This is a genomic window from Streptomyces sp. NPDC101234 (assembly GCF_044767525.1).
GTDB classification, from domain to species: Bacteria; Actinomycetota; Actinomycetes; order Streptomycetales; family Streptomycetaceae; genus Streptomyces; species Streptomyces sasae.
Genome location: NZ_JBIWOA010000043.1, coordinates 1 through 57,671, shown reverse-complemented (window position 1 = coordinate 57,671; position 57,671 = coordinate 1). Strand labels below are relative to the sequence as shown.

The window sequence follows — 57,671 nt, the reverse complement described above, 5'->3', positions numbered from 1 at the left end:
GCGGCAACGAGGCCACGGCCGTCTTCGCGGTCTGTCGGTCATGGCTGGAGCAGCCGCCGACCAGCAGCCCCCCGAAGATCACGGCTGCGGCGAGAGACGGCAGAGCGAGCCCGGATCGGCTCTGGTGCACCGGCATGTGCTGGTCCTTTTCCATGGAGAATTGAGCAGAGTTCATGTGGTGGCGAGTGCCTCGGTCGGGGTGAGCCGCGACGCGCTGACGGCCGGATACACGCCGGCCAGGACACCGACCGCCAGTGAGGCGCCGACTCCGCCGGCGAACATGCCGAGGGGGATGACGACGGGCCAGCCCTGGAGCACCGCGTAGGCAGTGGCACAGGTCGTCCCGATGGCCGCGCCGCCGCACGCGCCCAGCAGCGTCAGAACCACTGACTCGGTGAGGAACTGGCCTCGGATGTGTCCGCGGCCGGCCCCCAGGGCGCGCCGTAGGCCGATCTCACGGCGGCGTTCGAGGACCGAGATGTACATGGTGTTGGCCACGCCGATGCCGCCGACCGCGAGCGCGATGCCGGCCAGCGCGACGTACAGCGTCGAGTAGGTGCTCCGGGCGGCGCGCTGGGCCTTGAGCGCGTCGGAGGGATTGGTGACGCTCACGAAGCTCGGCAGCGGAGGATAGACCGTCGCGGCGAGTACGGACTTGACGGAGTCGATCGCGCTGTCCGGAGCCTTCGCGTAGACCACGGTGGGATGTCCGTCGAAGCTCAGGTAGTGCTGGGCCGCGCTCCACCCGACGAACACGGACAGTTCCAGGTCGGGATCGAGCGGCATGGGGTCGAGGATGCCGGTCACGGTGAACCACCGGTCTCCCAGCCGGAGCAACGGGGCGTCCTCGCCGACCGCCAGACGGCTGAAGCCGAGCGTGCCGGCGGCCTGGTACCCGAGGACCGCCGTCGGAAGTGCCGCGGTTCTCGCGTCGATGAAGTGTCCGGTGTGGACCGAGCCTCCGACCAGGTCGAGCAGATTGGGCCGGGTCGCCAGAACGGTCAGCGCGGCGGTGTCGTCGGGGTTGCCAGCCTCGGTGCGCCGCACTGACCGGTGGGTGTTGGCGACCTCGCTGGTAGCCGTCACGGGTCCGATCCTCGCGGCCATGTCGGCGGCCTGTGACGGCAGTTCGATCGGCTTCTGCCCCTCGGGAACCAGGGGCTGGGCCTTGAGCCGGTCGGTGCCCAGCGCGGTCAGCCTGTTCAGCAGGGCCTGCTGGCTGGAGGCGGGGACGGCGGTGACGAGGATCAGCGTGGCCACGCCCACCGAGATACCGAGAGCCGAGAGCAGGGCCCGCACCTTGCGCATGCGAAGTCCCATGATGCCGACCCTGATCAGGTCGGCGGGCCCGAGGCGGACCACCTGGGCCGTTCTCGCACCGTTGTCCCGGGCGGTCGCGCGCCAAAAGGGCTCCGCCTGGCTATCCGAGGGCACTGGTCGCTCCGCTTCGCGTGTCGCTGGTCAGACGTCCGTCGCGGATCTCCACGCGACGCGGGAACCCGGCGGCGACGTCGCGGTCGTGGGTGATGACGGCGATGGTCGAGCCCTCCTGGTGGAGATCGGTCAGAAGTTCCATGACCGACTCTCCGTTGGCGGTGTCGAGCGCGCCGGTCGGTTCGTCGGCGAGGATCAGGGCCGGGTCGTGGACGAGTGCGCGCGCGATGGCGACGCGCTGTCTCTCGCCGCCGGAAAGCTGTGCCGGCAGATGACCGATGCGGTGCGCGAGCCCGACCCGGGCGAGCGCCTCCTCGGCCAGGCCACGTCGATCGCGGCGCGGAACACCGGCGTACAGCAGCCCTGTTGACACGTTCTCCGTCGCGGTCAGCCCGTGGGTGAGATGGAACTGCTGGAAGACGAAGCCGAGCATGCGGCCCCGCAGCGTGGAGAGTTGCCGGTCGTCGAGCGACGTGACGTCGGTGCCGCCGATCTCCACCCGGCCGCTGCTCGGCTGGTCCAGCGTTCCCATGAGGTTGAGCAGTGTGGACTTTCCGGACCCCGACGGCCCCACGATGGCGAGGAGTTCGCCCGCGTCGATCGACAAGGACACCTCGTGCAGCGCGGTGACACCGCCCGGGAAGTTCCGGCTGACCCGGTCCACGAGAAGTACGGGACGGGACGCGTCGTCGTCCGACGGTGGGGAGTTCACGAGGCTCACGTGGCGACCACCACGTCGAGTCCCGCGGTGAGGCCCTTGCCGCTGATCTCGACCAGCCCGGTGGCGAACATTCCGGTCTGCACCCTCACCAGTTCACCGCCGGGTCGTTGCACGGCGAAACCACCGCCGCTGAGGGCGAGCAGGGCGCCGATCGGCACCGTGAGCACGTTCTTGTGGATCTCGGAGACGAACTCGACCTGGACGTCGGCGTCATCGAGGTTCGCCACGTCCGACGCCCGCTTCGGCAGGACCGTCACGTCGGTCTTGGGAGTGGAGCCGTCTCCTGCGTCCGGTTGCGAGGAGTCGTTCTGCTCGGTGTCGCCGATCGCCGACACCGTGCCGGGGACGTCCCGTCCGGGCAGCATGACGGTCACCGGGTCACCGGGCTTGATCGCGGACACCTGCTGGGCGTCGACGGGCACAGTGATCACCTTCTTCGGCGCGACGTAGCCGAGGATGTCCTCGGCCACCGGGTCGCCGACCCGCGCCTTCACACTGCTCACACGTACGGGCCCGGGAAGCACGAGCACGTCGCCCACCTTCAGCTCGCCGGTCGGCTGGAGGGCCATGTCCTGCTGCCACTTCTTCAGCGCCGACACGAGGGACGCAGTGAACGTCGAGCCCGGCGCCCGCGTCTGATTCGGCGAGCGCTGCGCCGTCCCCTCGTAGCCCACGTCGTAGCCCAGCGCGGCGAGGTTGTTCCGCAGCACGGTCACATCGTTTCCGACCACCCCGACCTTCTTCAGATCCCGGAAGAACGGGGTGTCCCCGTAGAAGACCGGTACAGGCTTGTCGTCGACCCGGTAGAGCGCCTTGCCGCGCCCGGTCGTCGTCCCGTTCGAGGGAAGCTTCGTCAACGTGCCCGTACCGGCGCCCTTGAGCTCCTTCACCGGCCCGAATCCCAGTTGGCCCTGCACGGTCTGACTGTTGATCAGGTCACGGCGGGTCACCTTGGCGGTGCGCACGGAAGGCGCGGCGGTGGCATGCGGATCGGGGGCGCCGGACGAGTGCCGTGCCACGGCTGCCGTACCGACCGCGCCGACGGCCACCACCGTCACGAGGACCACCGCCGGGACGCAGCGTCCGAGACCACGCCACCCGCGGGGCACGGCAGGCTCAGCCATGACCGCCCTCGGATCGTGCTCGCTGCGTCGAGTACGGACCGGTGGCCGCCGCGCACCCCGTGAACCAGGAGAACGGGGAACCTCCCGCGAACAACGACGCCCGGTCCCGATCCCGGTACCGGTCCGCCGGCTCTTCTCTGTCTGTGATCGTGAGCATGACTCAACAGTCCCGGGCCGATGTCATGAGATTGTCAGCCACCGATAAGGAGGTCTTGTTGCCGCACCGGAGAGCGCGACAACCCGGGCGGACCTCCTCGCATGTGCCCGGACTCGCCCATGAGGTGATGTGTCGTCGGCTCTGCGGGGCAGTCCACAAAGCGTCCACTCAACAGGAAGTCGGTCGTACTACGGTCTCGGACTGTGCGAGCCCGCGCAACGGAGCGATGGCGAGCGCGTGCACACCGTGAGAATGGGAAGTCCATGGGAACCGCGTCCGACCAACAGCCCCGTCCTGCCGCTGACACCGACCAGGCTTCCACGCCCGGATCCGCTCCGCGCAGAACCCATGCGCGATATCTCGTACGACCCGAGCACGGACCGATCCTGGCCCAGTTGTATCTGCCTGCACGGAGCGGTGGGAATCACGGGAATCACCCGAACTCGGCGAGACAGTGGGATTTCGGGCCGTTCTCCTATATCCGCAGCCTACGGTTGGGGCCCACAGCGGAACGCGACGGTTTCCGCTGCCATGCGCGCGGCGGACAAGTCGGCAGCCTTCTTCACGCCGCTCATTACTCCGACGAATTCTCCGGCGTCTCGGGAGGCGTCCCGGACAGTGACTGCGTGGTCGCGCATTTCATCCGCTCGGGGTGGGCCCGATTCGAGAACGAGACGACATCCGTCACCCTCCGACCCGGGCAAGTGGTCTTCCGGGACACCACGAAGCCCTGGCGATTCCGGTTCGGTCCCGCGACCAGATCACGAACCGTGGTCGTGCCGCGAGACCAACTCGTCCGCCACACGGTGGTGTCGGGGAGACTGCCGCAGATCGTCGTGACAGACACCGATCTCGCCGAGGTCAGGCTCCTCACCGGATTCCTGGATCTGGCGCGACGGTTCGCAGACGACACCCTCTCCCCTCTCGGGCGGAGCGTCAGCCAGGACGTCGGGATCCAGTTGCTGGCCGCCGCCATGGGCGCCGCCCGGACCGCCGAAGCCGGCGAGCACTCGAACGTGGTGCTGGCCGCGGCCCGCCGGTTCATCGACGAGCATCTCGACGACCCGAGCCTCGCCCCGGGCATGATCGCTCAGGAGCTGCACATCTCACTGCGCAGCCTGCACCGGGCATTCGAGGACGCGGACGAATCCGTCATGGTGTACACACGACGTCAACGACTGCGCAGGGCCCGCATCGACCTGATGACCCCCGGCGAACGAGTGGCCGACGTCGCCGCGCGTTGGGCATTCTCGGACACGAGTCATTTCCTGCGGCACTTCAAGGCGGCCTACGGCACCACACCGACGGCGTTCGTCAAAGAGCACCGCGAACCTGGCGGCCATGAGGTGACGGACCGGTAGCAGGGCGGCCTCAGCAAGGCTTGAACGAAGAGATCCTGTCGTTCCAGTTCAGGACGCTTCCGCCCTCGATGAAGGTCACCTTGGTGAGGTCCCCGGCGGAATCCCCGGCCGGGAACACCACGTAGGAGCCTCCGTAGTTGGTGTCCTCGTAGAAGCACATCTTGACGGGGACGGGATAGATCGACGAGATCGCGTCGTTCCAGGAGCCGACGCCTATGACACTCGTCTTCAGATTGGAAATCGTGGTGGGGACACTCGAACAATTGCTGTAGTTGGTGTCCTTGCAGATGGTCACGGCTGTGGCCGCGCTGGCAGGTCCCGGAACAGCGAGAGTGATACTGGCAGCCATGGCTCCGACTCCGGCCACAGCGGACAGCGTCTTGTTGATCTTCATTGTTCTTCTTTCGGCACTCGTTCTGGAAATCAGGAGCCGTATCCGGCTCGCAGTTCTGATTCTTCGCCGCAGAACGGCAGGGCGAATAGAACGACAGTGCCTCGACGGAGGACATCGGCGCCTCGGTTCAAGGAGATCCCCTCCGGCTGGGCACCTTCAGGCGTCCCCGGGCGTGGCAGGTGATCGCAGGACGGCGGCTGTCACTTGAGTGAGGAGCCACTCGTTCGAACGCTCCAACGACCAGCCGAAGACCTCACGGGTCCGGAGCAGGCCGTTGAGGCCGTAGTAGTAGGTGATGATCCGGGTCGCCGACCGTGCGTCCACGCCGTCACGCAGGGCACCGATGTCCTCAAGGTGACGGCAGATCACGGCGAGGCTGTGATGGTGCCGCTTGTGCGCGGTGGCAAGCACCGACCTGGACTCGTCGTCGTGCGGCGCGACGTCGATGACCACCTGGATGACGTCGCCCCACTCCTCGGTGATGTGGAGGTAGGCGGCGGCCAGGGCCCGCAGCACGAGGGAGGCGTCACCACCGGTGAGCGGTTCCCGCTGGACCCGTTCGGCCATCGAGGCCCGCGTCCAGTTGTCCATGAGCGCTCGCAGCAGACCTTGCTTGCCGCCGCACTGCGCGTACACCGTCGCCGGCGAGACCCGGCTCAGCTTCGCGATCTCCTGAACCGTCGTCTGGAAGAAGCCTTTCTCCGCGAACAGCCGACGCGCTGCGTCGACCACGGCGGCCCTGGTCAGGGCGGGGTACTCATCGCGGCGAGGGCGGACTGCGGTGCCATCCATACCGAGATGCTAGCGACCGGATCCGGGGCTTCGTAAGTAGAGATACCATCCAGTGAATAGAGTCTGACTCCAGAAGGCGGAGCGCCCGTTCGGTACGCGGCGCACATTGCCGCACGGCCACACGACGAGACGCGGAGGGAACCCTGACGACCGGCAGGCGGAGCACCCTGGAGATCCATTCCGACCCCGCGCCCGAGACACCGACCAGTTCCTCGCCACGAGCCGACCGCGTACGGCCGGCGCCGGCGCACGAAAGACCTGTAACTCCGTGACATGGTGGAGGTGTTGTCGTTCGCCGAAGCCGGCGTGAGCGAAGCCCTCGCCGATTCCCACCGCTCGTTCAGCCCCTCGGCAGCAGGCCTGTTCCCCTTGCCGCTGCCGGCTTCGAACCGGCCGATGACGTCACGGTTGAAGCCGCACCTACGCTCATCACCACGTCCGTGACAGCCGTCCGGGCATATGCCGTCGTCCTCACGGCCGCCTGATCCATGCCGGTCCGCGTGGAGGCGCGCGCACTACCCACCTCGTGCCGGTCAGCGGAAGCGAGGACACCACGTGGCCGCGCACCACCGCCCCGGACATGGCTGTTGGCCGGGACCGTGTGGCGGCCCCGGCACATTGCATCAACCCATGTGACAAGTGCTCATACACATTGATCCGTGTGATCGGATCAACGGTCGGCTTTGGCCGTGGAACGCCCAGAAAGGACACCAGTTGGAGGAGGGGCTGCGGTTCTCGGTGCTGGGGCCGGTCAGGGCGTGGCGCGGCGGGGACGAGATCGAACTCGGCCCGCCTCAACAGCGGGCCGTTCTGGCGGTGTTGCTGTTGGCGAACGGTGCGCAGGTGCTGGCCGACGGGCTGATCGACGCGGTGTGGGGGGGCAGCGCGCCGTCCTCGGCGGCCGGTGTTCTTCGGACGTACGTCCACCGGCTGCGGAAAGTCCTGGAGCCGGACGGCGACCCCGCGTCCTCGGTGATCCGCTCCACCGGCAACGGCTATCAACTGCGCTTGGGTTCCACGGAGTTGGATCTAGATGTCTTCCGGGACCTGACGGCCCGGGCCGCGCGTGCGCGGGATGCGGGAGGCACCGAAGGTGCGGTGACACATCTGCGGGACGCCCTTGGTCTGTGGCGAGGGGTGGCACTGGCGGGCGTGCGGGGCGAGTACGCGCGGGCTCAGCGGCAACGGCTGGAGGAGCTTCGGTTGTCCGCGGAGGCGGCCCGTCTCACGGCCGAACTCGGTCTGGGTGCTCATGGGCAGGCCGCGGCGGAGCTGACCGGTCTGGTCGCGGAGCATCCGCTGGACGAGCGGTTCCGGGAGCTGCTGATGCTCGCCCTGTACCGCTCGGGGCGGCAGGCCGCGGCCCTGGCCACCTACCGTGAGGCGCAGTCGCTGCTCGCGGAGGAGTTGGGGGTGGATCCCGGTCCGGCACTGCAGTCGCTGTATCAGCGCGTGTTGCGGGCCGACATCGACCTCCTCGCGCCACCGGCTCCGGCCCGGCCCGCACCCACCGAACCCGTCACGCCCGCCGAACCCACCGAACCCGTCGCGCCCACCGCACCGGCTGCGCCGGTCGCTCCCCCTGCGGCCACCACCGCGATCCCGGCTCAACTGCCTGCCGCTCTGGCCGTCTTCGTGGGCCGGGAGGCGGAGCTGGCGGAGGTGGCCGCGCTGCCGTTGGGCTCCACGGTGGTGGTGAGTGCCGTCGCGGGGATGGCGGGTGTGGGCAAGACCGCGTTCGCGGTGCACTGGGCGCGACAGGTCGCCGACCGCTTCCCGGACGGGCAGCTGTATCTGGACCTGCGGGGCTTCGACCCGGTCGGTCTGCCGGTCGCGCCGGGGCAGGCTCTGCGTTCGCTGCTGGAGTCCCTGGGCGCCGATGTGAACGGGCTGCCGCAGGACGTGGACTCGCTCGCGGCCCGGTACCGCACCCTGCTCAGCGGCAGACGTGTGCTCGTACTGTTGGACAACGCCCGTGACGCCGCGCAGGTACGGCCCCTGCTGCCCGGTACTCCCGGCTGCCTGGTGATCGTCACCAGCCGCAACCGGCTCGCCGGACTGGTCGCCATGGACGGTGCTCATCCCCTCCACCTCGACGTGCTCACGCTGCCGCAGGCCCGTGCGCTGCTCGCCCGGCGGCTCGGGCACCACCGGGTCGAGGCCGAGGCACAGGCGGTCGAGGAGATCATCGCCCGGTGCGCACGGCTGCCACTGGCCCTGGCGGTCGTCGCCGCCCGCGTGGCAACCCGGTCCGCCATCTCCATGGCGGCCGTAGCGAAAGAACTGCGGGAGAGCGTCACCGGCCTGGACGTCCTGCGCGACCAGGACGCCGCGGCCGACGTACGCGCCGTCTTCTCCTGGTCCTACCACGCCCTCACCACCGATGCCGCCCGCCTGTTCCGGCTGCTGGGGCTGCACCCCGGACCCGACATCACCCTGCCCGCGGCGGCCGGCCTGGCCGGCCTGAGCGCCGCGCACACCCAGCAACTGCTGTCCGAACTGATCCAGGCCCACCTCGCCGAGGAGACCGCCCCCGGCCGCTACGCCTCCCACGACCTGCTGCGCGCCTACGCCGCCGAACTCGCCGAGACCCTCGAGCCTCCCCAGCAGGTGAGAGCGGCCCGCCACCGCATGTTCGACCACTACCTCCACACCGGCCACAACGCGGTCGCGCTGACCGGCACCGCACGCGTACTGATCTCTCCGGCCCCGGCCGCCGACGGAGTGCGCGCCGAAGACTTCGCCGGGGACGCCGCGAAGGCGAACGCCTGGTTCGCCGCGGAGCAGGCGGTGCTCCTCGCGCTGGTCGAACAGGCCGCCGCCCATCACTTCGACGTCCACACCTGGCAACTCGCCTGGGCCATGGCCAGCCATCTGCACATATGCGGGCTGTGGCGGGAACAGGAGGCCGTGCACCGCGCGGCGCTGGACGCGGCGCTCCGGCTGGACGACCCGGTCGCCCAGGGCCACGCGCATCGGGGTCTCGGCGCCGCCGCCCCGGGGCTGGGCAACCTGGACGACCGGCGCGGTCACGTCGAGCGTGCTGTCGAACTGTTCACCCGAGCCGGTGACATGGGCGCCTGCGCCGATGCCTATCGGACGCTCGCCTGGATCGTGGAGTTGCAGGGAGATCTGGAAGGCGCGCTCGCTGCCGCGCAGCGATCACTCGCGCTGTACCGTTCCGTCTGCCGGGGGGCCGACGACAGCCGGGGGCAGCTCAGGATCGCGGCCGGACTCAACGGGGTCGGCTGGAGCCTCATCCTCCTCGGCCAGTACCAGCAGGCCCTCGACCACTGCCGAGAAGCGCTGGACCTGTATCGAAGACTCGGAGACGACCTGACCGCGGCGCACATCTACGACAGCATCGGCCACGCTCAGTACCACCTCGGGCAGTACGACGAAGCCGTCACCAGCTTCCGCAGCGCCCTCGCGATCTGGCGGGAGACCATCGACGCCTCCTGGCTGACCGCGGACACCCTCATGGGCCTCGGGGACGCGTACCTCAGCCTCGGCCGAGGGGACGAGGCCCGCACGGCGTGGATGAAAGGACTGGATGTCGCGGAGCGGCTCGGCCACACCGACGCGGAATCCTTCCGCACCAAGCTGCGACGCCTCGACGAGTCGGGCACTCCCTCGGCTTGTTCTCTGTGTCCGGAGCGGCCTTCGTGAGGCACAGCGGGGTTGTGACCATGGGCGCGGTCGGGGAGGGCGCTCCGTGCCGGTGTCGCGCTTCCTCCCCGACCAGGTTCAACTCGCCGCGCGGCCCAGCAGTTCCACCTCGGCGATCGCCACCTGTTTGTTCGAGGCCGTGCCGTACGCGCTGCGCAGGATCATGTCGACCTGTACGGCATCGTGCATCGAGGCGTCGACGAGCTGGGGACCGCCGTCGGCGAGTTGGTAGTGGGTCAGCGAGGTGCGCCCCGAGGAGTCGGTGATGAGCAGATCGAAGCGCTGGGGGCGGGCCTCGGCGTCGAGGTCCGCGGAGCGTGTCGACACACCGGGCGTGATGATCATCTTCTGCAGGTCGACCGGTCGGCTGTAGTTCGCCTGGAGGTACTGGCCCGCGGAGTCACCGGAGAAGCCGGGCCCCCACCAGGTGTTGCTGACGCCGTCGAACGCGGACTGCGCGGGGTGTGCGGCGTCGGAGTTGGACGCGCTGACCGCGGCGGGCGGGAGCGGGGCGGGGTCCGTGAAGTGGTCGCGTATCGCGCCGACCGCAGCGGGGGTCAGGAACGCGGCACCCACCAGCGCGGCCACGACTCCGACGGCGATCAGCACCCGCGCCCCGGACACGCGGGGCCGCCATCCCGCGAATCGTTCGCCCCGCCGGCTGGCCACCGTGGTCGTCTGCTGTCCGCTGCGGTCCAGCGGAGCGCCGTCGTTCCGGCAGAACGTGCGGTCCGGACGGTTCTGCACCCCGCACCGCCAGCAGGTGACGCCGCTCTCCTCCTCCGCCGTCGCGGCGCGCACGCTCGGCCGCTCGGGCTGGGGACGGCCGGGCAGTACGGGGGCCACGTCCGGGGCAGCGGCCCCCGCCTCGGGCACGGGTACGAGGAGTGCCCTGGCCCGCGTCCGGCCGCCGCCCGGCCCCGACCGGGGCTCGGTCGCGCCGCGTGGCGTCCCGTCTCGGCCTGTCGGCCGGGTGGGCTCCGGCTCACCGGGAGACGCGGAGACCGCCGTTCCGGACGTCGTCGTCGCCTCCGGCGTCGGGGCCGATGCCGCTCCCGCGCCGGCCCCTCGTGTCGTGGCGGCTCGCCCGGCGGAGCCGGACGGATTCTCCGCCGGTGGGCGGGAGGCGCCGCCGGCGCGTTCCGCTCGCGAAGCGAAGGTCGTCGGCAAGGTCCCGTCCGACTCGGGCCTGCGCCGACCCGGCTGCTCCTCCGCGGACGCAGCCCCGGACACGGACCTGGCCGCAGACGTGGACGTGGACGCAGACGCAGACGCAGACGCGGGCCCGGATCCCCCTGACGTGGAACCCGAAGCGGCGGACTCCGGCGCGGCGGCCGCAGCCTCCGCCGCGTCCCAGTCCACCAGCGTCCCGCACACCTCGCAGAACGATTCGCCGCTCCCGGGGCCTGGGGTTCCGCACACCGGGCACAGCCCGTCGGCCGTCGGTTTCTCGCTCATCTCTTCTCAGTCCTCTCAGCCAACACCTCGACGGTGAAGGGCAGATGTGCCGGTCGGGCCGCGGCGACCAGGTTCTCCAGGCGGCGGGCGTCGAACGTCGTGGGTTCGGGGACCCGTACGACGACCCGCAGCCCCGGGCGCGGGTCGCCCGGGAACGGGCCGCGTGGCCGGGCCGACCAGGCCGCGCCGCCGCTCTCCGTGATCTCCGCGGTGATGCCGAAGGCGAGGCGGATCGCGGTCGCGAGCCCGTACGCCGTGCCTCGGCGACGGTGCAGCGCCATCGCCATCCCGACTGCCTCGCGCCGCGCGGACTCCGATGCCAGGCCGTCCAGTTCGGCTCCGATCCAGCTCCCGATCCAGTCCAGGAAGTGGACGGGCGCCAGCCCGGGGCGGAAGTACGCGTCCAGGCAGTCCAGCATGTTCAGCACCGGGGCCTGCATCGTGTCCAGCCCGTCGGCGAACGCCCCGGCGAAGCCGTCCTCCGCGTACACACCCGGCAGTTGGTCCCGCAACGGGCGGGGGGAGACGACAGGAGTGTTCATCGCTCCCCTATGACTCGGACACGGTGGTCGTACGGAAACAGCAGGGCGGACGCGGTCAGTTCGATGCGGTCGGTCGGCTCGCCGCGGCGACCCGTCAGCGGGTCGGCGGAGTACAGCTCCACCTCGTCCACCAGCTCCACGCCCGGCACGCGCTGGAGCGCGGCGAAGATCTCTCCCGACCGGAGCGGCCGGCCGAACGGCCATCCCCCGCCGTCCGCTCCGCCGCTCAGCGGATCCAGGTAGGCGTACAGGGAGTCGAGCGCGGCGGCCCGCACCTCCTGTGCGGAGACGCTCCGGTAGGCGTGCAGGGTCGCCGTGACCGAGACTCCCTGGTAGTAGGGCGGGCCGACGGCCAGCCGGGTCCCCAGCGGACGGCGTTCGTCCAGATGGCGTGTCACCCGCGCCAACAGCTCGTCCTCGGGGACGAGTTGCTCGAACCGGAGCCGGCCGCCGGGGTCGGGCACAGCCCGAGGTACGACGAGGACGCGAACGGCTCCCTCCCCGTCCCGGTCCGACTCGGCCCCCAGACACACGATCCGCGCGGTCTCGGGCGCGGCCTGCCGGGCCAGTTCCTCGTAGTCCCGGGCGGTCACCGCCCGCTCCTGCGCCCGCAGCGCGATCGGCGCCCGGACCTTGGCCTCCTCGACGGTCTCCCCGTCGACCCCGCCGCGGGCGGCCTCCCGGTTCTCGACCCGGGCGATGTACGGGATGGAGCTGCGCAGCACCTGCAAGCCGCGGCGCGAGACATTGCCGCCGCGACCGCCCCCGGCCCGGTAGCGCGCCGCCCGGACCACCGCGCCCTTGGCGGGCACCGCTCCGTACTGCCGCAAGCTGCCGTCCGGTTGCCGTACGGACGGTCCGAAGGCGATCTCTCCCGTCGTCGCGTCGACCGTCAGATGCCGGTCGGACGGTCCCGAGGCCGCGAAGTCGGTGACGATCCGCCAGGCCTGCCAGCCGTCGCCGCCCTCCGCCACCTCGACCTCCAGCGGCGGATCGTCCGCGACGATCGGCGCCTGCCCGAGCCGCATCCGCTGCCCGGACGCGCCGGAGGACTCCCCGAGCCGCTCGTCGCGGATCTCGACCGCGTGCACGGCGCGGACGGTGCCGCCGATCGTGTAGGCGGCGGCGGACCGGACGGTGGGGGTGGCGGAGTAGAAGGGCTGGTCGTCGGCGGGCTTCAGGACCCGGCAGCGCAGCCAGCCCGCCTCGTGCTGACCGAGTTGGGAGAGCGTGTGCCCGCCCGGCACGTGCAGGATCACCTCACCGGCCCGGTTGAGGCCGCCTGTGGTGTCCTCGTCCACCTCGCACGCCTCCCAACCCGACGCCGTCCGCGCCTCCCAGGCGAGCGGCGGCTGGCGGGGGTCCACTCCGACGCCGTCGACGCGGCTGTCCAGGGCCAGCACCACGGCGCAGTCGGGGACCGCCGCGGACAGGCCGAAGAGAAGGACGTCCCCGGGCTGCGGTTTCGCGGCGAAGGCGGGCACGTCGGTGGCTCCGAGGACGGCGCTCGTACGGTCCTGGGGGCTGCCCTTGTTCTCCTGGCGCAGTACGCGCTGGAGCGAGCACGGCGGCACGGTCAGGTCGCGTTCGGTGGTGAAGACGACCGCTTCCTGCGTCTCGGTGCGCTGGGTGGACACCTCGGTCCCGGCGGGCAGCAGTACGGGCTCCGGCTGTGCGGCCGACAGCCAGAAGGTGACGTCCGCGCGGGCCGCCGACGGCGGGAAGAGCGTCACCCCCAACAGGTCCAGGAAGGACAGGTAGTTCTTGTCCGGGACCCGGTTGAGCCGGTAGACGAGCTGGTCGGTCATGTAGGCGACGGCCTCGACGAGGGTGATGCCGGGGTCGGAGACGTTGTGGTCGGTCCACTCCGGGGCGCGTCGCTGGATGTAGCGCTTCGCGTCGTCGACGAACTGCTGGAAGTGCCGGTCGTCGAGATTGGGGGCGGGCAGGGCCATGGGGGTCACACATCGCCTTCGCTGGACGGGATCACGTAGAAGGGGAAGACCAGGCTGCGCGGGTTGCTGGTGCCGCGGATCGCGTAGCGGACGTCGATCAGCAGCACCGCCGGGTCGTCCGGGGACGCGGTGACGGCCACCTCGGCCACCTCGATCCGGGGTTCCCAGCGCTCCAGGCTGGTCCGCACCTCGTAGCCGATACGGCCGGCGGTCGCCTCGTTGACCGGCGCGAACACCAAGTCGTGTACGGCACAGCCGAATTCGGGGCGCATCGGCCGTTCGCCCGGCGCGGTGGCGAGTACCAGCCGGATGGATTCCTCGATCTCGCGCTCGCGGCGGACCAGGGCGATCCCGCCGGAGGCGTCGGTGTGCAGCGGGAACGCCCAGCCCGCGCCGACGAACTGCTCGCCCATCAGAACGGCACCCCGTTGGCCAGGGTGAGACCGCTCAGCGTCACGGTCGCCGCGGTGACGGAGGCGTTGGCGGCCGAGGTCAGTGCCACCGGCCCGACCGCCTTGATGCTGGCGGTGCCGACCGCGTCGAGGCTCACCGCACCACCCGCGGCGAGTTCGACCTTGCCACCGGCCTTGAGGTTCAGCGCGGCCCCGGCCGTGATGTTCACGGCCCGCCCCGCCGTGAGGTTCAGGTCACCGCCCGCCTTCACGTCGACGCCGCGTACCCCCTGGATGGTGACGCTGCCGTCGCTGCGGATGGTCACGGTCGTACGGTTCTGGTCGAGGTGCACGGTGAGCGCCCCGTCGCCGGTCCGCAGCCGTACACCCCGCGCCCTGCGCCCGTCGTCGAGCAGTTCCACGGCCTGGCCGCTGCGCGAGGCCAGGCTCCGCCAGTTGACCGTGCCGCTGGTGGCGTCCACAGGCGGGCTGCCCTCCTTGATGCGGGGCAGCTTGTCGACACCGTTGTAGAGACCGGCCAGGACGTACGGGTGCTCCAGCGAGCCCCGGTCGAAGGCGGCGAGCACCTCGTCGTTGACCTCGGGAAGGATCAGCCCGCCCCCGCGCACGCCACCGAACTGAGCCACCCGGCACCAGTCACTCTCGTAGGTGTCGGACAGCCAGGGGAAGCGCAGCTTGACCCGGCCCATCCTCAGGGGGTCCTTGATGTTGCTGACGACGGCGACGACGACACCGGGCAACGCGGGCGCTTCCCGGGGACCGGCCGCCAGCCCGTACAGCGAGCGGAACTGACGTCCGCTGACCTGCACCCACGTCGTGTACCGCTGCCGGGATGCGAAGACATGCCGTACGCCTGTGACCGTGTACTTGCCCTCGAACGGCGAGCCCGCGCCGCCCAGCGCCACCGGTACACCGGGCCGCAGTTCGGGATTGCCGTCGACGGCGATCTCCAGCTCGGCGAAGGAGCCCGCCACATCGTCGGCCAGCGCCTCGGCGGCGTGCCGTACCTGGGCCTGGGTGGTGTGCGGGACCGCCGTGGCGGTCAGCGAGGCGGCGCCGAACGGGGCGGCGACCTCGGCGGGTGTCGTACCGGTCAGGATCTCCGTGCTCGCGGTGGCGCGCGCGTCGGCGGTCAGCGGCCGCTTGGTCTGTACGTCCCAGCCGCGCACCGAGACCGAGGGCACCTGTCCCGCGGCGGTGACGGAGACCCTGCTGTCGCCGGCGTTGACACCGAACTCCAGGACGTAGGGGCTCTGTGCGGCCGGGGTGGTGTCGGCGGGAGCGCCGGAGGCCGTGCGCAGGGCGGTGAACTGGAGGCGGCCCTCCTCGTCGAAGTACAGACGGACGTCGTTCTCGCGGGCCAGGCGGGCCAGGAAGTCCCAGTCGGTGAGGTTGGGCTGGGTGGCCAGCTCGTAGACGGTCGGAGTCGGGTCGATCGTCCCGGCCCTGAGCCCGTTCTCGGTGGCGAGCCGGCGCACGATGTCGGCGGCCGTCATGTTCGGGTACCCGGCGACCCGGCGGTTGCGCAGCAGTCGGTGGCCGGGGTCGTAGCCGCGGACGATCAGCGACTTGCCCGTCCCGTCGGCATCGGCCTCCAGCGCGGTGACCTCGCCGGTGAGCAGCGGACGGCCCTGGGTGCCGTCCGTGTACGGGATCAGCTCCGCCTTCGCACCGACGACGAGTGCCGGGAAGGTACTCAGCAGATCGCGGGCCGGGTCGCTGAACACGAGCCGGAAGGCGGCCGGCACGTTCACGCTCGCGTCGATCCAGGCGGAGACGAGCCGTCCGGCCACCGGGTCGGGCAGCGGGGACCCTTGGACCCGCACTTTCAGGACGGTCGTGTAGGACTTCGTCGTCATGGTGTTCCGCCTCGTCGTACGTCGTCGGCCGACGGCAGCAGGAGTTCACTGCCGGGCCGCAGCCGCATGGGGTCGTCTATGTCGTTCGCCTCGGCGATGACACGCCAGCGGGTGGCGTTGCCGTACTCCCGCCAGGCCAGGCCGGGCAGCGTGTCGCCCACGACCACCTGGTGAACACGCCGCGCGCTCAGCGCACCGGACGTGGGGTTCTGGCCCTTGACCGGTGTCGGAATCTCCTTGAGCGACAGTCGGCACGTGGCCCGCAGCGGCTCCCCGGTGGGGCTGAACAGCGAGTAGGCGGCACTGACGCTCTCCACGTACGCGGTGAACTGGACGGTGCTGAAGCCGCCCCACGAGAAGCGGACCCACGGCGGGGACGGCCGGTTGGTCGGCAGGCTCTGCGGATCCACCTCACAGCAGGACAGCAACTGCTCAACTTTCTTGCGGACTTGGGGGCTGGCGGGGCTGGCCGAGGCGTCGAGGAAGACCTCGACGGACAGCGAGGCCGGGTCGGCCCCGGAGAACTCCTGCTGCGCCCCGCGGTCGAAGCCGACGGCCCGCTGCGCGTACCAGGAGGCAGAGCGAGACAGCTCCAACTGGCTGGGGTTGAACTGGAATTCGACCTCGCCGATCCGCCCGCCCATGGTGCGGCTCGCCCCGCTCGGCGGATGATGGATGGCCAGCCGCGCCCGTACGAGGCTGCTGTTGGCACTCGCGGGGGCCATCAGGTCCCCCTGGCATCGGTGAAGCCGTGGTGGGCGATCTCAAGCGTCTCGGTGGCGACGCCGGGGTTGGCCGGGTCCATGCTCGGCCCCTGCCACCGCACGGGCAGCACCTCGATGAGTCCCCACTGCGCGACAACCGATCCGTCCGCGCGCAACGCCGCGATCTGCCCGGTCGGCCGGGTGATCCCGGTCGCGATGGACGAGATCCACGCGGCGGCCTTCCCCGTGTCCGGGGTCAGCGGCCGGGTGAGCCGGATGGTGGAGTACGTCACCCGCGTCGGCAACTGCCAGACGAACCCGTTGTTGCCCCCTTCTTCCCGCTGCTCCACCTGCACCTCGGAGGCGAGCCCCTCACAGCTGTTGAAGAGACCGAGGTCCAGACCGTCGATGGAGAGCCGGAAGAAGACGGTGGAGGCGGGGTCCAGGGCGGTTGGCATGGGTCGGGTCCTCGGGAGTCGTTGCGATTGGTCGATGGCGGGGGCGGGGGCGGTCAGAGAGCATCGCGGAGAAGGCCCAGGCGCTCGCGGTCGCCGCGGAGTTCGGAGCGCAGGAGGCGCGAGAGGGGTCCTAGGAGGGAGTGCGCGAGACAGTCGAGGGCTTCGGGAGACAGGCCGTCGAGGGCGGGGGCGACCGACGCGGAAGCCCGGGGGGCGTGTGGCGCGGGGGGTGCGGGGGGCTGGCGTTGCACGGGAGGTGCCGGCGTCGGTGGGTGTGGAGGCGGTGTCCGGGCGCGATGGTTCGCAGGTGCGTTCGTCCGCCCGGGCTGGATGATCCCCGGTGCGGACGGGCCGACCGCAGGCGTGGCGGCGCGAGTGTCGTGGGCCCGCTGGACCGGGGGTGCGTTCACGAACCTGGGCTGGGTGATCCCCGGTGTGGATGGGCCGGTCGCAGGCGGGAAAGCCGGGGTGCCGAGGGCACGATGGTCGGCGGTCGGGGCGGATCGGGTGGTTGCGGCGCGGGAGGCCGGGGCGGCCGGTGCCGGAATCACCGACCGGTGCGCCCGGCGCGCGAGGGGTACCACGGGCGGCGCGGCGGCCCGGACGGTACTTCGTGAGGCGGACGTCAGGCGTTGCGTCCGCTGGAGCAGCGGGCGGCCTGGCCGTGACCTGAGTGCGTACGGCGATGCCGTCGCGCCGGTGGCCGGTGCCGGGCCGGAAGGAGCTCCGGCAGGGCTGAAGGGAGCCACTGAGGTTGCCCAGTCGACTTTCCTCAACGGTGTGCCGCCGAAGCCGTACGCCTTCTCGTTCGGCTCCGGCGCTGCGGTGAGAAGCCCTGGGGAGGATGGAGACGGCTCACTGTCGGACAACGGGCGCCGCTGGACGGCGGGCATGGTGCGCGTCGCCTGCGGGGTCGCTGCCTCCGGGCCGCCGGCGGTGGTCCGGGGAAGGGGAACTGCGGCCCGGGCTGTCCCGCCCTCCTGGGCTGCCTGGTTCGCGGACGGCCCGGTCGTCGGCCGCCGCTGGACGGACAGCGCTGCAGGCCGATACCCGCCGACCGATTTCGCCGCGGCACCGACTACGGGGGTGGCGCGGGAGGTGACCGATGACGCGGCCGATGCGGCAGGCTCCGTCGCGCGGTAAGCGCCGACGGGTTCGATGCCGGCGTTTTCGGGCTCCTCCGAGGAGCGTGCGGAACCATTGCGCGCCGCCGGAACCGCGAACAGCCGTGCGGGCGCGGGAGTCTGAGTATGCGACGTGCTTTCCGGTGAGCGTTGCACCGCCGGGGACAGGATCGTCGTCATCCGGGTGGCCGCCAAGGGGCGGATGGTTCGTGGGGAGCGCGGGCCGGGCGAGGACAGTGTCACGCTCGGCACGGTGGTACCGGCCGCCGCTCGGGGAGTGGGCATGTCGGCGGGCACGGCAGCTGGTTCCGTCGCGGTCGACCCGGTCGGGGCGGTGGACGGCGCGGGCGCGATGGGTGTCGTGGGCGGGGCAGAAGCAGTGCGAGCGGATGTCCCGGAACGGGTGGGAGACGCGGGCGCGTTGGGACTCATGACATCGGGTCGGCCGGTCGGCCCGGCGAGTGCGCGGGCCACAGTCGGCGTGGCGGCATGGGCGGGTGCTACGGGGCGGGCGGCGTCGGAGAACCTGGCCGCGCCGGCGGGGCCGTGGGGCCCGGCGGGGCCGGCGGGGCCGGCGGGCACGATGGGCGCTGTAGGTGTGACAGGCCCGGCAGGCACTGTGGATGTGGCGGGCCCGGCGGACGCCGTGGGCGTAACAGGCCCAGTGAGCGCCGTAGATGTGGCAAGCCCGGCGGGCGCCATAGCCGTGACAGACCCGGCAGACGCCGCAGGCGTGACGGCCCCGGCCGGTGCCGCAGCCGTGACAGGCCCAGCCGGCGCCGTGGATGTGACGGGCGTCGTAGGCCTGGACGCAGAGGCCTTGATCTCGGTAGCGGCGGCGAAGCCGGGCTGAGAGGTACCGCGACCACCGTCATGCGCCGGCGGCCCAGCCGCCGTGGCGTCGGATCGTCGCGGAACTGACGCGGGCGCACGGCCGACGCCCGGTCGTCGCGCGGAACGCGCGGACTCGGGCTCGACAGAGAGTTGTGCCGTGAGAGCGGAGGTCCGTGACGCTTCCTTCGGCGCCCCCGGCTCCGCGGTGCCGGGCAGCATGGGCGGCCGGACGGTGGGACGACGCGGCGGACCAGGGGGTGGGCCCGCCGCGCCGAGTTCGGGGGATGCGGACCTGCTCACCCGATCCGCATCGAAGGTGGGAACGGGGATGCCACTCCCACCCGGGGAAATCGGACCGTCGCCGGAGTCCGCCGCTTCGCGGACCGGGGCTGGAACAGCAGTCGTACGAGCCGTACTTGGCGCGGCTGACCGCGACACGGTGACCGCGGGGGCGGGTGACGGTGTCGGCCGCAGGGGTGCGCCGAGCCCGGTACGGCGGGATATGGGAGGAGCGTCTCCCGACTGGCCGTGGCCCTGGTCCTGGGCCGTCGTGGCAGGGTCAGGCAGTACGGGGACGGCGCCGGATTCCGCTGCTGCCGAGGTCAGCGGTGCGCCGAGTCCGGCTCGGGGTCGAGCGGTCCCGGTCGCGCTGAGCACCCCGTTGGCGGACCCCGGAGCCGACGATCCGTCAGCGGCACGTACCGAAGTCGTAGGTCCCGAAGCCGCAAGCCCCGAAGCCGCAGGCCCGCCCGGCGCAGGGCGTTCTGTGGTGATGCCGGACTCCCGGGTGGCGGCCGAGCGGATCCCGGTTCTGCCGCCTGGTCCGGTCGGAGCCTCCATGGACCCCGGCCGCACCGCCCGCTGAACCGTTACCGAGCGCCCTTCTCCCACAACTCCCTCAACGGCTCCCCGCTCCAGGGCACTTGTGCCGACGGCGTGTGGTGCCGTCGCAGCTTCAGGGGATGGGGTCGAGGCTGATGCCACACCGTCCCGGCGGGAGTCCGCTCGGCCCCCGCCCGTGGTCGCCAATCGCCGGAGCGGGGTGATCGACGGCGCCGAGAGCAACCGCGGTCGCGCGGACCGCGAGAAGGTGGTTCGCACTGCACGCTGGGCCGATGGCCCCCGGGAGCCGGATTCCCCGCCGGGGGCACCGGGCGAACCCGAGGTGCCGGACCGCTCGGAGCGCCCGGAGAGAGGAGCCGGGAGACCACCCGTCTCGTTGAGCGGATCATTGAAGGGATCGTTGTACGGAACGAACGATCCGCCCGGTGTCGCAGGAGCGGAACCGCCAACAGGTCCTCCTCCGACCGTGCGCCGCATCCCACCCGATCCGCCCGTCCTCATCGGCGCGGGCGCACGCCGAACCACCGTCGGCATCGCCACCGCGGCTCGATCCCCGGTACCCCGCCCGTGGGCCGAGCCGCCGCCGGTGTCGGCTCCGCGCCCTGCGTCATCCAGGACCCGTATTCCGCCGCCGGCTGCCACGATGCCTCCGGTGAACGCCGGATTCCCGTGTGTGGCCAGTTCGCCGGCGAAGTCCGGCGTCATCACGGGCGACAGCGCCCTCAGCACCCGCTGGACCGGAGCCGTCGACCGCCATTCCGCGCCGGGGGAACGGGACGGACCGGGCTCACCCGATGACGTGCTCGGCACGTTCGCGTCGGGATCCGGCGCGGTGCCCCGCATCCACCCCCGGACCCCGGCCAGGAATCCCGCCATGTCGGTTCACCTCTCCTCGTGGTTCAGCAGTGCCGCGGTCCGCTCGACGTATCCCCTGCGGTCCGCGTGTTCCAGATTCAGCAACTCCCCCAGCCCCCAACCGAGATGGAAGCCGAGGTACGCGACCTCCTCGTGCAGGCGGTCGGCCGCGTACGTCACGATTCCCCCAGGCGGCTCCCGGCCAGTTCCACTTCGAACGGCTCCGAGCAGTGCGGGCAGGACACCGCCGCACGGGTGTGGCCCTCCGCGTTGATCTGCCGGTAGAAGTCCTGGAGGAACGCGAGGTCGGAGGCGAACATGTTCTCCACCACCCCGTCGTGCACCGAGGGAAGCGTGCCGAGGCGGGTGATGACGCGGCCCAGCAGGACCACCGACAGGTAGGCGGGGTTCTCCTGCACGCGCATGTCCCGCAGGGGGACGAGTTCGTCCCGGGCGGTGGACAGCCGCATCGTGCCGGACCGGTGGACCGTCCCCGACTCGTCGACATAGCCGCGGGGCAGTTCGAAGGAGAACTCCGTCCGCAGCTCCGCCGCGGTGGAGGTGGGAGGCGCGGGCGGCTGGGGAAGCGGCGGGTCGGCAGCGGGTGGCTCCGCCGTGGCCACGCCCCCCGCCCGCGCGACTGTACGCCTGATCACTCGATGACCAGCTCTTCGAAGACGATGGTCACCTGCTCGGTCAGCGCGGAGGTGTCCCCGGCCTTGACCCCGCTGGTCTCCACCTTGCTGCACCAGGCGTTGCGCATGTTGTAACGCTTCACCGGGCTGTTCTGGTAGTCCATCATCATGATCGTCGCGTTCTTGCGCGCGGCGCCCATGTTGCCCGCGATGGAGTCGTTGATCCACGACGTGAACGCCGCCGACTCGGTCATCCCTCGGGTGACCGTGCACTCGCCGGCCTTCTTGACGCCGGGCATCTTCTTCGTGACGGGCTTGCCGTCCGCCGAGACCTGCTGGTACTCGATGACGTCCTGCTCGACGGAGAGGCCGCTGACCTCCTGGAGGTACTCGACCATGACGCCGTCGATCTGCAGGCCGAAATTGTGTGAGGTGAGGGCGTCACCGGGCTGAAGGGACATGCGTGTTCGCTTCTCTTTCCGAAGTCGGGGAATCGGGAAAACCGGTCAGGGGAAGGCGGTCCCCGGGGTCACTCGGACGATTCGCCCGTGCCGTCCGAGAACTGGGCAAGCCGGAACACCACGAACTCGGCGGGCTTGACCGGCGCGATGCCGACCTCGCACACCACCCGCCCGGCGTCCACCGCCTCCGGCGGGTTCGTCTCCGCGTCGCACTTGACGTAGAACGCCTCTTCGGGTCGGGAGCCGAACAGTGCCCCGGCCCGCCACTCGTTCACGAGGAAGGCCGACACGTTGCGGCGGATACGGGCCCACAGCGCCTCGTCGTTGGGCTCGAAGACCACCCACTGGGTGCCCGTGAGGATCGACTCCTCCAGGTAGTTGAAGTAGCGGCGTACGTTCAGGTAGCGCCAGGCCGGGTCGGAGGCGACCGTACGGGCGCCCCACACGCGGATGCCGCGGCCCGGGAAGGCTCGGATGCAGTTGACGCCGATCGGGTTGAGCAGGTCCTGCTCGCCGCGGGTGATCTGCAGCTCCAGGTCCACCGCGCCGCGTACGACCTCGTTCGCGGGCGCCTTGTGCACCCCGCGTTCGGAGTCGTTGCGGGACCAGATGCCCGCCATGTGGCCGCTCGGCGGGACCAGGCGCTGCCGGCCGCCCGACGGGTCGAAGACCTTGATCCAGGGGTAGTAGAGAGCGGCGTGCGCGGAGTCGTAGCCGGCCGTGTCCTGGCGCCAGTCGCGGATCTGCTGGGCGTTCATACCCGGGGGCGGGTCCAGGATCGCCATCCGGTCGCCCATCAGCTCGCAGTGCGCGATCATCCCCAGCTGGACCGCCTTGACGGCGTCCAGGTCGATGGCTCCGCGCTCGTAGGCGGCCATCAGGTCGGGGACGGCGACCATGGTGATCGCGTCCAGCGCCTCGAGACCGCCGAAACCGGTCCGGTCGGCGGGGTCGCCGAGGAACTGGCCGCTGGTGAGGGCTTCCGGTGCCGTGGCCGGTACGGGCGCGGCCACGGCGGCCAGTCGTACCGACCCGTTCGCGGGCCGCGCCAACTGACCTGCGGACGCCGCCTCTTCGACGGCGATCAGCTTGGAGCGCTGCTTGACCTGGGTGACGACGTAGTTGCGGTTGCTCTTCTTCGCCGAGACGTCGAAGGTCTCCAGCACCTTGTCGCCGTCCTTGACGGTGAGCGTGAACCGGTCGTCGGGTCCCTCGCCGGAGGTGTCGGAGACCTCGACCACGGGTGCGTTCCCGAGGCTCGCTCCGTCCAGTGCCGAGACCTGGAAGGTGCCGAGGACGGCCTCCCGGGCCGACGCCTCGATCGCCCGGCGCCTGCCGGAGCCGGCCCCGGACGGGCCCGCGCCGCCGACCCGCACGACGTACGCGGCCGTACCGCCGTTGTTGAAGTATCCGTAGACCGCGTGGGCCAGCAGGAGGCCCTCGGTGAAGTCGCCGAAGGCCGCGGTGTACTGGGACCAGTTGGTCACCAGCATCGGCTCGTTCAGCGGTCCGGTCGGAGCCAGGCCCACGAAGGCGGCCACCGAGGTGCCCGCGCCTTCGATGGGGCGGGATCCACTGGCCACCTCCTCGACGTAGACGCCGGGGGAGAGATAGGTGGGCATGGCGGCTTCTCCTTGCATGACAGTGCGTGATTGCGTAGGTCCAGGCTGGCGTGGGCGGGCCCGGCGGGAAACGGCCACCCGACAGGCTCTTGGGGCCGACCGCGATGGCCGTACGGCCAGTGCCGCGGGGGACACCGGACCGGACCGGGCCCGTAGGACGCCCGCGGGCCGCGACCGGCGGGCCGACCGGTGGCCGTACGGCCTGTCACACGGCCACCCAACCCTGCCCGGCCGCTTCTGACGTGCGCACAAGCCGCTTTCTACGGTGGCCGCGTGACCACCTTCGCCTTGCTTGAACCCGCCTCAGCCACAGTCGACCCCGGATCGAGCGCGGTCGCGACCCTGCGGCTGCGCAACGACGGCGACACCGTCGAGGAGTACCGGCTCTCCGTCGTCGGCGACCCCGCCGAGTGGACCCGGGTCGCCCCCGACACCCTGCGGCTCTACCCCGGCGACGAGGGCTCGGCGGAGGTGGTGTTCACCCCGCCGCGGTCGGCGGGCACGACGGCCGGCACGGTCCGGTTCGGGGTCCTCGTGCACCCGCGCGAGAACCCGGAGCTGTCGAACGTGGCCGAAGGCGTCCTCACCGTCTCGCCGTTCGGTGAGATGCGGGCCGAGCTGCTGCCCGTCACCGTGCGCGGGCGGCTGTCCGGGCGGCCCCGGGTGGCCGTCGACAACCTCGGCAACTCGGCGCTGTCGACCGGCATTTCAGGGAAGGACGACGAGGACGTGCTGACGTTCCGTCCCGTCCCCGAGTTGGTGCGGGTCGCGCAGGGGCGGACCCGGCTGGCCCGGGTCCGTATCAGGCCGAGCGGGGTGAAGCTGTTCGGCCGGCCGGAGCGGTATCCGTTCGCGCTGACCGTGACACCCACGGCGGAGGGGGACGCCCCCGCCGGGCCCCCCGCGTTCCCGGGCGCTTCCGGGGCGATCCCGCCCGCCCAACTGCGCGGCACCTTCATACGGGTGGCGCTGTTCCCGAAGTGGCTGCTCGTGCTGCTAGGGCTGCTGCTGGCCGCGGCAGGGGTGTTCGCCGCGCTCTGGTTCATTCCGCGGCCGTCCCTCGTCTCGAACGCGGTGGTCCGGCAGCAGTCGGCCGCCGCACCGGCCACCGCCGCGGCCGCCGCGCTGCCGGCCGCGCCCACCACCCAGGCGCCACCACCCGCGCCCAGCCCGTCGGCCGCCGCTGCCTCGCCCTCGCCGTCCGCCTCGCAGTCCGCCTCGCAGTCCGGGGAACGGCAGCAGGACGGGCAGAGCAGCGGACAGCAGGGCGGCGGCCAGGACCAGAGCGGCGGGCAGCAGGCCACGGACCAGGCCGGCAACAAGGTGGTCACCATCCGCAGTGTCCAGAACGGCAAGGACCTCACCGTCAAGGACGGCGGCACCGGCGACGGCACCCCGGTCGTGGTCTCCGACTGGACGGACAAGCAGCAGGGATTGAACCAGTTCTGGGCCCAACTCCCGTTCGCCGACGGCACGGTGGCCCTCACCCCCGGCAACTCGCCGGACAGTGTGCTCGACAAGGCCGACGGTCGGGCGCAGGTACAGATCCGCACCGTCCAGGGCGGCGACGCTGCCGTACGCCAGGGCCAGGTGCCCGCGCTCCAGCGCTGGCGTCTGCAGCCGGTGTCGGACGGCGTGGTGACGATCGTCAACGCGCAGACCGGCGAGTGCCTGACCAACACCGGCGACAACACCCAGGTCCAGGCCCTGGCCTGCGACGACCGCTTCGCCTCCCTCCAGCAGTGGCGGCTCGGGGACTCCTGAGAACCGCCGCCCGACAGAAAGGCGGGTCGCCGTGCGCCCCCGCGTCCAGCCCCACCGGCCCGAGAAGGCCGAGTCCCGGCCGCCGTCCCGGGTTCCCGATTCCCGTACGGAACAAGGCGGTTCACCGGGTGTGCTCTCCCCCGCGCACGTGGCGGAGCTGCAACGGGCCGCCGGGAACGCGGCCGTCCTTCGCGCGGTCGAGGAGGCCCGGCATGTGCACGGGGCCGGGTGCGGTCACGCCTCCCCCGTCCAGCGTTCCTCCGTCCCCGAAGTGCTCCGTGCTCCCGGCCGCCCCCTGGACGACCCGGTCCGCACCGAGATGGAGGCCCGCCTCGGCGCCGACTTCTCCGATGTACGGCTGCACACCGGCCCCACCGCCCGGCGTTCCGCGGCGGAGATCGGTGCCCGCGCCTACACCTCCGGCAGCCATGTCGTCCTCGGCGCGGGCGGCACCGACCGGCACACCCTCGCCCATGAGCTGACCCATGTGATCCAGCAGCGCTCCGGCCCCGTCGCGGGCACGGACGACGGCACCGGGCTGCGGGTGTCCGACCCGTCCGACCGGTTCGAACGGGCCGCGGAGGCGGGCGCGACCCGTGCCATGGCCGGTCCCGTTCCCGAGGACGCCGTACCGCGACGGCAGGGTGCGGGGCGAACCGGCGGGGGTGAAGCGGCAGCCGTCCAGCGGGTGTCGCTCGGCGAGGTGGCCGAGAAGGTCGCGGATCTCGCGCCCGCGGGAGACGCGAACAACCAGTTCACCGGGGCGTCGGTCGCCGACGGCTACAAGGATCCGAATGCCGCCACGAGTGCCGCGCAGTACGGCGGCGTCGTCGGTTCCGCGTTCGGTGTGGTCACTTCGTCCGCGGGGGTGCTGGCCCAGGCCACCAACTTCGCCCGGGCGCGCAAGGGCGTGCGCAACGCCACCCCGGGTACCGCCGCGTACCACGTGCACGACCGCGAGCTGAAGGCCGGCGGGGCGGGTACGGCCGAGCAGGGGTTGGGCTTCGTCAGTACCTCCACCGGTCTGGCGGCTGCCGTGATGAACCTCAAGGGGGTGGCCCAGGAGGCCACGGGTGGTGTGGGCGCCGCCTCTTCCGGAGCCGGGTTGCTCGCCGGCCTGGTCCAGAGCGTCCGCTTCATCAGGAAGGCGGACAAGGCCCGGAAGCGGCTGAACGCGTTGAGGACGCTCATGGCCGACGAGAACGCGCCCAGGCAGGCTCTGGAAGCCGCGAACCAGGAGGTGGCGGAGCTGGAGCGGGCCGTGCAGGACGGCCGGGCCGATGTAGAGCAATGGAATCGCGACTTCCAGAGTGAACTGCGCAAGCAGGCACAGGGCAGGTTGAACGGGGAGGACGTCGACCACTCCCGGCTCATGCAGATGCTGCAGTTGGAACCCAGGATCAAGGAGATCGAGGAAGAACTGCTGCGGAGCGAGGCAGAGTTGCAAGCCGCGAAGATCCGGCAGCAGGAGCGGCAGGACGTCTCGGAGAAGATGGAAAGCGCCCTGAGGACGCAGACGGAGAAGGTCCAGCGCTACAACGAGGGCGCACCCGCTGACGTGTCCCTGCGTCAGATACAGGAATACGCCGCCGGGAAGAACAGCCGCGGTGTGACCGTGAAGGCCATCGGCGCCGTCGCCGCTCTGCTGGGTGTCGGCGGTTCCGTGGCCGCGCTGGTCGCCGGGGCCGCCCTCGCCGCCGGTGTCGCCGCCGGAGCCGGTGTGCTGGTCGCGACCCCCGTCGGCTGGGCCCTCGCGGGCGCCGCCGCCACGGTGGCCCTCGGCGTCGCCGGCTGGAAGACATGGAGGTTCTTCCAGCACCGCTGGGAGCAGAGCGCGGCCCAAGGCGGCACTCAGGGCCCTGCCCCCACCCTCGGTGCACGGCTCCGCGACACGCTGGCCTTCTGGAAGAAGTCCGGCCCCAACGAGCGGAACCAGTACGCCGCCGCGCTCTATGAGATGGCGCGTGACGAGACGCAGGCCGAACGCGCCGGGGAGGCACGTCAGACCCTCGTCGCTCTCGGTCTGAACTGGGACGAGATGAACGGTGACCCGGAACGCGGCAAGAAGCTCATCGCCGCCAAGTTCGCCTCCACCGCGTAGGACCTTCCTGAGCCCGAACCGGATCGCGGACTCTACGAGTTGTCGCGACCGACGACCAGCCGTCCGGCCTTCCGGTACTCCCGGACCGCGCCGGTCAGCAGGTCGTCGGTCGTGACGCGAGAGCCCCGGCCGGCCGCGGCGTACGCGGCGGTGATCACCGCGCCCCGGATCGAGCCGCCGGCCAGCGCGAAGTCCCTCGCGCACGGGCCGGGGTCGATACCGTCGGCGCAGGGCACCCGGGCAAGGCTCTGCCACCACAGGGCGAGGCGCTGGTCGGCATCGGGGAAGGGGAAGTCGACCACCAGGTCGAGACGACGGGTGAAGGCGTCGTCGATGTTGGCGCGGAGGTTGGTGGTGAGGACCGCGATTCCGTCGAAGGACTCCAGGCGCTGCAACAGGTAGGCGCTCTCCAGGTTGGCGTAGCGGTCGCTCGCCTCCTTCACCTCGGAGCGCTTGCCGAACACCGCGTCGGCCTCGTCGAAGAGGAGCACGGCGTCGGTGCGGTCCGCGTCGGCGAAGATCCGTTCGAGGTTCTTCTCGGTCTCGCCGACGTACTTGTCGACGACGGCGGACAACTCCACCACGTACAGGTCCACGCCCAGTTCCCCGGCGAGGACCTCGGCCGCGAGTGTCTTCCCGGTCCCGGACTCGCCGGCGAACAGGGCGACCACTCCATGACCGCGTCCGCCACCGGCCCGCAGCCCCCACTGGCCCAGCACGCGCTCGCGCTGCCGGGCACGGATGACCAACTCCTCCAGTCGTTCACGCGGTTCGGCCGGCAGCACCAGGTCCGCCCAGCCGACCGCGGGTGTCACCCGCCGCGCGTGCCGGTCCAGCGCGGGTGCCGACTGCTGCCGGGCGCCCCGCTGAACATGGGCGGCGGTCAGCGGCCCGCCCTCCAGTACGGCGAGCGTCCGCGCGGACCGGGCCGCGCGGCGGATCTGTTCAGGGGCGAGACGGTACGGCGCCACGGCTGCGGGAAGATCGAACCCCTCGGCGTCTGCGCCCAGTTGGGCCGCCCAGAGCGGTCCGGTGTCGACGGCGCCGGGCGGTGCGTCGAGGCAGAGCACGTCACCGTCGGCGGACCAGCGGGGGTCGAAGGGCGCGCTGCCGAACATCACCACGGGTACGGCTGCGGACGACTCCAGTGCCCGTACCAGTGCGCCTGCCTTCTCCGTCTTCTCCGGCAACGGCCCGACCACGACACCCGCCCCGCGCAGCCGCGCCTCCCGCAGCAGGACGCGCACCAAGTGCTCGTCCCCGTAGGCCGGGTCGTACCGCAGCGCCGGAAGGCCCGCCGCCCCGAGCGCCTCCGCCGCCGTCCCGGACTCCGCCCCGCGCCCCTTGAGGTAGACGATGGCGGGCCGGGCGGCGAGGAGCGCCCCGAGCCGGGACGCGAAGGGGCCCGCAGCGGTCTCCCTCATCAACATCTCGACCACGCCCAGTAGTTCACCGTCGAGGCAGGTGTCCCCCAGCAGATGCGCGATCACCCGTTCCGGTACCCTCAACCCTCGCCCTGGCAACGGCCGTTCGGCGTCCTCCAGGATCAGCAGGCCGGAGGCCGACAGCGGTGCCCCGGGATGGAAGCGGGCCCGCGCCGCCCCATCGTGCGGTGCGAGACCGGCCAGTTCGAGCGCGAGCGCCACGCTGGCCCGCCGGCGTCCGACGTCGTCGTTGAGGTAGCCGTACAACGGCTCGAAGTCCCGGTCCACGTCGGGTGCCAGGGCGGCGAGGATGATGTGCGTGTCCAGGGACGTGAGCCCGAACCGGGTGGCCAACTCCCCCAGGGCATCGTCCGCTTCGGCTCCCCCGTACGCGTCGTCGAGCCGTACGGGTGCCCGCTCGTGGCCCTGCAACAGGTGCTCCACCCGCTCGGGCGACACGTACAGCCCGCGCAGCGGATCGTCCGCCGACGTGTCCTGGGCGCTCCGGGCCTCGGCCAGGGCGCTCACCCGTTCCCTCAGCAGCCCGAGCCGCTTCAGCAGGGCGTCGCTCACCGCGGCTCCCGTCGCCGTGCCAGTACGATCGAACCGCCGCCGGGCAGGCGGCCGTCGGCGATGTCGTGCACCTGGGCGACGGCCGGTTCCAGGACCGGTGGTGCCACCTTGTAGTCCGGCGAGACCGGCACCGGCGCGATCACCACGACGTCCAGCGAGGGCTTGAGTTCGCCGCCGAGCGCCGACCAGATGTCGGCGATGGAGCGGGACTCGGCCGGCGGCACCCCGACCGTGAGCGGAATCGCCGCGCCCAGGCCGAGCAGGGTGCCGCCCTCCAGGTGCTCGGCGGGCAGCACCTCGTACGGCAGCAGTCCGGCGAGAACGGCGGACAGCAGCCGGTGTTCGTCCTCCACGCGCTTGGTCCAGGCCGTGACCAGGTACGACAGCCGGAACCAGCGCGGCGGCTGGCGGCGCTCCGTCACCGTTCCGGCCGCGTCGCGCAGCGCCATCGCGCCACGCTCCCGGCGGGCCACCTCCTCACGGATGTCGTACAGATACGCGTCCACGGTGGGCGCGTTGCGGCGGGCCGCCCAGTCGCGGGTGGGCGCGTCGAAGACGACCTCCGCCACGCCTCCGGGCAGCGCCCGGGCGCGCAGCAGCCGCCGCAGGGCCTCGTCGATCTCGTGGATCACCGATGGTTCTCCGGTTCGTCGTACCGCGAGCGCCCGAGCGGCCTCACAGGTATCCCTCCCGCAGCGCGAAAGCCACCGCGTGGGCCCGGTTGCGCAACTGCATCCGGGTCATCAGGCCGTGCAGGATGTTCTTCACGGTCCGCTCCGAGTAGGCGAGCTTGCCCGCGATCTGCCGGTTCTCCAGCCCTTCGGCCACGAACCGCAGTACCTCCACCTCCCGGTCGGCGAGCCCGGTGACCGAGGTCACCACGGAGCTGCCCGAGCCGTGCCGCCCGAGCTGGACGAGCAGCCGGTTGAGCAGGTCGGGCGGGACCTCGCTGTCGCCGCGCGCGGCGGACCGTACGGCCTGCTCCAGCCGTTCGGCGGTGGCCTGGTGCCGCCACACGAAGGTGTGCACTCCACAGGCGACCGCGGTCAGCAACTCCCGCTCGCGCAGCCCGTCGACGACCAGGACGACCTGGCGGGACTCGCCGCGGATCAGTCGGCGCAGCGCCGCGGTGGCCGCCGCGTCGACCCGGTCGGCGAGCACGACCGCCACGGAGCGGCGGCCGACGGCCCGCACGGACCGTTCCAGGACCTCGATGTCCGGGTGGCCCCGCAGGCAACTGGTGACGCCGGCACGCGACAGCGGGTCGTCGGCATGCACGGTCACGGTGATCAGCTTCGTCGTCATGGATGTCTCCCCCATGGGGTGCGGGCCCGGGACGCGGGCGTACGCCTGGGTCCCGGGCCCGGCCGGGCTCGTCAGTAGTCGCTGTCCTTGGCCTTCTGGCCGTCGGGCGCTACGGCGAACCAGGTGCCGCCGACGCCCTCGCCGCTGGTCTCGCCGGCCGCGGTGTCCTTGGAGAACCGGTAGACGGGCCAGCCGCCGATGGTCACCTGGTTGGTGCCGTCGGGCCGCTGGACCGTGGAGATCTTGTCCCGGTCCAGCCCCTGGAAGACGATCTTGTCGTTGGCGAGGACCGGCGGCCAGGTCACCGCGCAGGTGCCCACACAGGTCGCCTTGGACGGGTCGGGGGAGTCCGGGTCGAACCGGTAGAGCGTGAAGCCCTCGCCGTCCACCACGGTCGCACCGAGCTTGTCGTTGTGGCCGAGCTGGACGGTGGCGGGCCAGTAGCCGCCCGAGGGATTCGTCGACTGTGAGGGCTGGGCGGACTGTGAGGCCTGCGCGGCAGGCGCCCCGCTCGCGCCGCCGCTGGATGCGGCGGCGGGCGGCACGGAGGCTGCCGAAACCGCCGCCGGACTGCCGGAGCCGCCGCATCCGGAGAGCAGCAGGACGCCGCTGAGCGCAGCGACCATGCCGAAAGATGCGTAGGAACGCGTCATTACTTATCCCTTGTTGTTGTTCACGTGATGAAGGGCGAGAACGCCCGGGAGGCCGCACTGTGGTGGTCCGGCACATCGAGACGCCGAACGCGAGCGGGAGGCACATAGGGGGTCCCATGCCGAGCGGCCACGGCGTGTGCCAAGTTAGGGAGCCCCGCTTGATGACGAGTGAGGGACCGGTGAACCGGCGAGTGGACACCTTGTGGACCGGGCCGTCAGTCCCAGTCCGGTGGGGCCCGCCCCGTCACCTCCCGTGCGGCCGACCGCAGTTGGCGCTCGGCGGCCTCGATCGCGGATCTGCCCGCCGCGCACCGGCCCGCGTGGGGCAGCGCCGTCTCGATGCGTGCCGGGTCGGCGGGCGGGCCCGTGGCCGCCAGGTGGTGGGCGGGACGCCCGGCGGCGGACTCCCGCTCGGGGTCGGTGTCGTCCAGGGCGTTCGAGACGCACAGGTGCAGTCGGCTCGCCCGCGACGGCGGCATGGTGGCGTAGACCGTCTCACGGACCAGGTCGTGCGCGAACCGGAACGAGAACGGGTCGTCCGGCCCTGACTCCAGGATGCCGAGGGCGGTCAACGGCTCCAGGCGTTCAAGACAGCTCTCGACGTCGCCCCCTGCCACCCGGACGAGCAGGCCGAGTTCGACGTCCGGGCCGATCAGCGCGGCGGCCTGGACCAAGTCCCTGGTGTCGCTGTCGAGGCCGGCCATCCGGTCCAGTACGACATCCCGCACGGTGGTCGGCACCCCGGCCCGGGCCGCGGCGGCGTCCGTGAGCACACCGCCGTCGGCGAGCAGCCGGGTCAGTTCCCGTACGAGGAACGGGTTGCCGGCGGTGCGTGCGTGGAGCGTGCGGGCGGCGTCGGGGCCGGTGGCCCGGCCCGTCTCGTGGCGAACCAGTTCGGCCACGGCGTCCGGGGTGATCGGGCCGAGCCGGAAGCGGCGGTGGCCGGACGTCCGGCTGACCGCGGCGAGTGTCCGGCACAGCCGTGGGCCGGGTACCGGTGCCCGGTCGCGCAGCGCGCCGAGGAGCACGGTGCCGCCCGGCAGCCGGGCGGCCACATGCCCGAACAAATCCAGTGAGGCACCGTCCGCCCACTGGAGGTCGTCGATCACCAGGATCACCGGCCGCTCGGCCGCGGCCTCGCCCATGACGGCGACGACGCGCTCGAACAGGCGGAAGCGGAAGCCGTTGTCGGGTGACGCCGATGCGGCGAGGTCGTCACAGTGCGGCTCGACGAGCCGGCCGAGCTCGTCCTGGAGCCACTTCTCCCGGGCGACGGACGGCAGTCCGTCGACGACCGCGCCGATCGCCTTCGCCCACGGCCACATCGGGGGTGTCCCGTCGCCGTTCAGGCAGCGGCCCCGGACGACGAGTGCCCCGCGTCGGCCGGCCTCGGCGGCGGCCTCCTCCAGCAGGTGGGTCTTGCCCACGCCCGGCTCGCCCTGGACGATGCCGACAGCCGTGCCACCGGTGAACGCCGGTTCCACGGTTCGCCGCAGCGCCGCGAGCTCCTTGGTCCGGCCGACCAGACCGCCGGCCGTACTCGCCCGCGGGCCGCCGTCGTCGCTGTCCGTGTCCGTCGCGGTCGCCGGTGGCGGGGTCCGCGTCAGCACGTGCCGGTGAGCCTCCAGCAACGTCGGACCGGGGTCGACACCGAGGTCTTCGACGAGGCGGGCACGGACCGCGCCGAACACGGACAGCGCCTCCGCCTGCCGACCGGCGGCGGCGAGAGCGCGGACGAGACCGGCCTGGACGGGTTCGTGCAGGGGAGCCATCGACGCGGCCAGATGCAACGCGGGAAGCACCCGCTCGGGCCGGGGCAACGACACCGCGAGGTCGGCCGCCGCCACACACGCCTCGTACAACTCGGCGTCGAGGACGGCGAAGACGGATGTCATGGTGCGCCCGTGGGCCAGGCCGTCGCCTGCCGGACCGTGCCAGAGCCCCAGCCCTTGCACGTAGTGGTCGAGGGCGGCTTCGTGACGCCGCTGTGCGCGGGCCTCTTCGGCCCTCGCCACGTGCTCGCGGAAGGCTGCCAGGTCGAGCATGCCGGGGGCGACGGTGAACAGGTAGCCGTTGCCGCGGCGCAGGATGTACGAACCGATGCCGCGGACGGGGAGTTCGGGTTCCAGCAGGCGTCGCAGGACTCCAACGTATTTGTGGAGAACGTTCAAGGCGCTGGCCGGTACGTCGTCGTCCCAGATCAGGTCGATGAGTTCGGGGGCACTGATCGGCTTGCCCGCACGCGCGAGAAGAAGAGCGAGCAAGCGGGTCTGTTGCCGCGGGCCGGGGTCCAGCTCGACACCGTCGTGCCAGATCCTCGGCGGACCGAGGATCTGCAGACGCAGGGAAGCGTCATCAGCCGGCCGGCCGTCGTCGGACGGGATGGAACGAGTTGGTACCGCCACGCCTGCAACTCCCGATCATCGATGCAGGCCCGGTACTCACGGGTGTGATGGCGTACCTACCGGACAGGAGCGGTGCGGGCGCTGCGCGACCAAGACAACCGGCCGGGTGTCTACGGCACGTTTACTTCCGCTCCACGGATCGTTGACGCGTGTCGCACCTACCGTCCGCTCAGGAACTTACCTTTTCTCCGCCGACCCGGCATCCACAAAGCTTCCACTTTCCATCAATCGATTCTCCGTACTCTCGGCCGGAGAACGCGAACACGGACCGCCGTGGATCGTATCCGTGGGATTTCACCTAGCTGCGAATGGATCCAGCAATGACAGAGTCGACCGCACCGGCCACCAACGGGCTGCACCACTTCGCTTTTACCGTCCGAGATCTCCAGGCCAGTATCGCCTGGTATCAGAACGTATTCCAGGCCGAATTGGTGGACGGGGATCTGCCGCACTACGGCCGCGAGTGGACGGGGTTTGCGCGGCTGGTGATCGAGCCACGTACCGGACTGGCCATCGGCCTGCACCACAACGAGAAGAACCAGGGTGAGGAGTTCGACGAGATCCGTACCGGACTCGACCACATCGCGCTGCGCGTGGAAGGACGCGAGGGGCTGGAGGCGTGGGCGGACTGGCTGGACACTCTCGGCGTCGCGCACTCCGGCATCCAGAGCAAGAAGGAGCCGTTCGTCTTCTCGACCATTGTCTTCCGGGATCCGGACAACATCCAGTTGGAATGCGTGGCCCTCGATGTCTGAGGGCCGCACGCCGCCGCCACATTCCGAACCCACCACACCTGAAGGCGAGATACAGAGATGACCGAATTCACGACAGCGGACGGCGTGCGGATCTTCTACAAGGACTGGGGTGACGGACAGCCGATCGTCTTCAGCCATGGCTGGCCGCTCTCGTCCGACGACTGGGACACACAGCTGCTCTTCTTCCTCCGCCAGGGGTTCCGGGTGATCGCCCACGACCGGCGCGGCCACGGCCGATCCGCCCAGACGGACGCCGGCAACGACATGAACCACTACGCCGACGACCTGGCGGCCCTCACCGCGCACCTGGATCTCCACGACGCGGTCCACGTCGGGCACTCGGCCGGTGGCGGCGAGGTGGCGCGTTACATCGGCCGGCACGGCGAGAGCCGCGTCGCCAAGGTCGCGCTGATCGCCGCCGTGACCCCGTCGGTGATCCAGACGGCCGACAACCCGGCCGGCGTCCCGAGGGCCGCCTTCGAAGGACTGCAGGCCCAACTGGCCGCGAACCGCTCCGAGTTCTATCGGGCGGTGCCGTCGGGGCCGTTCTACAACTTCGACCAGCCGGGCGTCGAGCCGTCCGAAGCGGTCGTGGCCAACTGGTGGCGGCAGGGCATGATGGGCGGCGCCAAGGGCCAGTACGAATGCGTCGACGCGTTCATCCACGAGGACTACACCGAGGACCTGAAGAAGATCACCGTCCCGGTGCTGATCATGAACGGTGACGCCGACCAGATCGTCCCCTACGCCACGTCGGGCCCGCGCGCGGTGGGACTCGTCGAGAACGGCGAACTGAAGACGTACGCGGGTCTGCCGCACGGCATGCCGACGACCCATGCGGAAACCATCAACAAGGATCTGTTGGCGTTCATCCAGTCCTGATCCGTCCCGTATTTCCATACCCTCTCCGCCGCTCGCGGAGTCGATTCGGCAGACACGTCGATGCTGCCTGGACCAAGAACACGGATGGAGCCACATCACCATGAGTAGTTCGAACCTCCGGAATGTCCTGGTCACAGGAGCCGGTACCGGATTCGGTCATGAGGTCGCCATGCGCCTGGCGGAGAAGGGTTTCGACGTCATCGCCGCCGTCGAGATCTGGGCCCAGGTGCAGAGCCTCAAGTGGCGTGCGGCCGAGCGGGGGGTCAAGCTGCGGGTGGAGAAGCTCGACGTGACCGATGCGGGCGACCGTCGCAAGGCTCTCGGCTGGGGCGTGGAGATCCTGGTGAACAACGCCGGTATCGGCGAGGGCGGTTCGACGGTCGACATCCCCGAGTCGAACATCCGGAACCAGTTCGAGGTGAACGTCACGGGACCGCTCGTGCTCACCCAGGGGATCGCGAAGCAGATGGCCGAGCGGCGCGCCGGCCGTATCGTCTGGGTTTCCTCGCGAGAGGGCCTGAACGTCAATCCCTTCACCGGGATCTACGCCGCGTCCAAGCACGCGGTCGAGGCGATCGCCGAAACCATGGCCTACGAACTGCAGGAGTACGGCGTCGAAGTCGCGACGGTCAACCCGGGACCGTTCCTGACCGGCTTCAACGACCGCATGTTCCAGACCTGGGAGAGCTGGCAGGACGACGCGTCCGAGCGCCTCTTCGACTACTCCGAACTCGCCTTTCCCCGGGCACAGTTCGATCCGGAGGCCGTCTACACGACGCTGACGGCCGTCGCCGCCGGAGAAGTCGACAGCTTCCGCAACCTGGAACCGAAGTCGATGATCGAGGAGACCAGGAGCCTCCAGGAGGTTCCGTGGGTGCGCAAGGTCACGGACGGCCTGGGGACGCGGCATCCAGCCATCCAGCGGTCGTACGACATGGATCCGGAGACACCGGTATCGCGCTGAGGGCCACCCCTCCCCCGTCCCTCACCAGCATGAGCCCTTGCCCGCGCCCGCCGGCGCACTTGGAGGAACGCCATGCCCATCAGACCAACCGTTCTGCAGGACCCTTATCGCAATCGCGGCACCGCGTTCTCACTGGAGGAGCGCGCGGAACTCGGGATCGCCGGCCGGCTGCCGGCGACGGTGGAGACACTGGACGAGCAGGCTGCCCGTGCGTACGCCCAACTCCGCGACCAGCCCTCCGACCTGCACAAGTACGTCTACCTCAACCGGGTCCTCAACCAGAACCAGGTTCTCTACTACAAGCTCCTGGGTGACCATCTCGCCGAACTGCTGCCGGTGGTGTACGACCCGACCGTGGGCGATGCCATCGAGCAGTGGTCCACCGATTTCCGCGACTCACGGGCGGTCTACCTGTCGATCGACCGGCCGGAGGAGGTACGGGCCTCCTTCGCATCGCTCGGGCTGGGCGCCGACGACGTGGACCTGATCGTGGTGTCCGACGCACAGGCGATTCTCGGCATCGGCGACTGGGGCGTGAACGGAACCGACATCTCCATCGGGAAGCTCGCCGTCTACACGGCCGCCGCCGGCATCGACCCCAACCGCGTCATCGCAGTCAACCTGGACGTCGGCACGGACAACGAACAGCTCCTCAAAGACCCGCGATACCTCGGAAACCGTCATGCGCGGGTGACCGGCGAACGCTACGACGAGTTCATCGGCCTCTATTTGAAGACGGCCGCAGAACTCTTTCCCGCCGCCCTACTGCACTTCGAGGACTTCGGACCGTCGAACGCGCGGCGGATCCTGGTCGAGAACGCCGACACATATCGGATCTTCAACGACGACATGCAGGGTACCGGTGCCATCGTCATGGCCTCGGTGTTCTCCGCCCTGAAGGTGACCGGACAACGCTGGGCCGACCAGCGGCTCGTGGTCTTCGGCGCCGGCACCGCGGGAACCGGCATGGCCGACCAGATCCACGCGGCGATGCTGCGCGACGGTGCGACGCCCGAGCAGGCGAAGAACAACATCTGGCTCGTCGACGTCCACGGCCTGGTGACCGACGACATGCACGACCTGCCGGACTACCAGCGGGTCTACGCGCGGTCCGCGGCCGAGGTGGGCTCCTGGGCCGACGGCGACACCGGCCTGCTCGCCACGGTCGAGCACGTCGGGCCCACCATCCTCATCGGCACCTCCACCGCCCACAACGCGTTCACCGAGGACGTCGTACGGGCCCTGGCACGCGGGGTGGAACGGCCGATCCTGCTGCCGCTGTCCAACCCCACCAGCCGCATCGAGGTCATGCCCTCCGACGCGGTGCTCTGGTCCGAAGGCAGGGCACTGATCGCCGTCGGCGTTCCCGTGCCGCCGGTGGAATACAAGGGCGTCACCTACACGATCGGGCAGGCCAACAACGCGCTCCTCTACCCCGGACTCGGCCTCGGCTCGATCGTCTCCGGCGCTCGTCACGTGACCGACAACATGCTGCTCGCCGCCGCCGAGGCCGTCGCCAGCCAGGTCGACGTGTCGCAACCGGGCGCTGCTCTGCTGCCGCCCGTCGAGAACCTGAGGGCGTCGTCGGCCACCGTCGCGATCGCCGTGGCCAAGGCCGCCGCCGCTGACGGAGTCGCGACGAAGTGCCACGACAACCTTGTCCAGGCCGTGCAGGACGCCATGTGGCAGCCGGTCTATCCCACCGGCGTCGACGGAGAGCAGCAATGAGCCGTGAGGCCCGCCCGACACAGACGATGGTGGAGAGACCGATCGGGGTCCGGGCGAGCGGAACGCGGAGGGAATTCGACAGCATGGGCACCGTCGAGGTGCCGGCGAACCGCTACTGGGGTGCGCAGACGCAACGGTCGCTCACGCACTTCGCCATCGGCGGCGACCGTATGCCCAAGCAGATCTACCACGCCTACGGCTATGTGAAGAAGGCGGCGGCGCTGGTCAACGCCGCCGCCGGACGGCTGCCCAAGTGGAAGACAGCGGCCATCGTGCGGGCCGCGGAGGAAACCATCGCAGGCGACCTCGACGAGCACTTTCCGCTCTTCGTCTGGCAGACGGGATCCGGCACCCAGAGCAACATGAACGTCAACGAGGTGCTTTCCAACCGCGCCTCGCAGCTGCTCGGCGGGACGCTGGGAACCCAGCAGCCGGTCGCCCCGAACGACGACGTCAACATGGGGCAGTCGAGCAACGACACCTTCCCGACGGCCATGCACATCGCCTCGGTACAGGAGATCGACGACCATCTCCTGCCCCAGGCAAGGAAGTTGGTCGCCTGTATCGCGGCCAAGGCGCAGGAGTGGGCCACCGTCGTCAAGATCGGGCGCACCCACCTGGAGGACGCGGTGCCCCTGACGGTGGGACAGGAATGGTCCGGATACGCCGCACAACTGCGGGCCTGCATCGACGAGATCGAGCACAGCCGGGAGGGACTGCTCGCACTGGCCGTCGGCGGCACCGCCGTCGGGACGGGACTGAACGCCCCGGAAGGCTTCAGTCGAGCTGTCGCGGCGACGATCGCCGAGCTGACCGGAAAACCGTTCGTCACAGCCGACAACAAGTTCATGGCTCTGGGGTCGCTCGACCCGATGGTGCGTGCGCACGCGGCGCTGCGCGGGCTGGCCGTCGCCTTGATCAAGATCGCCAACGACATGCGGTGGCTGGCTTCGGGCCCGCGCACCGGATTCGCCGAACTGCTGCTGCCGCAGAACGAGCCCGGCTCCTCGATCATGCCCGGCAAGGTCAACCCGACCCAGTGCGAGGCGATCGTCATGGTCGCCATCCAGGTCCTCGGCAACGACTCCGCGGTGGCCTTCGCCGGCAGCCAGGGAAATTTCGAACTCAACGCGATGCGCCCGGTCATCATCAACAACTTCCTGCACTCCGCGCGAATCCTCGCGGACGGCATGGAGAAGTTCCGGACCTTCTCCGTCAGCGGCACCCGGCTCAACCGGAGCAGGATCGACCAGTACGTGAACGAGAGCCTGATGCTGGTCACGGCGCTGAGTCCGGTCATCGGCTACCAGAACGCCGCGCACATCGCCGAATCCGCACTCGCCAACGGTCAGACGCTGAAAGAAGCCGCCCTGGCGAGCGGCCACGTCGACGAGCAGACCTTCGACTCCCTCGTCGACCCGCTTTCGATGGTCGGCCGCGGTTACGACGGCGCCTGACCCACGACACCGGGCGTTCCGACACAAGAACTCCGACACAAGAACTCCGACACAAGAGTTCTGACACAAGGAAGAGAAGGAAACAGATGCTCAGACTGTCTCGCCTCCGCCGTCCTCGCGCGATCGCGGCAGCGGTGGCCCTCACGGCTTCACTGGCCCTCGTCGGCACCGGCCACGCCGGTCTGCCCACCGCCGCACACGCCCAGGGCCCCGGCCCCCTCCACTGCACGGCACCGGGTCGCCAGCCGATCACGGTGGTCTTCGTCCACGGAGCATGGGCCGACTCGTCCAGCTGGAACGGCGAGATCAGTGAACTTCAGCGGGCCGGGTGCGCGGTGCGCGCCGCCGACAACCCCGTCGAGAACCTCACCACCGACTCGGAGAAGGTCGCCGCCTTCGTGCGCGCCATCCCCGGCCCCGTGCTGCTGGTCGGCCACTCCTACGGCGGCGCGGTGATCAGCAATGCCGCGGCCGAGGCGGACAACGTCGTGGGCCTTGTCTACGTCGACGCCGCCGCACCTGCCGTCGGCGAGCCCTTGAGCGCACTCGACGGCAGCACCTCGGTGATCGCCACCAAGCCCGCCTCCGAACTCTTTCAGCAGGTCCCCGGAACTCCGGACGGAAACACGAACCTGCTGCTCACGGAGAACGCTTTCGTGAACTACTTCGCCAACGACCTGCCGAAGGCCCAGGCACGCCAGTTGTGGGCCGCCCAGACCATGACCGCGACACCCGCCATCGACACGCCTTCGCGCTACGCGGCGTGGAAGACCCTGCCGTCCTGGTACTTCATCTCCACCGGAGACAAGATCATCACCCCAGAGTCCGAGCTCGCGATGGCCCGCCGGGCGCATTCGCACGTGACCGTCTTCCACGGCGGCTCCCACCTCACCCTCATATCCCACCCCGACGCGGTGACGGCGGTGATCGCGAAGGCGCTGACGGACACCGCCCGCTGACACCCGTCCGTCACATACGGACCTGAACCCAACTCGAAAAGTTCAGCCGCCGTCCCGCCCCAGAGGACGAGCGGGCGGGGGCCTGGACAAAGAAGACCAGTCCCCCGCCCGGTCACGCAGACGGGTTACCGAACCAGGTGCTTTTCGCGGCGTCGAAACCCCCGAAGCCGTTCAAGAGGCGGGCGCGACACGAACGTGCGCCGGTGGACCTGGGCCGGATACCGGGCCAACGCCTCCCCGGTTCGGCGAGGCCACCCTTGCCGCACGGCTCGCAGATCTGGACGGTGCGACGGCAGCGCTCGAAGGACCGACCAGGTTCACAGTCGTGGGGCAGTGACTTGGACATCGGATTCCCCACAGCCCCAACACGAAAGGAGCTCAGCGACGCCAAGAGATGTGGCCCCCTGGACAACAGGCTTCGACGCAGCTCTTCGTCCAGCACAGCATCGGCTCTCTTGATCTCCGCGGGGTCCGCACCGAAGCCACAGCACCTCAGGGCCATTCCGTGACTGCGGGGCATTGCGATCTCCACTCCTTCGGGGCAACCGTCCCCGGTCTTCGCCCACGGTGACGCCCCTGCGGGCATCTCCCCGATGGGGGGGCTCGGCGACCGGCAGGAGGCGTCGAACATGGGAGCGCACCATCCTGTAGCCCTACAAGCACCACACTCGTCCGCAGGTCACGGGCTCCTGACCTGGTGGGCTCAAGATTCCGCCCTGCACTCTGTTCCCACCGACTGTCGCGACACCGGTGGCCTGCGGTTTGCGTTCTACGGACGGGTCTCCACCGAGGACCACCAGGACCCGGCGACATCACAAGCCTGGCAACTGCTGGGCGCCCAGGCACTGGCGTCCGGACACGGGCGGATCATGGCCGGGTACTTCGACGTCGGCCGCAGCCGGACTGTGCCCTGGGCCCGCCGACCGCAGGCAGCCGCGCTGCTCGCGGCGATGGCCGATCCGGACCGGGACTTCGACGCGGTCATCATCGGCTCCAGCGAACGAGCCTTCTACGGCAACCAGTTCGCCATCATGGCCCCGCTCTTCGAGCACTACGGGGTGGAGGTCTGGGTTCCCGAGCTGGGCGGCGCCGTCGACCCGCAGATCGCCGGTCAGGAAGAACTCATGATCCTCCTCGGTATCCTGTCCAAACGCGAAATCGCCCGCGCTCGTATCCAGGTTCGCACCGCGATGACCGTGCAGACCCTCGACCAGGGCCGCTATCTCGGCGGCCGACCCCCGTACGGCTACCGGCTCGTCGCCCCGGGCCCGCACCCCAACCGCACCTTCGCCCGCCGCGGTGTCCGCATCCAGCGCCTGGACGTCGACCCACAGTGCGGGCCCATCGTGTCCTGGATCTTCGCCCAACGCCTCGCCGGGCACAGCGTCGCCCGCATCACCCGAGCCCTCAACGACGCCGGCATACCCAACCCCTCCGCCGCCGACCCGGACCGCAACCCACACCACACCAGCAACCGGTGGATCCTCACCACGGTCCGCGCCATCCTGGCCAACCCCCGCTACACCGGCCACCAGGTCTGGAACCGACAGCGGACCGACCACGACCTCATCGACCCCACCAACACCAGCCTCGGCCACCGCGACGCCATGCGCTGGAACGCCCCCACCGACTGGATCATCTCGACGAACCCGGCGCATCCGGCACTGGTCAGCGAAGCCGATTTCGTCGCCGCCCAGCACACCCGCGCCGACCGACAGACAGCACCGGGACGGACCTACGCACTGGCGGGACTCCTGCGCTGCGGAATGTGCGGGCGCCGGATGGAATCCCACTGGCCCATCGTCCCGCCTACCGGTGCCGGCACGGCCACTCCAGCGCCACCCCGCCCGTCCCTCACCGGACGCCCAACGCCTACGTCCGCGAGGACCGCGTCCTGCCCCACCTGCCCGCACTGCTCATCCGCCTCACCGAGCACCAGGCCGAGGCCGACCTGAACGGACGGACAATCCCACAGTTCCCGGCAGCCTCCGTCGAGTACCTCCGCGCCGAATCGATATTCCTGACCTTCGACCCGACCACCCAGACCGTGACCGCGGACACCCCGCGAGGAGAAAGGATCGTCATCGGCTGACAGACATCACGGCCCACACACGCGAGTACAGAAAAGAGGAGGTCCAAGCGCTGCCGAAACGACGAAACACCCGCGCCCAGCCGGAAGCCGGAGGCGGGTGCCTGTCTGCCCTGCCCGCGGAACTGGCCTCATGGGGCAATGGTGTGACCGAGGGACGAGTTGCCCGCTGACGATACGGCTGTGGTGGCGCAAGGGCGACTCCAGCTGCAAGGTCTGCAGAAAGGCCCCACGCCAACGGGACCTCGGCGCTCGGACTGATCTTGGCGGATCACTCCTGAGCTACCGTGGCCCGGTTACTTCGTCCGGCTCAACCACCAATATCGTCGCCCCACTTGACGTGGGCAGCTTCCCTCTGACTTCGCGGCATTGCTCCTGAGCCGATGGGTCGAGACTTCGAACACCCCCATCAACGGCGCGGGATCCCTGTGCGTTGCGGAGACCGATACCGTGACCCGATCAGTGGCCATGCTGCAAAGGCTGTCTACCAGCTCCCCTGCAGTCCGGACCTCAATCCGGCTGACGGCATCGGTCCCTGTTACGGCGCAAACGGTTCAAGACCGCGTTCACCGACCCCGAACACCTGATCGGCGCCGTCTACCGCGGGCCACGAGAGATCCCGTACAGGCTGCTCCCTGATCGACGGCGCCCTCTCCGGCACCGGACTCGCGGCCGACACTGAACCCCCATGGCGACGTCGAACTTTGAAAGGCAACATATCTGCAGCCCACGAGGTGTATTGGGGGCGCTGCATCATTGCTGTGTAAAATGCGGGGCTCGCCGTCTTCCCGACGTGTTCCGACGGCGCAGGGCCGGCTGCCTCCTTCGATGTGTCAGCCGACTTGCCTGAAGAACCGGAGAACCTCGAAGCCGAAGTCGTCCGCCTGTTGGAAGAGGAAGCCGTGGCCGGAGTCTCCGTAGAGGATGGTCTTCGAGTTCGGCACGACGGTGGCCATCGCGTACGTCTGGTACGGGTGTTCCATGATGTCGTGTGCACCGTTCGCGAACAGAACGGGAACAGACAGTTCGCTGAGTCGACTCCACGCGGAGTTCTTGCCGCTATTCCATTGGCCGACAGCATTGAACTGGGCCTGTAGCGCTTCCGGGGACGCGTCCTGCCGGGACGCCGCCAGCCGCCGATCGATGCGACGCAGCGACGCCAGCCCCTCGGCCCGTCCGACCTCCGTGTCCGGGTTGAAGAGGAACAGAAAGTCCTCGTCGACGCTCTTCTCCCTACCGGCGTGCTCAGGAACACGCGGATCCGGACCTGGGTTGTCCGGAACGCCTCCCGGACCGCTGCCTGCAATTACGAGCGCGTGCAGCCGTCCTGGACGGTCGAGCGCGATGTCCAGCGCGACAAAACCACCCATCGACCATCCCAGCAGGTCGATCTTGTCGAGCTTGAGAACGTCGAGGAACTCCACGACCACTTCGGCCATGCCGTGTACCGTGTCGGCCGGCGTCCCGGTCGAGTAGCCGACGCCTGCGTTGTCCACCACGATCACGCGGCGTACATTCGCCAGCACTTCCAGGAACGCAGGATCCCAGTGGTCCAGGGTCCCACGGAACCGGGTCAGGAGGACCAGAGGCAGGCCTTCCTTCGAGCCCAGTTCGCGGTAGGCGATCCTTCCATGCGACGTGTCAGCGTATTGCGTCTCAGCAGTGTCGTAGAGGTAAGTGGTCACCATCGTCCATTCTGTCGTTCTGACAAGCTTCTTGTGCCGCAATCTTTGCGAACAATCCTGAAACTAGCCTCTCTGAACAGCCGAATGGTGCCGAATCGAGCACCCCTGTCAACCAGCTTGTTCACCTGAGTGAAATACCGGTGCAAGCACCTCGGCAGGAAGGGCCGGTCAGTCGAAACTTGAGCGGAGAATCGGCCAGAAAACGGTAGGGCCTGATTATTGTTGAGCGCGGCGTCCTGATGGAGAGTCAGGCCAGCCTTGAGCGGCTGTGTCAGTCAACCGAAATTCGGGCCGCCGCCAGGAGCGGGCAGAATCACGGCCCGCAGGGGGTCGGTGAATATCGACCACGCCCGTCAAGGGCTTTGACACGGTCCGGATGCCGCATCTTCCGGCCCGGCGCGTGAGCAAGATGGTCAACGGATGCCGGTTCCGACCGGCACCTCGGGTGGGGGCGGACTTCGTCGTCGCGCAGAAGCCGGAGGCCGTCAGCCGGCTCGGGACCTGTGCAGCGGAGTTCCCCGCTGCACAGGCTGCGTCGATGGCGACGCTCGAGTCGGCGGAAGCTGCGGTCCTGGCCATCACCATGCCGAGCCCCGTCCCAGCCCGTGACGAGATGGCCGGACGCCACAGGGCATGGCGCCCGGCCATCTCGCATCTGGGAAACTGATTTCTCAGCTTTGGATGAAGGTGAGCAGATCGGCGTTGATGACGTCGGCCTGGGTGGTGATCATGCCGTGCGGGAAGCCCGGGTAGGTCTTGAGTGTGCCGTTCGGCAGCAGCTCGGCCGACAGGGGCCCGGCGTCGGCGTACGGCACGATCTGGTCGTCGTCACCGTGCATGACCAATACCGGGATCGAGATCTTTTTCAGGTCCTCGGTGAAGTCGGTTTGACTGAACGCGACGATGCCGTCGTAGTGGGCCTTCGCGCCGCCCATCATCCCCTGCCGCCACCAGTTCTGGATCACGCCCTCGTCCGGCTCCACACCGTCCCGGTTGAAACCGTAGAACGGGCCGGCGGGCAGGTCGCGGAAGAACGAGGAGCGGCGGGTCGCGGTCTGGAACTGGAGGTCGTCGAACACGCTCTTCGGCAACCCGCCCGGGTTGGCGTCGGTCTGCACCATCAGCGGCGGCACCGCGCTGATGATCGCGGCCTTGGCCGCCCGGCTCTGCCCATGCCGCGCCAGATAGTGCACGACTTCCCCGCCGCCGGTCGAGTGGCCGACGTGGATCGCGTCGTACAGGTCCAGGTGCTCGACCACCGCGGCCAGGTCGTCGGCGTAGTGGTGCATGTCGTGGCCGTCGACGACCTGGGTGGAGCGCCCATGGCCGCGCCGGTCGTGGGCGACCACCCGGAACCCGCGTTCGAGGAAGAACATCATCTGCGGGTCCCAGTCGTCGGCCGACAGCGGCCAGCCGTGGCTGAACACCACCGGCTGCCCCGACCCCCAGTCCTTGTAGAAGATCTCCGTGCCGTCGCGCGTCGTTACGAATCCCATGACTCTCCCGATCAATCGTGTGGTGAGTACGTGAGTGCTGCCGGCATGTCCACACATTGCGACCCCGCCGGGCGTACAGCGCTCACGAAGTTACGTAGAGTGAATATATGGCTACTCAAAGCCTGCGATCGTCCAGCGGGCGTCGCAGCGGCGCCGCCGTGCGACAGCCCTGCCGCTGACGTCGGTTGTGGGTGGCTGGGGGCAGTGGCCGAAAGCCGCGGTGGTGTCTCGGCGTATCCGGATCTCCGATTCCTCATGCGCGTGGTCAACCACGGCCACCATTGCCGCGATGGAAGCCCCGTGGTCATTCTGGTGATCCACCACGTGCCGCGCCCTCACCTAAACAGGTGAGGCTGGTGCGGCTGGTCGACCAGGTCATCTGGCTGGAGTCGATCCTGAAGCGTTCGGCGTCCGACCCCGGACCGGGCCCGACCGACGATGTGGTCACCCGGGTCAAGCTCGCCGCCGCCGACGTGCTCGACCACGCCGGCGAGGTGATGGAGTTCGGCAGACACGACGCAGCCGGGCTGCACGCCGATCTTCAAATGGCCGTGTTGGTGGTGAAGCTCTGGGACGTACAGCACTCTTCTTGGGTGGTGCTCGGCGCAATGGCGGTGCTGCGCTCGAACGCCCTGAACACAGGGCAGAACGTGTTGCGTGCGGCCGCCGGGACGGTGGTCGGCATGGGCGGCGGCGGAGCGGTTGTCCATCTGCTCGGGGGACACACGGTGGCGTTGTGGCTGATGCTTCCGATCGTCGTGTTCTTCGGGGCGATGGCCCCCGACGTGATCTCCTTCGCCGCAGGACAGGCGGGTTTCACCGCGACCTTGCTGATCCTTTACAACATCGTCGAGCCGGCCGGGTGGCAGATAGGCATCGTGCGGATCGAGGACGTGGCGATCGGCTGCGCAGTCAGCCTGGTCGTGGGGGTGTTGTTCTGGCCGCGAGGAGCGGCCGGTGCCCTGTCCCAATCCTTGTCGGAGGCGTTGGTTGACGCTGCCCGCTATCTCGGTGCGACGGTGGACTACGGGGTCAGCCGATGCGACCGGGTCCGTCCGGCGCTCTTGCCGCCGGTCGTCGAGGCTCGCCGTGCCGCCGCCGCATCGCGTCGCTTGGACGACGCGCTCCGAAATTATCTGGCCGAACGCGGCGCGAAGCATTTGGCCCTGGCGGATTTGGCGTCCCTGATCAATGCAGTCGCGGTGCTGCGGCTGACCGGGGATGCGGTGTTGGATCTGTGGAGCAGCGTCGGGCCGCGGCCTGGTGGCGACCGCTCTCAGGCACGGCGGGAGGTGCGTGGTTCGGGCGGGCGGCTCGTCGCCTGGTTCGAGCAGGCCGCTGGCGCGTTGCTCGGCACGGACGAGCCCCCGCCGCCCGCGGCCCCGGACGGCTCCGCGGATGCGCGGCTGATCGCCGCTCTCGACGGGGATCTGCACGGCGAGGAGGAGGGGGCGCGGCGGCTGCGGTGCGGATGATCTGGACCGCGGAGCATGTCGACGCCGCACGCCGTCTGCAGGCGGGGGTGGCGGGGCCTGTGGAGAAGCTGTTGGCCGTCCGGCGCGGACGCCGGCGCGGCGGCCCCGGCGTCTTGGCGGAGCCCACGTATCCTCCCGGCGCGGATGAGCCACGGCACAGATCGGGGGTCGTGGCGGCCAACTGACGGACGTGTCACTGGCAGCCAACCTCCGTGAGGCGTGCTCAGGCCTTTGCGTTCAGTTGCCGCCGGGGTTCTCCCCGGGCTGTCCCGTCTCGTGGTCCCGCAGAGCGTTCGCGAGCTGTGCGCGCGAATGGATGCCCAGTTTCGTGAAGATCGACCGGACGTGTGTGCCGATCGTGTTGGTCGACAGGCCGAGGTTGTCGGCGACCACCTTGTTGGTGAGGCCCCTGCCGATCTGCTGGGCCACTTGTAGCTCGGCCTTGGTCAACGCCTGCCACCCGGACGTCGGACGCGGTATTCGCTTCGACCACGACGCCCTGCGGACACCGGCGCCGCGCAGCACGTTCTGCACGGAAAGCATGGCAGTCCTGATCCCCATGCCGTTGTAGAGCGACCATGCCGAATCGAGCTGCCGGGTGCCTTCCTTCAAGCGGCCCTCTGCGAGCAGGGCCCGCCCGAGGTCGTCGGCGATGCCTGCGCGAAGTGCCGGGCGCGGACTGGCCTGCAGGACCTCTGCCGCATCGTGCAGCAGGCCGATGTCGCGCTCGACCAGCCCGCGCACATGCAGCGCGATGCCTTCGAAGCTGGGCGTGCCGGGGTTGCGGACCGCGCCCTCCTCGGCGACGGCGGCGGCTTCCGCCGCGAACCGGGAATCGGAGCCGGCCAGGGCGAGTCTGGCGAAGACGGGCATCCATCCCGGCCACCAGGGCCAGTAGGTGCGGGATTCGAGCGCACCGTAAAGAGGCGGGCCGAGCACGGACAAGGCGCGCGCCAGGTCCCCGTCGGCGGCGGCGAGCCAGCCCTCCATGAGCACCAGGCCCGGCAGGCGAACGTCGTCGTCGAGTTCTGTGTAGGTGAGGTACGGCTTCAGCCGGGCGCGGGCCTCGGCGACATCGCCGCGGAACAGTGCCCGCGTGCTGAGGATGGAGACGGCATCGAGCTCGTGCACGTGGCTGCCCACTTCCGCGCCGAGCCTGACGAGCGCCACGGCGTCCGCCTCGGCTTCCTCGAGTCGCCCGAGGTTGAAGTCCTGCCACAGCTGGGCGTGCATCACCGAGGGCAGAATCTCCGTGGCCTGACTCTCGGAGTTCCGCCGTGCGGCTTCGAGCAATGTCTGTGCTTCCGCGTATCGGTCGAGAAGCTGCAGTTCGATGATCTCCGCCGGGAGGTAAGCGGCGCCGGCGACTGTTCGCAGTTCGCGGAAGTAGCGGAGAGCGCGGGCGTGGTAGCCGGCGTTCTTGGACAGCTCCCCGAGGGCCTGGAGCGAGACTTCCAGTGCTTCGCGGTCTTCGGTCTCGCGGGCCGAGGCCAGTGCCGTCTCGGATTCCGCCCAGGCGGCCGCCGCGGGTTCCATCCGTGTGATGGCCAATGCACGGGATGCGCGCAGTCGTGCGCGCACGGCATCGGGCACTGAATCGGCGGCGAGAGCCGCGTCGATGCGCTGCACGGATTCCGACAGTCGTCCGGTGAGCCACATCGCGCGGGCTGCGAGAGCCTCGATGCGGCCGGCCACGTCCATCGGAGGCGCCTTGCGCAGCAGCCCGTCGGCGACATCGATCGCTTCCGTACAGCGCTGGACCCGGCTGAGGATGTCGACGCAGCGGATCCCGAGTTCCCAGTAACCGGGCTGTTCCATGCTCGCCAACGGCATCGCTGCCAAGATCAGGTCGCCTGCGGTCTCGGGCGTGGCCGCCAGTGCTTCGTCGGCGGCTGCCCGGAGAATCGCGGCTCCTGCGCCGTCCTCGTCCCGACCGCCGGCGAGCGCGTGTGGCGCCGCGGTCAGCGCACCGCAACCCGACTCGAGCAAGTATCGCGCGCACAGCCGATGCATCTTGCGGCGAGTGGCCTCGGCGAGGTCCGCGTAGACACACTCGCGCACCAGGTCGTGCCGGAAGGCGAGCAAAGTTCCCCGAGCTTCGAACAATCCTGCTTCCGTGATCTGTTCGACCAGGGCAAGCACGGCCGCCGGCGCGCTGCCCATGAGGCCGACGGCGTCTTCGAAGGCCATCGGCCGTCCCAGCACGGCCGCCAGTCGGACGAGCTGCGCACCTGCCGGGGGCAGTGCCGCAAGGCGGCGGCGCACTCCGGCGACGAACTCGGCGGGAACCTGCCCTTCGTCCTGGCCGCCGGCGCGGGCGCGGGCGACGCCCTCAAGGATCTGCACGGCGAAGAACGGCGTGCCGGCCACGGCGTCGAGCATGCGCCGCGTCCGCTCGGTGGGAGCCTCTCCGAGCCAGTCCGTGGCGATCTGTAATATCGCCTCTTCTTCAAGGGGCCCGAGTGGGATCTGCTCGACGGCGACATCCGGGAGCTGCCACACAGGCTGTTCGGTGGCGGTCGCCGAGCCGACGCGGTTCGTCAGAGCCCAGACGATCGGGAGTCCGGACAGTCGCGCCGGCAGCACGCGCAGCGCCAGGCGGGTGAGGTCGTCGACCCACTGGATGTCATCCAAGGCGATCAACAGCGGCCCTCGGTCTGCCAGCTCTTCCAGAAGCGAGAAGACCCGGTCGATCAGCAGCAGCGGTCGGGCTGCCAGCGAACTGAGGTCTTCGAGTTCCTTCGCCGAGATCAGCGGGTGGCGCCCGGAGCGCAGGGCGAGCAGGAGAGGCTGTCCTGGCGCCACGCGATCGAACGGGTCGGCCTTGCTCGCTCCCACGGCGAAGCCGGTGGTGGTGGCCTCGGCGGCCACGGTGTTGAGTACTGCCGTCTTCCCGATCCCCGCCGCACCGGTGATCAGGATGACTCCGCCCTGCCCGGAACGTCGCGCTCTGCCCAGCGACCACAGAGCGGTCGATATCGCTTCAGTTCGCCCGCGCAGGATCATGTGCACGATGATGATCCTATCGATCGCCGCCGTCCGTCGTGTCGGCTCAGGAAATCGTGGACGCCCTTTGCGAACCGCTCGGGGTGCACCGCGTTCCCGTGCGGGACCATGCTCACACTGACGACAGCTGTCCGTCCGGCAGGCGAAAGACCTCGAAGAACAGGCGGGCGTCGTCGAGTTCGCCGTGCACGGCCAAGCGCTGTGACGCCACAGCTCGGTCAACGTCGGTGACGCCGCGCGCAAGCGCGTAGAACGTCTCTTTGTCACTGGTCAGACGCAGCCCCGGCTTGAGCGGTGCCGGACCGATTTCGGTGCGGACCCGCTTTCCGTCACCCTGCAGCCAGAACATGTCGTCCCCGATCACCAGCTCGGTCAGTGTCGTGAACGCGGCTGCCTGCTCGGAGGCGGTCAACCGCATGGCTGCCACGGACCACTCGGTGCGGTCGACGTAGCCGGGCGGCGGATCGCCGAGCCCCGCTCCCCACCTGGCCAGGCCGGCCAGAACCGGCATCACCGACTCTCCGCGCTCCGCCAGCTCATACGCGGCAACTCGCCCCGGACCCGGCAGCCTCGTCCGACGCAGCACACCATGATTCTCAAGATGCTTCAGGCGCGCCGCCAGGAGGCTCGTACCCATGCCCGGCAACGCCGCCAGCAGGTCGCTGTACCGGCGAGGACCCAAGGTCAGCTCCCGCAGGATCAACAACGTCCACCTCTCGCCCAGCACGTCCAACGCCCGGGCGATGAAGCATGTCTGGTCGTAAGAACGCATCACGGGCGCATCCCTTCGGGGCTTCCAGCAGCGCGTCGACAGACCGCCGCACTTCTTGAGACCGAAGTGCGGTACTGCCGGCACGCGCCTTCCGGACCCTGCCAGAATAGTTCCAAAACAGAAAGTTACTGCTACTCCTTCACGAAGCACGTTGCTGCCTTGTCGCCCGCCCGGCTGCCGGATGGTTTGCGACAGCCGGACGCCCGAGACATCACGGGTTCGGCTTGCCGGCTGCGCCGGCACGGTGGAGCAGGTTGGCGAGCTGCACGCGGGATCTGACCCCGAGCTTGGTGAAGACGGAACGCAGGTGCGTGCCGACGGTGTTGACCGACACGCCGAGTTCCGCCGCGGCGGATTTGTTGGTGTGTCCGTCCGCGATGAGGACGGCGACGCGGTGTTCAGCAGCTGTGAGGCCGTCCAACAGGCCGCTCTCGCTCGGGACGAGGGCCGACCACTTGTCCCGTCGCACGCCGACCTGGAGCATCGTCTCCTGGACCGCGGTTCGGTAGCCGCGTGCATCGGTGGCGTGGTACTCGTCCCAGGCGCAATCGAGCCAGGCCAGCCCTGCGGTGTTGTCGCCGGCTCCGAGCAGGGCTCGGCCGTAGGCCTCGGCGCCGATGCCTCTGAGCAGCGGGCGTGGGCTGCCGGCCAGCACCTTGACTGACTGCGCAATCTGGGCCAGGTCTTTGCGTCTACGCCCGAGCACGCTCAGGGCCATGCCCTCGAAGCTGGCCACACCCGGGTTCCGGTCTGCTGTGATCTCAGCGATCTGGACACTGGCAGACAGGAAGTCCTCATCGGCCGCCTCGGTTGCGATCTCGAAGCACTGCGCGATCCAGCATGGCCAGAGAGGCCAGTAGCTGCACGTGATGGCTCCTGTCAGCATCGGGCGCAGGGTATCGAGGGCGGGCTGCACCTCGCCGTGAGCCGCGAGCAAGCAGCCGCGCATGATCGTCAGACCTGGCTGGCGGATGCCCTGTGCATCGCAGGCGAGGGTGTCGGCGACATCGAGTCGGGTCGCGGCGGTACCCAGGTCGGCACGCAGCAAAGCGATGGTGACACCGATGATGGCTGCTTGGACGGTGTGCACGCCGTTTCCGAGCTGCTCGCCGAGTTGGACCAGCGTCTGGCTGCCGACCTCGGCTTCGTCGAAACGACCGAGATTGAAGTCCTGCCACATCTGAGTGCTGAGCAGCGCCGGCAGCAGCTCTGCTGTCTCGCTACGGTTGTCGGCTCGGGCCTGGCGCAACAGGGTCTCGGCGTGATCGTACCGATCCAGGTACTGCAGTTGCGTGATTTCCTCGGCCAGGTAGGGCGCTGCACTGAGCAAGCGCAGTTCGCGGAAGTGGCGGAGGGCGTCGTGATGGCGTGCCTCGTTGTTGGCAGCCTCACCGCATGCGCGGAGGGCCAGCTTCAGCGCCCCCGGGTCATTGACGGCGCGTGCACCTTCCAGCGCCGCAGCCGCCTCGCGTGCGGCGATGTCGCCGGCCACGAGGTGGGTGGCGGCCAGTGCCCTCGCGGCATGCACCTGTGCGGCGACACCGGATGTGAGGAGGCCGGGTTTCAGCACGCGTCCGAGGCGTGCGTCCATTTCCTCGACCCGACCGCCGAGCCAGAGCGCCTGCGCGACCTCGCACTCCACTTGGCCGGCGAGGTTGTTGTCGTCGAGCCGGGCGAGGATCTGGTCGGCGACGGCAACGGCGTCACCGGCTCGCTGCGCTTGGCACAGTACGGTCAGGCAACGTCTGCTGAACTCCAGCCACCCGTTGTGCGTGGGCTGCATGGTGCGGAACGCGAGCATGGCAAGGTGGCCGGCGTCGTCGGCATCGATGGCGACCAGTGCCTCTGCCGCCAAGATCAAGACCGTTGCGCTCGCGCTGTCTCCGGTGACGGCTGTGATCTTGGCGTGCGCGGCGGCAGCGACGGGGTCGCGGACGACGTTGAGGTAGTAGTCGGCGAATCTGCGGTGCAACTCGCGGGCCCGATCGAGCGGGATGGTGTGGTAAACCGCCTCGCGAACCAAGTCGTGGTGGAAGGCCAGGGTGTGGTCGGATGCGCCGAGTACCCCGGAGGAGATCGCAACGATCAGAGTGTCCCCGCCGGCCGGTTCGCTCAGCTCCGGCGCCAGCGCGGTCACGTCGTGCAGCGCCATGGGCCGGCCTGCCACTGAGACCAGTTCGACCAGGGCGCGCGCTGTTGCCGGTAATTCGCCCACGCGCCGGGCGAGCGTGGCGGTGAGCTCACCGGGAACCGTCTGCCGTGTGGCCCGGATGTTCGAGTGGACAAGACTCTGCAGGATCTCGACCGCCATCAGGGGGTTGCCGTCAGCAGCGGCGAGGAGGTCCAGCGTGTGCTGGTCGGGAACATGTCCGAGCCGGTCCCGAGCGATGGCGGCCAGCTCCGAGGCGCCGAGGGGTGGCAGACGCAGGTGCTCGACCCGGGTGTGGCCGTGACCCACCAGGTCGGCGGCGAGCGCGTCGTCGCGACTGGCCAGCACCCAGACCACAGGCAGTCCGACCATGTACGCGATGAGGGTGCGGATCAGGAAGCGGCTGGTGCGGTCAGCCCAGTGCAGGTCATCGATGGCGACGACCAGCGGCGTGGCCGCCGCGATGTCCTCAAGGATGGTTCCGATCCGGTCAGCGAGTATCAGGGGCTGGTCGACGGTGCGCGTGAGTTGCTCGTACTGCTGAGGAGTCGTCAGGGGATCGCGGCCAGTGCGAAGCATGGAGAGCAGCGGGGCACCGGGCCACACTTGCTCCAGCGGCTCACAGGTGCTGCCGACGACACGCATCGACGCCGCGGCGGCCTGTCTGCGGACTTCGGCCAGCAGCGTGGTCTTACCGATCCCTGCGGGCCCCGTGACCAACACGATGCTTCCGGACTTGTGCTGTCTCGCAGAACGCAGCGCCGACAGAGCGCGCCCAACCAGTTCGCTGCGTCCCCTCAACAGTGTCGCCTGCACCCGATCCATCGCCCTTCTCCTGAACGGGGGCTCGCCGACAACGTGCCGTGAACATGCCGACGCCCGCTCGCCCTGCCCTCAACGGAAAAACGATGAGACACGATCACAAGTGCAGACCCTGATGCGGGCCGTTCGGCCCTGGTCATCGGGGAAGCGTCTCCCCCTCGCTGCCATGCACTGCGATCCCATGGCGTGGGGTGTCGCGGGCGAGTTCGCGCACCGCTCCTCCGCGCCTGCTTCCACGCGGCCCGGCTCCGGTGATCGCCGTCCTCCCCATCGAACACAGCCTGCAGCACGGAGCGGCCATTGATCCCGGACCGTAGCACAGCAGTGCGACCTGAGCGGCTGCGACTCCCGGGGCGCGACAGCCTGCCCTGCCGGTGACGGCCTGCACTGGTAGTTCGCCTGAATCCGCCAGGACTTCACCCCCGTTCCCGACACAAGTTCTTTCGTATACAGGAGTTGCGCGACCGGCGATGGCGTCACGCATTCGCGACGGCCCCCATCCAGCGCCGGTTCGGACGCGTCGCGCCTGCAGTGACCGGCACCTTCCCCATGACCGCCGTCGGCATCCACCGGCCGGTGGCCGTGCGCGCCATCACCGGTCACTGGACCGGGGCGGCCCCCGGCGTGATCACCGTGGGACCGGCCGGCGGAGTGTCATGCGCAGGCTGATCGGCAGCGCCCCGGGTGCGGCCCTGCCCGTCGCCCTCACGGCCCGTCCCGCGGTCGCAGGCTTCGGCCACGCCTGGTGGATCCAGGCCAGTGCGGGCCTGGCCTCGGGAACGGCGCTGCTCGCCCTCCGGCCGCACCCGTCGCACCGACTCCCAGGAGCCGGGAACAAACGCGAGCCCTGCGTAGTTCGAAGACCAGTAGTAAGCACTACTCGATTTAGAATCAAATCCAGGGCGCGCTGGACGGCCGACGGGAGAACTCGGTGAGTGACCACGCGAAGTGGATGGTCGGCTTCCGTATCTGGGAGGCGGATTGTGCCGTCGGGCGCTCCACTTGGTGGACGACGCAACCGACAGGGCCGAGGCGCGCCGGGCACGGGCACGCACTCCTGCCGACCGGATTGCACCTGACCAGCGGCAAGGTCACGTTCCACGCCCTTGCCGAAGGACAACTCGCCGTCGATGAAGCGGTGGCGTCCCAACGCCTGGACAGGTACGGCGAACTCGACAGCACACGACTTTTCTCCGAGCTCTTCCGCCTGCCGGACGGGCAGCCCACCACGGCTTGAGCCCACGCACCCCGCAGCACTCCAAGCCTCGACAAAGCAAAGGATCACTCCACCATGGCACGCAATCTGCTTGTGATCGGCGCCACCGGCAAGACCGGCAGGCACACCACTGAACTGCTCCTCGAGCGTGGCCATAACGTGCGCGCACTCGTCCACGGCCTGGACCAGCGCTCTGACAACCTTGCTGCGCTCGGCGCCGAGATCGTCGAGGGCGACGTGCTCGATCTCGACTCCGTGGCCCGCGCGACCAAGGGGATCGATGCCCTGTACTTCACCTATCCGATCGCCCCCGGCCTGATCGAGGCCACCGCCAACGTGGCCCAGGCCGCGGAGGAGAACGGGGTTGGGGCCATAGTGAACATGTCGCAGATCTCAGCCCGGCGTGACAGCGCCAGCGACGCGGCCCGTCAGCACTGGGTTGCCGAGCGGCTCCTCGACCGTGCCCCGATCGCGGTCACCCATCTGCGGCCCACCTTCTTCGCCCAGTGGCTGATCAACACCTGGGCCGACGGAACCGGGGAACTGCGTCTGCCGTTTGCTGACGGACGCCACGCCCCGATTGCCGAGAGCGACCAGGCACGGGTGATCGCAGCCATTCTCGAGGACCCCACGCCGCACGCCGGGAAGATCTATCCCCTCTACGGGGCAGTCGAGCTCGATCACCACCAGATCGCGGCACAGATGTCCCAGGCGCTCGGCACCCAGGTCACCTACGTGCCGATCGGGCTCGAGGAGTTCGCCTCGATCCTCGAGGGCCGGGGTGCGTCGGCACACCTGGTCCAGCATCTGCTCGCCGTCGCGGTCGACTACCGAAACGGCGTCTTCTCCGGCATGAACGACCTGGTCAAGGAGATCGGAGGTGCCGAGCCACTTGATGTGCCCAGCTTCGTGACACGCAACAAGACCTCCTTCGCCAACTACCCCGCCTGAAACAGGACAGCTATGAGTGTGTGGTTCGTTAGCGGCTCCTCTCGCGGATTCGGTCTGGAAATCGTCCGTGCAGCCCTGGAGGCCGGACACAGTGTTGTGGCGACCGCGCGGGACGCCCGGACGGTACGAGGGAAGCTGCCACAGGCCGGCGAGGCTCTGCTGACGGTGCCGCTGGACGTGACCGACGCCGCCGGCATCCAAACGGCCGTCGATGCCGCCATCGATCGCTTCGGGCAGGTCGACGTGCTCGTCAACAACGCCGGCAGCGGCCTGCCGGCCGCCGTGGAAGAGGCCGACGACGACGCGGTGCGCAACGCCGCCACAAGCCTCAACCACACCCAGCCCGGCGACCCAGCCAAGGCGGCTCAGGCGATCGTCGACGTCGCCTCCGCCCCGCAGCCGCCGCTGCGCCTGCAGTTGGGAACCGACATCCTTCAGGCCTTCGAGACCAAGCTCGACAGCTTCCGCAAGGAGATGGGCGCCTGACGCCACGTCGCCTTCAGCTCCGACCACGACTGACCCACCCGCCACCGTCAACTGGCGCACCTCACCCCGCCCCAAGGAGAACCCATGTCAGGCTATCTGTTCGACTCGGCTGAAACGCGGCATGTCGACACCCCCCACGGAGCGCTCGCCTACCGTGAAATCGGGCCGGCCACCGCAGCGCCCCTGCTGCTCCTGAACCGCTTTCGCGGCACTCTCGACCACTGGGACCCCGCCCTGCTGGAGGTGCTCGCGGCACACCGTCGCGTGATCGTCTTCGACAGCGCCGGCCTCGGCTATTCCGACGGAAAGCCGGCCGACACCGTTCGCGGCATGGCCGATGTCGCAGTGGCCTTCCTCGACGCTCTCGGACTGCAGAAGGTGGACCTGCTGGGCTGGTCCATGGGCGGGTTCGTCGCACTCGATCTGGCCCTTGAACACCCTGAGCGGGTCCGCAGGCTCGTCGTGGCGGGCAGTGGCCCCGGAGGCGTTCCCGACAATCCGGGCCCGGACCCGCGGGTCCCCGAGCACGCCATGCGTGAGGAGAGCGACGACGAGGACTTCCTCTTCCTCTTCTACCCCGAGACCGAGATCGGCCGGACCGCGGGACTGGCCTCCCTGCGCCGGATCGACCGGCGCCTGGCCCACTCCCGGCAGGACGCGCCTGCGCCTGTGCGCGAGGCCCAGATGAACGCCATCGTCCAGTGGAGCAGCGGCGTCAACTCGGCGTGGAGCCGACTCGGCGACCTGGCGGTGCCGGCACTGTTCGCCAACGGCGCCCACGACGTGATGGAGCACGCTTACCAGACGTACGCCATGGCCAGGGCCGTCCCCGACTCCAGGACCGTCATCTACGGAGACGCGGGCCACGGCTTCCTCTTCCAGCACCCCGAGGACTTCGGCGGCGAAGTCCTGCGATTCATCAACTGATCGGCTGGGACACAAGCCCCAGTGCCCAATCGTCTGTGGGGGGCCGCACTGCTCAAGGCAAAGCGTGGCCCCCACAGTGCGAACGCGGCCACCGGGTGGCTCAACAGGATGAACCGCTCCGGGTTCGATAGGGACTCGATCATTTGAGAGGATCGAGTCATGGCACGCCCTTCCCCTTACCCCCTTGAGCTGCGTAAACGAGCGGTCCGCAT

Annotated in this window: 43 protein-coding genes (1 of these 43 running past the window's edge); 16 read left to right on the top strand and 27 right to left on the bottom strand. The window is 69.8% G+C overall.

Features of this window, described 5'->3' with window-relative positions; all coding sequences use genetic code 11:
• The 4 genes from ACIRR9_RS47110 to ACIRR9_RS47095 all read right to left on the bottom strand — a co-directional run.
• Nucleotides 1-136 carry the 5' portion of a hypothetical protein gene (locus tag ACIRR9_RS47110; RefSeq protein ID WP_403765408.1) on the bottom strand. 458 nt of this gene lie to the left of the window's left edge, so the window shows 136 of its 594 coding nt (coding positions 1-136); it begins with the start codon at nt 134-136; its stop codon lies off the left edge, out of view.
• A 35-nt stretch (nt 137-171) separates the two neighbouring features.
• On the bottom strand, nt 172-1,320 hold the full coding sequence (locus ACIRR9_RS47105) for an ABC transporter permease (protein WP_403765406.1): 1,149 nt from the start codon (nt 1,318-1,320) through the stop codon (nt 172-174).
• A 100-nt stretch (nt 1,321-1,420) separates the two neighbouring features.
• The gene (locus ACIRR9_RS47100) at nt 1,421-2,098 is read right to left on the bottom strand and encodes an ABC transporter ATP-binding protein (protein WP_403765477.1); all 678 of its coding nucleotides are present in this window, start codon (nt 2,096-2,098) and stop codon (nt 1,421-1,423) included.
• Between the two features lie 53 nt (nt 2,099-2,151).
• Nucleotides 2,152-3,279 (bottom strand): peptidoglycan-binding protein, encoded by a 1,128-nt coding sequence (locus tag ACIRR9_RS47095; RefSeq protein ID WP_403765404.1) that lies wholly within the window; start codon nt 3,277-3,279, stop codon nt 2,152-2,154.
• 420 nt (nt 3,280-3,699) lie between these two features.
• On the opposite strand from ACIRR9_RS47095, the gene ACIRR9_RS47090 reads away from it, so the two are divergent.
• Nucleotides 3,700-4,797: a helix-turn-helix domain-containing protein gene (locus ACIRR9_RS47090; protein ID WP_403765402.1), complete on the top strand. Its 1,098-nt coding sequence runs from the start codon at nt 3,700-3,702 to the stop codon at nt 4,795-4,797.
• Nucleotides 4,798-4,807: 10 nt separating this feature from the next.
• Here ACIRR9_RS47090 and ACIRR9_RS47085 read toward each other — a convergent pair whose 3' ends face one another.
• Complete coding sequence (locus tag ACIRR9_RS47085; RefSeq protein WP_403765400.1) at nt 4,808-5,146, bottom strand: peptidase inhibitor family I36 protein; 339 nt, start codon at nt 5,144-5,146, stop codon at nt 4,808-4,810.
• A 201-nt stretch (nt 5,147-5,347) separates the two neighbouring features.
• Complete coding sequence (locus tag ACIRR9_RS47080; RefSeq protein ID WP_403765398.1) at nt 5,348-5,983, bottom strand: TetR/AcrR family transcriptional regulator; 636 nt, start codon at nt 5,981-5,983, stop codon at nt 5,348-5,350.
• Between the two features lie 714 nt (nt 5,984-6,697).
• Here ACIRR9_RS47080 and ACIRR9_RS47075 point away from each other — a divergent pair.
• A complete protein-coding gene (locus ACIRR9_RS47075) occupies nt 6,698-9,652 on the top strand; it encodes an AfsR/SARP family transcriptional regulator (protein ID WP_403765396.1) in 2,955 nt (984 codons plus the stop codon).
• Between the two features lie 78 nt (nt 9,653-9,730).
• On the opposite strand, the gene ACIRR9_RS47070 is transcribed toward ACIRR9_RS47075, so the two are convergent.
• The 11 genes from ACIRR9_RS47070 to ACIRR9_RS47020 all read right to left on the bottom strand — a co-directional run bounded on the left by ACIRR9_RS47070 (nt 9,731) and on the right by ACIRR9_RS47020 (nt 23,415).
• Entirely contained in the window at nt 9,731-10,528 is a 798-nt protein-coding gene (locus ACIRR9_RS47070; RefSeq protein WP_403765394.1) for a discoidin domain-containing protein, read from the bottom strand.
• A 578-nt stretch (nt 10,529-11,106) separates the two neighbouring features.
• Complete coding sequence (locus ACIRR9_RS47065) at nt 11,107-11,652, bottom strand: phage tail protein (protein ID WP_403765392.1); 546 nt, start codon at nt 11,650-11,652, stop codon at nt 11,107-11,109.
• The gene (locus ACIRR9_RS47060) at nt 11,649-13,607 is read right to left on the bottom strand and encodes a putative baseplate assembly protein (RefSeq protein ID WP_403765475.1); all 1,959 of its coding nucleotides are present in this window, start codon (nt 13,605-13,607) and stop codon (nt 11,649-11,651) included. Before ACIRR9_RS47060 ends, ACIRR9_RS47065 begins: the two co-directional genes overlap by 4 nt.
• A 5-nt stretch (nt 13,608-13,612) precedes the next feature.
• The gene (locus tag ACIRR9_RS47055) at nt 13,613-14,020 is read right to left on the bottom strand and encodes a GPW/gp25 family protein (protein WP_403765390.1); all 408 of its coding nucleotides are present in this window, start codon (nt 14,018-14,020) and stop codon (nt 13,613-13,615) included.
• On the bottom strand, nt 14,020-15,879 hold the full coding sequence (locus tag ACIRR9_RS47050; protein ID WP_403765388.1) for a VgrG-related protein: 1,860 nt from the start codon (nt 15,877-15,879) through the stop codon (nt 14,020-14,022). Before ACIRR9_RS47050 ends, ACIRR9_RS47055 begins: the two co-directional genes overlap by 1 nt.
• Nucleotides 15,876-16,604 carry a LysM peptidoglycan-binding domain-containing protein gene (locus ACIRR9_RS47045; RefSeq protein ID WP_403765386.1) on the bottom strand — a complete coding sequence of 243 codons (729 nt, stop codon included), beginning with the start codon at nt 16,602-16,604 and terminating at the stop codon, nt 15,876-15,878. The genes ACIRR9_RS47050 and ACIRR9_RS47045 overlap by 4 nt, the downstream gene beginning before the upstream one ends.
• On the bottom strand, nt 16,604-17,041 hold the full coding sequence (locus ACIRR9_RS47040; protein WP_398996899.1) for a phage tail protein: 438 nt from the start codon (nt 17,039-17,041) through the stop codon (nt 16,604-16,606). The genes ACIRR9_RS47045 and ACIRR9_RS47040 overlap by 1 nt, the downstream gene beginning before the upstream one ends.
• Before the next feature lie 3,683 nt (nt 17,042-20,724).
• Nucleotides 20,725-20,877, bottom strand: coding sequence for a DUF6760 family protein (locus ACIRR9_RS47035; protein ID WP_403765384.1), 153 nt, complete (start codon nt 20,875-20,877; stop codon nt 20,725-20,727).
• Complete coding sequence (locus ACIRR9_RS47030; RefSeq protein ID WP_403765473.1) at nt 20,874-21,350, bottom strand: hypothetical protein; 477 nt, start codon at nt 21,348-21,350, stop codon at nt 20,874-20,876. Before ACIRR9_RS47030 ends, ACIRR9_RS47035 begins: the two co-directional genes overlap by 4 nt.
• Complete coding sequence (locus ACIRR9_RS47025; RefSeq protein WP_352345023.1) at nt 21,350-21,793, bottom strand: phage tail protein; 444 nt, start codon at nt 21,791-21,793, stop codon at nt 21,350-21,352. The genes ACIRR9_RS47030 and ACIRR9_RS47025 overlap by 1 nt, the downstream gene beginning before the upstream one ends.
• A 68-nt stretch (nt 21,794-21,861) precedes the next feature.
• The gene (locus ACIRR9_RS47020; protein WP_403765382.1) at nt 21,862-23,415 is read right to left on the bottom strand and encodes a phage tail sheath family protein; all 1,554 of its coding nucleotides are present in this window, start codon (nt 23,413-23,415) and stop codon (nt 21,862-21,864) included.
• Nucleotides 23,416-23,688: 273 nt separating this feature from the next.
• Between ACIRR9_RS47020 and ACIRR9_RS47015 the strand changes: the two genes are divergently transcribed.
• Together ACIRR9_RS47015 and ACIRR9_RS47010 are read left to right on the top strand one after the other, a co-directional pair.
• Complete coding sequence (locus ACIRR9_RS47015; RefSeq protein ID WP_403765380.1) at nt 23,689-25,179, top strand: RICIN domain-containing protein; 1,491 nt, start codon at nt 23,689-23,691, stop codon at nt 25,177-25,179.
• A gap of 31 nt (nt 25,180-25,210) precedes the next feature.
• Nucleotides 25,211-27,280, top strand: a complete 2,070-nt coding sequence (locus tag ACIRR9_RS47010) for a DUF4157 domain-containing protein (protein ID WP_403765378.1) — start codon at nt 25,211-25,213, stop codon at nt 27,278-27,280.
• 32 nt (nt 27,281-27,312) lie between these two features.
• Here the strand turns inward: ACIRR9_RS47010 and ACIRR9_RS47005 are convergent, their stop codons facing one another.
• The 5 genes from ACIRR9_RS47005 to ACIRR9_RS46985 all read right to left on the bottom strand — a co-directional run bounded on the left by ACIRR9_RS47005 (nt 27,313) and on the right by ACIRR9_RS46985 (nt 33,640).
• Complete coding sequence (locus ACIRR9_RS47005; RefSeq protein WP_403765376.1) at nt 27,313-29,277, bottom strand: ATP-binding protein; 1,965 nt, start codon at nt 29,275-29,277, stop codon at nt 27,313-27,315.
• Nucleotides 29,274-29,909, bottom strand: coding sequence for a DUF4255 domain-containing protein (locus ACIRR9_RS47000; protein ID WP_403765374.1), 636 nt, complete (start codon nt 29,907-29,909; stop codon nt 29,274-29,276). The genes ACIRR9_RS47005 and ACIRR9_RS47000 overlap by 4 nt, the downstream gene beginning before the upstream one ends.
• Before the next feature lie 43 nt (nt 29,910-29,952).
• Nucleotides 29,953-30,582, bottom strand: coding sequence for a LuxR C-terminal-related transcriptional regulator (locus ACIRR9_RS46995; protein ID WP_403765372.1), 630 nt, complete (start codon nt 30,580-30,582; stop codon nt 29,953-29,955).
• Between the two features lie 71 nt (nt 30,583-30,653).
• On the bottom strand, nt 30,654-31,235 hold the full coding sequence (locus ACIRR9_RS46990; protein ID WP_398996916.1) for a hypothetical protein: 582 nt from the start codon (nt 31,233-31,235) through the stop codon (nt 30,654-30,656).
• A gap of 215 nt (nt 31,236-31,450) precedes the next feature.
• Nucleotides 31,451-33,640, bottom strand: coding sequence for a BTAD domain-containing putative transcriptional regulator (locus ACIRR9_RS46985; protein WP_403765370.1), 2,190 nt, complete (start codon nt 33,638-33,640; stop codon nt 31,451-31,453).
• A 320-nt stretch (nt 33,641-33,960) separates the two neighbouring features.
• Between ACIRR9_RS46985 and ACIRR9_RS46980 the strand changes: the two genes are divergently transcribed.
• The 7 genes from ACIRR9_RS46980 to ACIRR9_RS46950 all read left to right on the top strand — a co-directional run bounded on the left by ACIRR9_RS46980 (nt 33,961) and on the right by ACIRR9_RS46950 (nt 42,340).
• Nucleotides 33,961-34,395: a VOC family protein gene (locus ACIRR9_RS46980; protein WP_403765368.1), complete on the top strand. Its 435-nt coding sequence runs from the start codon at nt 33,961-33,963 to the stop codon at nt 34,393-34,395.
• A 57-nt stretch (nt 34,396-34,452) separates the two neighbouring features.
• On the top strand, nt 34,453-35,277 hold the full coding sequence (locus tag ACIRR9_RS46975) for an alpha/beta fold hydrolase (RefSeq protein WP_403765366.1): 825 nt from the start codon (nt 34,453-34,455) through the stop codon (nt 35,275-35,277).
• Between the two features lie 100 nt (nt 35,278-35,377).
• A complete protein-coding gene (locus ACIRR9_RS46970) occupies nt 35,378-36,241 on the top strand; it encodes an SDR family oxidoreductase (protein ID WP_403765364.1) in 864 nt (287 codons plus the stop codon).
• Between the two features lie 72 nt (nt 36,242-36,313).
• Nucleotides 36,314-37,969, top strand: a complete 1,656-nt coding sequence (locus ACIRR9_RS46965) for an NAD-dependent malic enzyme (RefSeq protein ID WP_403765362.1) — start codon at nt 36,314-36,316, stop codon at nt 37,967-37,969.
• Between the two features lie 26 nt (nt 37,970-37,995).
• The gene (gene fumC / locus ACIRR9_RS46960) at nt 37,996-39,426 is read left to right on the top strand and encodes a class II fumarate hydratase (protein ID WP_403765471.1); all 1,431 of its coding nucleotides are present in this window, start codon (nt 37,996-37,998) and stop codon (nt 39,424-39,426) included.
• A gap of 86 nt (nt 39,427-39,512) precedes the next feature.
• The gene (locus tag ACIRR9_RS46955; RefSeq protein WP_403765360.1) at nt 39,513-40,385 is read left to right on the top strand and encodes an alpha/beta fold hydrolase; all 873 of its coding nucleotides are present in this window, start codon (nt 39,513-39,515) and stop codon (nt 40,383-40,385) included.
• 869 nt (nt 40,386-41,254) lie between these two features.
• Complete coding sequence (locus tag ACIRR9_RS46950; RefSeq protein WP_403765358.1) at nt 41,255-42,340, top strand: recombinase family protein; 1,086 nt, start codon at nt 41,255-41,257, stop codon at nt 42,338-42,340.
• 967 nt (nt 42,341-43,307) lie between these two features.
• Here ACIRR9_RS46950 and ACIRR9_RS46945 read toward each other — a convergent pair.
• The gene (locus tag ACIRR9_RS46945) at nt 43,308-44,162 is read right to left on the bottom strand and encodes an alpha/beta fold hydrolase (RefSeq protein WP_403765356.1); all 855 of its coding nucleotides are present in this window, start codon (nt 44,160-44,162) and stop codon (nt 43,308-43,310) included.
• 668 nt (nt 44,163-44,830) lie between these two features.
• Complete coding sequence (locus tag ACIRR9_RS46940) at nt 44,831-45,655, bottom strand: alpha/beta fold hydrolase (protein WP_403765354.1); 825 nt, start codon at nt 45,653-45,655, stop codon at nt 44,831-44,833.
• A 356-nt stretch (nt 45,656-46,011) separates the two neighbouring features.
• Here ACIRR9_RS46940 and ACIRR9_RS46935 point away from each other — a divergent pair, with 356 nt between their 5' ends.
• Nucleotides 46,012-47,130, top strand: a complete 1,119-nt coding sequence (locus ACIRR9_RS46935) for an FUSC family protein (protein ID WP_403765352.1) — start codon at nt 46,012-46,014, stop codon at nt 47,128-47,130.
• Nucleotides 47,131-47,367: 237 nt separating this feature from the next.
• Here ACIRR9_RS46935 and ACIRR9_RS46930 read toward each other — a convergent pair whose 3' ends face one another.
• The 3 genes from ACIRR9_RS46930 to ACIRR9_RS46920 all read right to left on the bottom strand — a co-directional run bounded on the left by ACIRR9_RS46930 (nt 47,368) and on the right by ACIRR9_RS46920 (nt 53,882).
• Complete coding sequence (locus tag ACIRR9_RS46930) at nt 47,368-50,136, bottom strand: AAA family ATPase (RefSeq protein ID WP_403765469.1); 2,769 nt, start codon at nt 50,134-50,136, stop codon at nt 47,368-47,370.
• 112 nt (nt 50,137-50,248) lie between these two features.
• On the bottom strand, nt 50,249-50,908 hold the full coding sequence (locus tag ACIRR9_RS46925; RefSeq protein ID WP_403765350.1) for a winged helix-turn-helix transcriptional regulator: 660 nt from the start codon (nt 50,906-50,908) through the stop codon (nt 50,249-50,251).
• 211 nt (nt 50,909-51,119) lie between these two features.
• On the bottom strand, nt 51,120-53,882 hold the full coding sequence (locus ACIRR9_RS46920) for an ATP-binding protein (RefSeq protein ID WP_403765348.1): 2,763 nt from the start codon (nt 53,880-53,882) through the stop codon (nt 51,120-51,122).
• 928 nt (nt 53,883-54,810) lie between these two features.
• Between ACIRR9_RS46920 and ACIRR9_RS46915 the strand changes: the two genes are divergently transcribed.
• From ACIRR9_RS46915 to ACIRR9_RS46900, 4 genes are all read left to right on the top strand, one after another.
• Complete coding sequence (locus tag ACIRR9_RS46915) at nt 54,811-55,116, top strand: hypothetical protein (RefSeq protein ID WP_403765346.1); 306 nt, start codon at nt 54,811-54,813, stop codon at nt 55,114-55,116.
• A 54-nt stretch (nt 55,117-55,170) separates the two neighbouring features.
• Nucleotides 55,171-56,046 (top strand): NAD(P)H-binding protein, encoded by an 876-nt coding sequence (locus ACIRR9_RS46910; RefSeq protein ID WP_403765344.1) that lies wholly within the window; start codon nt 55,171-55,173, stop codon nt 56,044-56,046.
• 12 nt (nt 56,047-56,058) lie between these two features.
• Nucleotides 56,059-56,532 (top strand): SDR family NAD(P)-dependent oxidoreductase, encoded by a 474-nt coding sequence (locus tag ACIRR9_RS46905; protein WP_403765342.1) that lies wholly within the window; start codon nt 56,059-56,061, stop codon nt 56,530-56,532.
• 84 nt (nt 56,533-56,616) lie between these two features.
• Entirely contained in the window at nt 56,617-57,459 is an 843-nt protein-coding gene (locus ACIRR9_RS46900; protein ID WP_403765340.1) for an alpha/beta fold hydrolase, read from the top strand.
• Nucleotides 57,460-57,671: the final 212 nt, after the last annotated feature.

What these genes read in the sequence shown, in the direction of transcription:
- ACIRR9_RS47085 (WP_403765400.1), bottom strand. Translation starts at nt 5,146, where the DNA reads ATGGCTGCCAGTATCACTCTCGCTGTTCCGGGACCTGCCAGCGCGGCC.
- ACIRR9_RS47105 (WP_403765406.1), bottom strand. Translation starts at nt 1,320, where the DNA reads ATGGGACTTCGCATGCGCAAGGTGCGGGCCCTGCTCTCGGCTCTCGGT.
- ACIRR9_RS47080 (WP_403765398.1), bottom strand. Translation starts at nt 5,983, where the DNA reads ATGGATGGCACCGCAGTCCGCCCTCGCCGCGATGAGTACCCCGCCCTG.
- ACIRR9_RS46940 (WP_403765354.1), bottom strand. Translation starts at nt 45,655, where the DNA reads ATGGGATTCGTAACGACGCGCGACGGCACGGAGATCTTCTACAAGGAC.
- ACIRR9_RS47055 (WP_403765390.1), bottom strand. Translation starts at nt 14,020, where the DNA reads ATGGGCGAGCAGTTCGTCGGCGCGGGCTGGGCGTTCCCGCTGCACACC.
- ACIRR9_RS46970 (WP_403765364.1), top strand. Translation starts at nt 35,378, where the DNA reads ATGAGTAGTTCGAACCTCCGGAATGTCCTGGTCACAGGAGCCGGTACC.
- ACIRR9_RS46910 (WP_403765344.1), top strand. Translation starts at nt 55,171, where the DNA reads ATGGCACGCAATCTGCTTGTGATCGGCGCCACCGGCAAGACCGGCAGG.
- ACIRR9_RS46990 (WP_398996916.1), bottom strand. Translation starts at nt 31,235, where the DNA reads ATGACGCGTTCCTACGCATCTTTCGGCATGGTCGCTGCGCTCAGCGGC.
- ACIRR9_RS47060 (WP_403765475.1), bottom strand. Translation starts at nt 13,607, where the DNA reads ATGGCCCTGCCCGCCCCCAATCTCGACGACCGGCACTTCCAGCAGTTC.
- ACIRR9_RS47090 (WP_403765402.1), top strand. Translation starts at nt 3,700, where the DNA reads ATGGGAACCGCGTCCGACCAACAGCCCCGTCCTGCCGCTGACACCGAC.
- ACIRR9_RS47025 (WP_352345023.1), bottom strand. Translation starts at nt 21,793, where the DNA reads ATGTCCCTTCAGCCCGGTGACGCCCTCACCTCACACAATTTCGGCCTG.
- ACIRR9_RS47020 (WP_403765382.1), bottom strand. Translation starts at nt 23,415, where the DNA reads ATGCCCACCTATCTCTCCCCCGGCGTCTACGTCGAGGAGGTGGCCAGT.
- ACIRR9_RS46945 (WP_403765356.1), bottom strand. Translation starts at nt 44,162, where the DNA reads ATGGTGACCACTTACCTCTACGACACTGCTGAGACGCAATACGCTGAC.
- fumC (WP_403765471.1), top strand. Translation starts at nt 37,996, where the DNA reads ATGGTGGAGAGACCGATCGGGGTCCGGGCGAGCGGAACGCGGAGGGAA.
- ACIRR9_RS46920 (WP_403765348.1), bottom strand. Translation starts at nt 53,882, where the DNA reads ATGGATCGGGTGCAGGCGACACTGTTGAGGGGACGCAGCGAACTGGTT.
- ACIRR9_RS46995 (WP_403765372.1), bottom strand. Translation starts at nt 30,582, where the DNA reads ATGACGACGAAGCTGATCACCGTGACCGTGCATGCCGACGACCCGCTG.
- ACIRR9_RS46925 (WP_403765350.1), bottom strand. Translation starts at nt 50,908, where the DNA reads ATGCGTTCTTACGACCAGACATGCTTCATCGCCCGGGCGTTGGACGTG.
- ACIRR9_RS46905 (WP_403765342.1), top strand. Translation starts at nt 56,059, where the DNA reads ATGAGTGTGTGGTTCGTTAGCGGCTCCTCTCGCGGATTCGGTCTGGAA.
- ACIRR9_RS46965 (WP_403765362.1), top strand. Translation starts at nt 36,314, where the DNA reads ATGCCCATCAGACCAACCGTTCTGCAGGACCCTTATCGCAATCGCGGC.
- ACIRR9_RS47050 (WP_403765388.1), bottom strand. Translation starts at nt 15,879, where the DNA reads ATGACGACGAAGTCCTACACGACCGTCCTGAAAGTGCGGGTCCAAGGG.
- ACIRR9_RS46900 (WP_403765340.1), top strand. Translation starts at nt 56,617, where the DNA reads ATGTCAGGCTATCTGTTCGACTCGGCTGAAACGCGGCATGTCGACACC.
- ACIRR9_RS47095 (WP_403765404.1), bottom strand. Translation starts at nt 3,279, where the DNA reads ATGGCTGAGCCTGCCGTGCCCCGCGGGTGGCGTGGTCTCGGACGCTGC.
- ACIRR9_RS46950 (WP_403765358.1), top strand. Translation starts at nt 41,255, where the DNA reads ATGGCCGGGTACTTCGACGTCGGCCGCAGCCGGACTGTGCCCTGGGCC.
- ACIRR9_RS47045 (WP_403765386.1), bottom strand. Translation starts at nt 16,604, where the DNA reads ATGGCCCCCGCGAGTGCCAACAGCAGCCTCGTACGGGCGCGGCTGGCC.
- ACIRR9_RS46980 (WP_403765368.1), top strand. Translation starts at nt 33,961, where the DNA reads ATGACAGAGTCGACCGCACCGGCCACCAACGGGCTGCACCACTTCGCT.
- ACIRR9_RS47040 (WP_398996899.1), bottom strand. Translation starts at nt 17,041, where the DNA reads ATGCCAACCGCCCTGGACCCCGCCTCCACCGTCTTCTTCCGGCTCTCC.
- ACIRR9_RS46930 (WP_403765469.1), bottom strand. Translation starts at nt 50,136, where the DNA reads ATGATCCTGCGCGGGCGAACTGAAGCGATATCGACCGCTCTGTGGTCG.
- ACIRR9_RS46955 (WP_403765360.1), top strand. Translation starts at nt 39,513, where the DNA reads ATGCTCAGACTGTCTCGCCTCCGCCGTCCTCGCGCGATCGCGGCAGCG.
- ACIRR9_RS47065 (WP_403765392.1), bottom strand. Translation starts at nt 11,652, where the DNA reads ATGAACACTCCTGTCGTCTCCCCCCGCCCGTTGCGGGACCAACTGCCG.
- ACIRR9_RS46975 (WP_403765366.1), top strand. Translation starts at nt 34,453, where the DNA reads ATGACCGAATTCACGACAGCGGACGGCGTGCGGATCTTCTACAAGGAC.